65 protein-coding genes, 1 other RNA gene and 1 pseudogene (1 of these 67 only partly in view) are annotated in these 51,999 nt (G+C 66.1%); 53 read left to right on the top strand and 14 right to left on the bottom strand.

From position 1 onward, the window contains the following. The first annotated feature begins 303 nt into the window (after positions 1-303). Positions 304-657, top strand: a complete 354-nt coding sequence (locus tag ACIGKL_RS05220; protein WP_397485635.1) for a 5-carboxymethyl-2-hydroxymuconate Delta-isomerase — start codon at positions 304-306, stop codon at positions 655-657. On the opposite strand, the gene soxR is transcribed toward ACIGKL_RS05220, so the two are convergent. After that, positions 654-1,112 carry a redox-sensitive transcriptional activator SoxR gene (gene soxR / locus ACIGKL_RS05215; RefSeq protein ID WP_397485634.1) on the bottom strand — a complete coding sequence of 153 codons (459 nt, stop codon included), beginning with the start codon at positions 1,110-1,112 and terminating at the stop codon, positions 654-656. The genes ACIGKL_RS05220 and soxR overlap by 4 nt on opposite strands. A gap of 78 nt (positions 1,113-1,190) precedes the next feature. Here soxR and ACIGKL_RS05210 point away from each other — a divergent pair, with 78 nt between their 5' ends. Together ACIGKL_RS05210 and ACIGKL_RS05205 are read left to right on the top strand one after the other, a co-directional pair. Then, entirely contained in the window at positions 1,191-1,769 is a 579-nt protein-coding gene (locus ACIGKL_RS05210; protein WP_397485633.1) for an NADPH-dependent FMN reductase, read from the top strand. Between the two features lie 81 nt (positions 1,770-1,850). Next, a complete protein-coding gene (locus ACIGKL_RS05205) occupies positions 1,851-2,210 on the top strand; it encodes a glyoxalase superfamily protein (protein ID WP_397485632.1) in 360 nt (119 codons plus the stop codon). Positions 2,211-2,353: 143 nt separating this feature from the next. Here ACIGKL_RS05205 and gcvT read toward each other — a convergent pair whose 3' ends face one another. The 6 genes from gcvT to ACIGKL_RS05175 all read right to left on the bottom strand — a co-directional run bounded on the left by gcvT (position 2,354) and on the right by ACIGKL_RS05175 (position 11,583). Continuing rightward, positions 2,354-3,478, bottom strand: coding sequence for a glycine cleavage system aminomethyltransferase GcvT (gene gcvT / locus ACIGKL_RS05200; RefSeq protein ID WP_397485631.1), 1,125 nt, complete (start codon positions 3,476-3,478; stop codon positions 2,354-2,356). Positions 3,479-3,583: 105 nt separating this feature from the next. Next, the gene (locus ACIGKL_RS05195) at positions 3,584-4,960 is read right to left on the bottom strand and encodes an L-serine ammonia-lyase (RefSeq protein WP_397485630.1); all 1,377 of its coding nucleotides are present in this window, start codon (positions 4,958-4,960) and stop codon (positions 3,584-3,586) included. A 65-nt stretch (positions 4,961-5,025) separates the two neighbouring features. Then, the gene (gene glyA, locus ACIGKL_RS05190; RefSeq protein WP_397485629.1) at positions 5,026-6,279 is read right to left on the bottom strand and encodes a serine hydroxymethyltransferase; all 1,254 of its coding nucleotides are present in this window, start codon (positions 6,277-6,279) and stop codon (positions 5,026-5,028) included. 148 nt (positions 6,280-6,427) lie between these two features. Then, entirely contained in the window at positions 6,428-9,280 is a 2,853-nt protein-coding gene (gene gcvP, locus ACIGKL_RS05185; RefSeq protein ID WP_397485628.1) for an aminomethyl-transferring glycine dehydrogenase, read from the bottom strand. A gap of 9 nt (positions 9,281-9,289) precedes the next feature. Next, positions 9,290-9,673, bottom strand: coding sequence for a glycine cleavage system protein GcvH (gene gcvH / locus ACIGKL_RS05180; protein WP_397485627.1), 384 nt, complete (start codon positions 9,671-9,673; stop codon positions 9,290-9,292). A gap of 392 nt (positions 9,674-10,065) precedes the next feature. After that, entirely contained in the window at positions 10,066-11,583 is a 1,518-nt protein-coding gene (locus ACIGKL_RS05175) for a sigma-54-dependent transcriptional regulator (protein ID WP_397485626.1), read from the bottom strand. 74 nt (positions 11,584-11,657) lie between these two features. Between ACIGKL_RS05175 and ACIGKL_RS05170 the strand changes: the two genes are divergently transcribed. Next, a complete protein-coding gene (locus tag ACIGKL_RS05170; protein ID WP_397485625.1) occupies positions 11,658-11,858 on the top strand; it encodes a hypothetical protein in 201 nt (66 codons plus the stop codon). 39 nt (positions 11,859-11,897) lie between these two features. On the opposite strand, the gene ACIGKL_RS05165 is transcribed toward ACIGKL_RS05170, so the two are convergent. Continuing rightward, on the bottom strand, positions 11,898-12,596 hold the full coding sequence (locus ACIGKL_RS05165) for an endonuclease (RefSeq protein WP_397485624.1): 699 nt from the start codon (positions 12,594-12,596) through the stop codon (positions 11,898-11,900). Between the two features lie 135 nt (positions 12,597-12,731). Here ACIGKL_RS05165 and ACIGKL_RS05160 point away from each other — a divergent pair. The 9 genes and pseudogenes from ACIGKL_RS05160 to ACIGKL_RS05120 all read left to right on the top strand — a co-directional run bounded on the left by ACIGKL_RS05160 (position 12,732) and on the right by ACIGKL_RS05120 (position 20,740). Continuing rightward, positions 12,732-13,003, top strand: a pseudogene (locus tag ACIGKL_RS05160) (helix-turn-helix domain-containing protein). Positions 13,004-13,172: 169 nt separating this feature from the next. Continuing rightward, positions 13,173-14,063: a VOC family protein gene (locus tag ACIGKL_RS05155; protein WP_397485623.1), complete on the top strand. Its 891-nt coding sequence runs from the start codon at positions 13,173-13,175 to the stop codon at positions 14,061-14,063. Positions 14,064-14,073: 10 nt separating this feature from the next. Beyond that, on the top strand, positions 14,074-14,955 hold the full coding sequence (locus tag ACIGKL_RS05150) for a CoA transferase subunit A (RefSeq protein WP_397486252.1): 882 nt from the start codon (positions 14,074-14,076) through the stop codon (positions 14,953-14,955). A gap of 9 nt (positions 14,956-14,964) precedes the next feature. Next, a complete protein-coding gene (locus ACIGKL_RS05145; RefSeq protein ID WP_397485622.1) occupies positions 14,965-15,771 on the top strand; it encodes a CoA-transferase subunit beta in 807 nt (268 codons plus the stop codon). Then, positions 15,768-16,631, top strand: a complete 864-nt coding sequence (locus ACIGKL_RS05140) for an enoyl-CoA hydratase (RefSeq protein ID WP_397485621.1) — start codon at positions 15,768-15,770, stop codon at positions 16,629-16,631. Before ACIGKL_RS05145 ends, ACIGKL_RS05140 begins: the two co-directional genes overlap by 4 nt. Further along, positions 16,631-17,737, top strand: a complete 1,107-nt coding sequence (locus ACIGKL_RS05135) for an NAD(P)H-dependent flavin oxidoreductase (RefSeq protein ID WP_397485620.1) — start codon at positions 16,631-16,633, stop codon at positions 17,735-17,737. Before ACIGKL_RS05140 ends, ACIGKL_RS05135 begins: the two co-directional genes overlap by 1 nt. Next, positions 17,737-18,495: an enoyl-CoA hydratase family protein gene (locus ACIGKL_RS05130; protein ID WP_397485619.1), complete on the top strand. Its 759-nt coding sequence runs from the start codon at positions 17,737-17,739 to the stop codon at positions 18,493-18,495. The genes ACIGKL_RS05135 and ACIGKL_RS05130 overlap by 1 nt, the downstream gene beginning before the upstream one ends. 12 nt (positions 18,496-18,507) lie before the next feature. Continuing rightward, on the top strand, positions 18,508-19,674 hold the full coding sequence (locus tag ACIGKL_RS05125) for an acyl-CoA dehydrogenase (RefSeq protein ID WP_397485618.1): 1,167 nt from the start codon (positions 18,508-18,510) through the stop codon (positions 19,672-19,674). A gap of 10 nt (positions 19,675-19,684) precedes the next feature. Continuing rightward, a complete protein-coding gene (locus ACIGKL_RS05120; RefSeq protein WP_397485617.1) occupies positions 19,685-20,740 on the top strand; it encodes an acyl-CoA dehydrogenase family protein in 1,056 nt (351 codons plus the stop codon). Positions 20,741-21,046: 306 nt separating this feature from the next. On the opposite strand, the gene ACIGKL_RS05115 is transcribed toward ACIGKL_RS05120, so the two are convergent. Beyond that, positions 21,047-21,763: an XRE family transcriptional regulator gene (locus ACIGKL_RS05115; RefSeq protein ID WP_397485616.1), complete on the bottom strand. Its 717-nt coding sequence runs from the start codon at positions 21,761-21,763 to the stop codon at positions 21,047-21,049. 150 nt (positions 21,764-21,913) lie between these two features. On the opposite strand from ACIGKL_RS05115, the gene ACIGKL_RS05110 reads away from it, so the two are divergent. The 15 genes from ACIGKL_RS05110 (at position 21,914) to ACIGKL_RS05040 (ending at position 29,282) form a co-directional block, all read left to right on the top strand. Next, on the top strand, positions 21,914-22,252 hold the full coding sequence (locus tag ACIGKL_RS05110; RefSeq protein WP_397486251.1) for a transcriptional regulator: 339 nt from the start codon (positions 21,914-21,916) through the stop codon (positions 22,250-22,252). A gap of 2 nt (positions 22,253-22,254) precedes the next feature. Continuing rightward, positions 22,255-22,686, top strand: coding sequence for a hypothetical protein (locus ACIGKL_RS05105; protein ID WP_397486250.1), 432 nt, complete (start codon positions 22,255-22,257; stop codon positions 22,684-22,686). After that, on the top strand, positions 22,683-22,880 hold the full coding sequence (locus tag ACIGKL_RS05100; RefSeq protein WP_397485615.1) for a hypothetical protein: 198 nt from the start codon (positions 22,683-22,685) through the stop codon (positions 22,878-22,880). Before ACIGKL_RS05105 ends, ACIGKL_RS05100 begins: the two co-directional genes overlap by 4 nt. Next, positions 22,873-24,921: a DNA-binding protein gene (locus ACIGKL_RS05095; protein ID WP_397485614.1), complete on the top strand. Its 2,049-nt coding sequence runs from the start codon at positions 22,873-22,875 to the stop codon at positions 24,919-24,921. The genes ACIGKL_RS05100 and ACIGKL_RS05095 overlap by 8 nt, the downstream gene beginning before the upstream one ends. Positions 24,922-24,938: 17 nt before the next feature. Then, on the top strand, positions 24,939-25,661 hold the full coding sequence (locus ACIGKL_RS05090) for an AAA family ATPase (RefSeq protein ID WP_397485613.1): 723 nt from the start codon (positions 24,939-24,941) through the stop codon (positions 25,659-25,661). Next, complete coding sequence (locus tag ACIGKL_RS05085; protein ID WP_122107145.1) at positions 25,661-26,266, top strand: hypothetical protein; 606 nt, start codon at positions 25,661-25,663, stop codon at positions 26,264-26,266. The genes ACIGKL_RS05090 and ACIGKL_RS05085 overlap by 1 nt, the downstream gene beginning before the upstream one ends. Further along, complete coding sequence (locus ACIGKL_RS05080) at positions 26,263-26,649, top strand: hypothetical protein (RefSeq protein ID WP_397485612.1); 387 nt, start codon at positions 26,263-26,265, stop codon at positions 26,647-26,649. The genes ACIGKL_RS05085 and ACIGKL_RS05080 overlap by 4 nt, the downstream gene beginning before the upstream one ends. Continuing rightward, a complete protein-coding gene (locus ACIGKL_RS05075; protein ID WP_397485611.1) occupies positions 26,636-26,944 on the top strand; it encodes a hypothetical protein in 309 nt (102 codons plus the stop codon). The genes ACIGKL_RS05080 and ACIGKL_RS05075 overlap by 14 nt, the downstream gene beginning before the upstream one ends. A 10-nt stretch (positions 26,945-26,954) precedes the next feature. Further along, complete coding sequence (locus ACIGKL_RS05070) at positions 26,955-27,620, top strand: DUF3164 family protein (RefSeq protein WP_397485610.1); 666 nt, start codon at positions 26,955-26,957, stop codon at positions 27,618-27,620. A 1-nt stretch (position 27,621) separates the two neighbouring features. Next, positions 27,622-27,906: a hypothetical protein gene (locus ACIGKL_RS05065; RefSeq protein ID WP_397485609.1), complete on the top strand. Its 285-nt coding sequence runs from the start codon at positions 27,622-27,624 to the stop codon at positions 27,904-27,906. A 2-nt stretch (positions 27,907-27,908) separates the two neighbouring features. Continuing rightward, positions 27,909-28,103, top strand: coding sequence for a hypothetical protein (locus ACIGKL_RS05060; RefSeq protein ID WP_397485608.1), 195 nt, complete (start codon positions 27,909-27,911; stop codon positions 28,101-28,103). Further along, positions 28,102-28,174, top strand: an RNA gene (locus tag ACIGKL_RS05055) — hammerhead ribozyme type II. Before ACIGKL_RS05060 ends, ACIGKL_RS05055 begins: the two co-directional genes overlap by 2 nt. Beyond that, positions 28,175-28,459 (top strand): hypothetical protein, encoded by a 285-nt coding sequence (locus ACIGKL_RS05050; RefSeq protein WP_397485607.1) that lies wholly within the window; start codon positions 28,175-28,177, stop codon positions 28,457-28,459. Beyond that, positions 28,456-28,854, top strand: coding sequence for a gp16 family protein (locus ACIGKL_RS05045; protein WP_397485606.1), 399 nt, complete (start codon positions 28,456-28,458; stop codon positions 28,852-28,854). Before ACIGKL_RS05050 ends, ACIGKL_RS05045 begins: the two co-directional genes overlap by 4 nt. After that, positions 28,854-29,282, top strand: a complete 429-nt coding sequence (locus tag ACIGKL_RS05040; RefSeq protein WP_397485605.1) for a Mor transcription activator family protein — start codon at positions 28,854-28,856, stop codon at positions 29,280-29,282. Before ACIGKL_RS05045 ends, ACIGKL_RS05040 begins: the two co-directional genes overlap by 1 nt. On the opposite strand, the gene ACIGKL_RS05035 is transcribed toward ACIGKL_RS05040, so the two are convergent. Next, positions 29,275-30,285: a DUF2971 domain-containing protein gene (locus ACIGKL_RS05035; protein ID WP_397485604.1), complete on the bottom strand. Its 1,011-nt coding sequence runs from the start codon at positions 30,283-30,285 to the stop codon at positions 29,275-29,277. The two genes, ACIGKL_RS05040 and ACIGKL_RS05035, sit on opposite strands and share 8 nt — an antisense overlap. A gap of 131 nt (positions 30,286-30,416) precedes the next feature. On the opposite strand from ACIGKL_RS05035, the gene ACIGKL_RS05030 reads away from it, so the two are divergent. From ACIGKL_RS05030 to ACIGKL_RS05005, 6 genes are read left to right on the top strand one after another with little or no spacing between them, the layout of a single operon-like run. Continuing rightward, positions 30,417-30,752, top strand: coding sequence for a hypothetical protein (locus ACIGKL_RS05030; RefSeq protein ID WP_397485603.1), 336 nt, complete (start codon positions 30,417-30,419; stop codon positions 30,750-30,752). Then, entirely contained in the window at positions 30,749-31,207 is a 459-nt protein-coding gene (locus ACIGKL_RS05025) for a lysozyme (protein ID WP_397485602.1), read from the top strand. Before ACIGKL_RS05030 ends, ACIGKL_RS05025 begins: the two co-directional genes overlap by 4 nt. Beyond that, on the top strand, positions 31,204-31,839 hold the full coding sequence (locus tag ACIGKL_RS05020) for a DNA-packaging protein (protein ID WP_397485601.1): 636 nt from the start codon (positions 31,204-31,206) through the stop codon (positions 31,837-31,839). The genes ACIGKL_RS05025 and ACIGKL_RS05020 overlap by 4 nt, the downstream gene beginning before the upstream one ends. After that, on the top strand, positions 31,839-32,156 hold the full coding sequence (locus tag ACIGKL_RS05015; protein WP_397485600.1) for a hypothetical protein: 318 nt from the start codon (positions 31,839-31,841) through the stop codon (positions 32,154-32,156). The genes ACIGKL_RS05020 and ACIGKL_RS05015 overlap by 1 nt, the downstream gene beginning before the upstream one ends. After that, positions 32,149-32,451, top strand: a complete 303-nt coding sequence (locus ACIGKL_RS05010) for a hypothetical protein (protein ID WP_122107159.1) — start codon at positions 32,149-32,151, stop codon at positions 32,449-32,451. Before ACIGKL_RS05015 ends, ACIGKL_RS05010 begins: the two co-directional genes overlap by 8 nt. Positions 32,452-32,454: 3 nt before the next feature. Then, on the top strand, positions 32,455-32,967 hold the full coding sequence (locus ACIGKL_RS05005) for a DUF3486 family protein (protein ID WP_397485599.1): 513 nt from the start codon (positions 32,455-32,457) through the stop codon (positions 32,965-32,967). An 8-nt stretch (positions 32,968-32,975) separates the two neighbouring features. Here the strand turns inward: ACIGKL_RS05005 and ACIGKL_RS05000 are convergent, their stop codons facing one another. After that, positions 32,976-33,470, bottom strand: a complete 495-nt coding sequence (locus ACIGKL_RS05000) for a hypothetical protein (RefSeq protein WP_397485598.1) — start codon at positions 33,468-33,470, stop codon at positions 32,976-32,978. A gap of 125 nt (positions 33,471-33,595) precedes the next feature. Between ACIGKL_RS05000 and ACIGKL_RS04995 the strand changes: the two genes are divergently transcribed. Genes ACIGKL_RS04995 through ACIGKL_RS04985 form a run of 3 tightly spaced genes read left to right on the top strand, consistent with a single transcriptional unit; the run spans position 33,596 to position 37,460 of the window. Continuing rightward, the gene (locus ACIGKL_RS04995) at positions 33,596-35,101 is read left to right on the top strand and encodes a hypothetical protein (RefSeq protein ID WP_397485597.1); all 1,506 of its coding nucleotides are present in this window, start codon (positions 33,596-33,598) and stop codon (positions 35,099-35,101) included. Further along, entirely contained in the window at positions 35,101-36,672 is a 1,572-nt protein-coding gene (locus tag ACIGKL_RS04990; RefSeq protein ID WP_397485596.1) for a DUF935 domain-containing protein, read from the top strand. Before ACIGKL_RS04995 ends, ACIGKL_RS04990 begins: the two co-directional genes overlap by 1 nt. After that, on the top strand, positions 36,669-37,460 hold the full coding sequence (locus ACIGKL_RS04985; protein ID WP_397485595.1) for a phage minor head protein: 792 nt from the start codon (positions 36,669-36,671) through the stop codon (positions 37,458-37,460). The genes ACIGKL_RS04990 and ACIGKL_RS04985 overlap by 4 nt, the downstream gene beginning before the upstream one ends. 145 nt (positions 37,461-37,605) lie before the next feature. On the opposite strand, the gene ACIGKL_RS04980 is transcribed toward ACIGKL_RS04985, so the two are convergent. Together ACIGKL_RS04980 and ACIGKL_RS04975 are read right to left on the bottom strand one after the other, a co-directional pair. Then, positions 37,606-37,962: a hypothetical protein gene (locus ACIGKL_RS04980; RefSeq protein ID WP_397485594.1), complete on the bottom strand. Its 357-nt coding sequence runs from the start codon at positions 37,960-37,962 to the stop codon at positions 37,606-37,608. A gap of 25 nt (positions 37,963-37,987) precedes the next feature. Then, positions 37,988-39,673, bottom strand: a complete 1,686-nt coding sequence (locus tag ACIGKL_RS04975; RefSeq protein WP_397485593.1) for a DUF4041 domain-containing protein — start codon at positions 39,671-39,673, stop codon at positions 37,988-37,990. Between the two features lie 351 nt (positions 39,674-40,024). On the opposite strand from ACIGKL_RS04975, the gene ACIGKL_RS04970 reads away from it, so the two are divergent. Genes ACIGKL_RS04970 through ACIGKL_RS04915 form a run of 12 tightly spaced genes read left to right on the top strand, consistent with a single transcriptional unit; the run spans position 40,025 to position 46,459 of the window. Next, positions 40,025-40,261 carry a Com family DNA-binding transcriptional regulator gene (locus ACIGKL_RS04970; protein WP_397485592.1) on the top strand — a complete coding sequence of 79 codons (237 nt, stop codon included), beginning with the start codon at positions 40,025-40,027 and terminating at the stop codon, positions 40,259-40,261. Next, on the top strand, positions 40,203-40,964 hold the full coding sequence (locus tag ACIGKL_RS04965) for a hypothetical protein (RefSeq protein ID WP_397485591.1): 762 nt from the start codon (positions 40,203-40,205) through the stop codon (positions 40,962-40,964). Before ACIGKL_RS04970 ends, ACIGKL_RS04965 begins: the two co-directional genes overlap by 59 nt. A 14-nt stretch (positions 40,965-40,978) precedes the next feature. Then, positions 40,979-41,401 (top strand): DUF2513 domain-containing protein, encoded by a 423-nt coding sequence (locus tag ACIGKL_RS04960; protein ID WP_397485590.1) that lies wholly within the window; start codon positions 40,979-40,981, stop codon positions 41,399-41,401. Between the two features lie 54 nt (positions 41,402-41,455). Next, complete coding sequence (locus ACIGKL_RS04955) at positions 41,456-42,451, top strand: phage protease (RefSeq protein ID WP_397485589.1); 996 nt, start codon at positions 41,456-41,458, stop codon at positions 42,449-42,451. A gap of 1 nt (position 42,452) precedes the next feature. Continuing rightward, complete coding sequence (locus ACIGKL_RS04950) at positions 42,453-43,370, top strand: Mu-like prophage major head subunit gpT family protein (RefSeq protein WP_122107173.1); 918 nt, start codon at positions 42,453-42,455, stop codon at positions 43,368-43,370. A 12-nt stretch (positions 43,371-43,382) separates the two neighbouring features. Next, a complete protein-coding gene (locus tag ACIGKL_RS04945) occupies positions 43,383-43,802 on the top strand; it encodes an HI1506-related protein (protein ID WP_397485588.1) in 420 nt (139 codons plus the stop codon). 3 nt (positions 43,803-43,805) lie between these two features. Continuing rightward, positions 43,806-44,216 (top strand): gp436 family protein, encoded by a 411-nt coding sequence (locus tag ACIGKL_RS04940; protein ID WP_397485587.1) that lies wholly within the window; start codon positions 43,806-43,808, stop codon positions 44,214-44,216. Next, positions 44,213-44,656, top strand: coding sequence for a phage virion morphogenesis protein (locus ACIGKL_RS04935; protein WP_397485586.1), 444 nt, complete (start codon positions 44,213-44,215; stop codon positions 44,654-44,656). Before ACIGKL_RS04940 ends, ACIGKL_RS04935 begins: the two co-directional genes overlap by 4 nt. Next, positions 44,649-45,116, top strand: coding sequence for a hypothetical protein (locus ACIGKL_RS04930; RefSeq protein ID WP_397485585.1), 468 nt, complete (start codon positions 44,649-44,651; stop codon positions 45,114-45,116). Before ACIGKL_RS04935 ends, ACIGKL_RS04930 begins: the two co-directional genes overlap by 8 nt. Before the next feature lie 8 nt (positions 45,117-45,124). Continuing rightward, complete coding sequence (locus ACIGKL_RS04925; protein WP_397485584.1) at positions 45,125-45,319, top strand: hypothetical protein; 195 nt, start codon at positions 45,125-45,127, stop codon at positions 45,317-45,319. Between the two features lie 3 nt (positions 45,320-45,322). Next, positions 45,323-46,060 (top strand): hypothetical protein, encoded by a 738-nt coding sequence (locus ACIGKL_RS04920; RefSeq protein WP_397485583.1) that lies wholly within the window; start codon positions 45,323-45,325, stop codon positions 46,058-46,060. A gap of 51 nt (positions 46,061-46,111) precedes the next feature. After that, complete coding sequence (locus ACIGKL_RS04915; protein WP_122107180.1) at positions 46,112-46,459, top strand: phage tail assembly protein; 348 nt, start codon at positions 46,112-46,114, stop codon at positions 46,457-46,459. A gap of 69 nt (positions 46,460-46,528) precedes the next feature. On the opposite strand, the gene ACIGKL_RS04910 is transcribed toward ACIGKL_RS04915, so the two are convergent. Then, positions 46,529-46,684 carry a hypothetical protein gene (locus tag ACIGKL_RS04910; RefSeq protein ID WP_158603082.1) on the bottom strand — a complete coding sequence of 52 codons (156 nt, stop codon included), beginning with the start codon at positions 46,682-46,684 and terminating at the stop codon, positions 46,529-46,531. A gap of 173 nt (positions 46,685-46,857) precedes the next feature. Here ACIGKL_RS04910 and ACIGKL_RS04905 point away from each other — a divergent pair, with 173 nt between their 5' ends. The 4 genes in view from ACIGKL_RS04905 to ACIGKL_RS04890 are tightly spaced (at most 2 nt apart) and all read left to right on the top strand, a layout consistent with a single transcriptional unit that may run on beyond the window. Then, positions 46,858-50,157, top strand: coding sequence for a phage tail tape measure protein (locus tag ACIGKL_RS04905; protein ID WP_397485582.1), 3,300 nt, complete (start codon positions 46,858-46,860; stop codon positions 50,155-50,157). After that, positions 50,154-50,675 carry a hypothetical protein gene (locus tag ACIGKL_RS04900; protein ID WP_397485581.1) on the top strand — a complete coding sequence of 174 codons (522 nt, stop codon included), beginning with the start codon at positions 50,154-50,156 and terminating at the stop codon, positions 50,673-50,675. Before ACIGKL_RS04905 ends, ACIGKL_RS04900 begins: the two co-directional genes overlap by 4 nt. Then, positions 50,675-51,118 (top strand): hypothetical protein, encoded by a 444-nt coding sequence (locus ACIGKL_RS04895; RefSeq protein ID WP_397485580.1) that lies wholly within the window; start codon positions 50,675-50,677, stop codon positions 51,116-51,118. The genes ACIGKL_RS04900 and ACIGKL_RS04895 overlap by 1 nt, the downstream gene beginning before the upstream one ends. A gap of 2 nt (positions 51,119-51,120) precedes the next feature. After that, on the top strand, positions 51,121-51,999 hold the 5' portion of the coding sequence (locus ACIGKL_RS04890) for a hypothetical protein (protein ID WP_397485579.1). It continues 831 nt past the right edge of the window; only the first 879 of its 1,710 coding nucleotides appear in the window; its start codon is at positions 51,121-51,123; its stop codon lies beyond the right edge, outside the window.

The raw sequence follows: 51,999 nt of genomic DNA, 5'->3' as shown, positions 1-51,999 counted from the left end.
GGCGAGGCGTTGCTGCGCTGGGGAGAAGACGAGGGTGGTCATGGTCTGGCCCTGGTTCTTGTTGTTATTGGTGTTATACGTCGTCATACAACTTGGCGGATTATCGACAGCCTTTCCCGCGCTTGTCAACGCATGCCTAGACCAAAGTCGCAGGCGCTGCTCGTCTGAAGTTGCCGTTTTAGCTGGACTTATGGTGGGTAAGAGGCTCTGGGCTGGGCCTCTTGCCGTCGGCTGCTGGGCGGCTGGTATCCTTGGTGTTGTGTGATAACGTATGACAATTTCCAGTCATCGCCCGGAGACGCCATGCCCCATTGCCTGATCGAAGCCGCCCACGAGCTGAGTCGTCTGATCGAACCGCAGGAGCTGGTGCGCCTGGTGCACGACAGCGCCGCGGATAGCGGCCTGTTTCAGCCGGGCGAGGTCAAGGTGCGTCTGAGCCTGTACCAGCACCACTGCGTCGGCGGCGAGCCGGGCGACTTCGTCCATCTGATCTTCTATGTGCTGGCCGGCCGCAGCGACGAGGACAAGCGCGCCCTGTCGCGCCGCGTGGTGCGCGCACTGGTCGAACGGCTGCCGCAGGTGCCGGCGATTTCCCTGGATGTGCGCGATATTCGGCGGGAAAGCTTTAGCAACCGACGCAATTGCCTGGACGATTAGCCGGGTTCGAGCAGGCGCGGCCCTGCCCCCTGCTCGCCGAGCTGATCCTGGGGGTTGCGCAGCGGACAGTCCTGCATCGACAGGCAGCCGCAGCCGATGCAGCCGGTGAGCAGATCGCGCAAGCGGGCCAGTTGTTCGATGCGCGCATCCAGGTCGCGCTGCCACTGCGCGGACAGGCGTTGCCAGTCGGCCGCCGTGGGCGTGTGGTCGGCAGGCAGGCTGGCCAGCGCGGCGCCGATGTCGGCCAGGGGAATGCCCAGGCGCTGCGCCACCTTGATGATCGCCACCCGGCGCAGCACCTCGCGCGGGTAGCGGCGCTGGTTGCCGGCGTTGCGCTGGCTGTGGATCAGGCCCTTGGATTCATAGAAGTGCAGGGTGGAGATCGCCACCCCGCTGCGTTCGGCCACCTGGCCGACGCTCAGGGGCCGCTCGAGACACGGGTTGCAGGTCGACATGAAAATTCCCTCTTGACCTCAAGCTAAGTTGAGGTTTTACCCTCGGCCACCTCGACTGACAACCCCGAGGGCATTTCCATGCAGGACAGAGTTCGACTGGTACTGATCTACGGCAGTGTGCGCGAGGGTCGCTTCTGCGACCGCGTGGTGGCCTGGGCGTGCGAACAGATCGCCCAACGCAGCGAATTCGAGCTGAGCCTGGTCGACCCGGCCGCGATGTTCCGCCAGCCCGGCGAGGCGCCCGGGGCGGGCGAGGCGCGGCACCAGGCGTTGCAGCAGTTGCTGCGCGCCGATGCCTTCCTGATCGTCACCCCGGAGTACAACCATGGCTACCCGGCGGCGCTCAAGCAGTTCATCGACGAGGTGCCGGCCTCCTGGGAGGCGCGCCCGGTGGGCTTCGTCAGTTATGGCGGGGTGTCCGGCGGGCTGCGCGCGGTGGAGCAGCTGCGCCAGGTGCTGGTGGAAATGCACGGCATGACGGTACGCAGTTCGGTGAGTTTCGCCAATGCCTGGGAGCAGTTCGACGAGCGCGGCCGGTTGCGCGAACCGCGTCACGCCAACTCGGCCATGGCGCACCTGCTGGTGCAACTGAACTGGTGGGCGCAAACCCTGCGCGCTGGGCGCGAGCGGGTGGTTTATGAGCGGGTTCGGGGGTAGGGGCTCCTGCCAGGTATCGAGGCTTGCGGGCAGGCGGCGATTTGCTGAAGCTGTGCCGGTTGCCATTGACCGGAGAAGAACATGCAGCTGGCTGCCCCCATTCCCATTCTGCGCAGCTTCGACGAGTTGCGCGCACGGGCCTTCTATATCGATTACCTGGGTTTTGCCGAGGATTGGGCGCACCGCTTCGAACCGAAGCTGCCGTTGTACCTGCAGCTGTCGCGGGGCGCCTGCGTGCTGCACTTGTCCGAGCACCATGGCGACTGCTGCCCAGGCGCGGCGCTGCGTATCGCCTGCGACGATCTGGATGGGCTGCTGAACGAACTGCGCGGCAAGGACTACGACTTCGCCCGACCTGCCATCGTCGCGCAGCCCTGGGGACGCGATATGGCGCTGAGCGATCCGTTCGGCAATCGCCTGATCTTTACCGAGCCGAGCTGAGAACGCTGCGTAGGCGCCGGCTGGCCGGCGAGGCCTTTAACGGCAGCCGGTAGGGCGAGAACAATGGCACTAACGACGTAGCCCGGATGCAATCCGGGGCGGGGCGACAACGCCCCCGGATTGCATCCGGGCTACGAGAGCGCTTAACCGCGGTAGTAGCGCTGCGGCACGAAGGGGGTCTTGGCCACTTTCATCGCCACACGCTTGCCGCGTACGACGGCCCAGACTTCGCTGTCCACGGCGGCGTGGCTGGCCTTGAGGTAGCCCATGGCCACCGGCGCGCCGAGGGTCGGGCCGAAGCCGCCGCTGCACACCCGGCCGATCACGGCGCCCTCGGCGTCGACGATCTCGGCGCCTTCGCGTACCGGCACGCGCTCCTGCGGCAGCAGGCCGACGCGCTTTTCCGCCACGCCGTCGCGCTGCTGTTCGAAGATGCGCCCGGCGCCGGGGAAGTTGCCGGCGCGCAGGCCGTCGAGGCGACGTACCTTGGATATGGCCCGCAGCAGGCTGGCTTCGATCGGCGTGGTGGCGCTGCTCATGTCGTGGCCGTACAGGCACAGACCGGCTTCCAGGCGCAGCGAGTCGCGCGCGCCGAGGCCGATGGCCTCCACTTCCGCTTCCGCCAGCAGGCTGCGCGCCAGGGTTTCGGCCTGTTCCACCGGCACCGAGATCTCGAAGCCGTCTTCGCCGGTGTAGCCGCTGCGGCTGACGATGCACTCGCTGCCCAGCAGGCGCACGCGGGCGACCTGCATGAAGGTCATCTGGCTCACCTCGGGCGCCAGGCGGGCCAGCACGTCCACCGCTTTCGGCCCTTGCAGGGCGAGCAGGGCGCGCTCTTCGAACAGGCATTCGATCTGGCACTGCTCGCCGATCTGCTGCTCGAGGTGGGCCAGGTCCTGCTCCTTGCAGGCGGCGTTGACCACCAGGTACAGGGTGTCGTCGCCGAGGTTGGCGACCATCAGGTCGTCGAGGATGCCGCCGTGCTCGTCGGTGAACATGGCGTAGCGCTGCAGGCCCACCGGCAGGTCGATGATGTCCACCGGCACCAGGGATTCCAGGGCGCGCGCGGCGTGCTCGCCGCGCAGCAGGATCTGGCCCATGTGCGAGACGTCGAACAGGCCGGCGGCGTCGCGGCAGTGCAGGTGTTCCTTCATCACGCCCAGCGGGTACTGCACGGGCATCTCAAAGCCGGCGAACGGCACCATGCGCGCGCCGAGTTCCAGATGCAGGGCATGTAGCGGGGTTTTCGCGAGGGTCTCAGTGGTCATTTCGATTTCCTGTAGGGTGCGCCGCGCGCACCGGGTCGTGAGCAATGCGTGTGTCGGGTGGGGCATTGCTGCGCGCGGCCTAGGCGGCCCCGCACACCCGACGGATCAGCATTCGATGATATTGACGGCCAGGCCGCCGCGGGCGGTTTCCTTGTACTTGCTCTTCATGTCGGCGCCGGTCTGGCGCATGGTGCGGATCACCTTGTCCAGCGAGACGAAGTGCTGGCCGTCGCCGCGCAGGGCCATGCGTGCGGCGTTGATCGCCTTGACCGAGCCCATGGCGTTGCGCTCGATGCAGGGCACCTGGACCAGGCCGCCGATGGGGTCGCAGGTCAGCCCGAGGTTGTGCTCCATGCCGATCTCGGCGGCGTTCTCCACCTGGTTGACGCTGCCGCCGAGCACTTCGCACAGGGCGCCGGCGGCCATCGAGCAGGCCACGCCGACCTCGCCCTGGCAGCCGACTTCGGCGCCGGAAATCGAGGCGTTTTCCTTGTAGAGGATGCCGATGGCGGCGGCGGTGAGCAAAAAGCGCACCACGCCGTCCTCGTTGGCGCCGGGCACGAAGCGGGCGTAGTAGTGCAGCACCGCCGGCACTATGCCAGCCGCGCCGTTGGTGGGGGCGGTGACCACGCGGCCGCCGCTGGCGTTTTCCTCGTTCACCGCCAGGGCATAGAGGTTGACCCAGTCGAGCACGCTGAGGGTGTCGCGCAGGCAGGCTTCGGGGTGCTCGCTGAGCTGGCGGTGCAGCGCGGCGGCGCGACGCTTGACCTTGAGCCCGCCGGGCATGATGCCCTCGTTGCGACAGCCGGCGGTGACGCAGTCCTGCATCACCTGCCAGATATTCAGCAGGCCGGCGCGGGTCTCGGCCTCCGGACGCCAGGCCGCCTCGTTGGCCAGCATCAGCTGGCTGATCGACAGCTTGTGTTCGGCGCACAGCGCCAGCAGCTGCTTGCCGGTGGTAAAGGGATACTGCAGGGCGGTGCTGTCCTCGACTATGCGGTCGGCGCCGGCGGCCTGTTCGTCGACCACGAAGCCGCCGCCCACCGAGTAGTACTCGCGGGCGCGCAGCTGCAGGCCGGCGGCGTCGAAGGCGCGGAAGATCATGCCGTTGGGGTGGAAGTCCAGCGGCTTGCGGATCATCGCCAGGTGCTGCTTCTCGACGAAGGCGATGGTCTTTTCGCCGAGCAGGCGGATTTCTCCGGCGGCGCGGATGGCGGCCAGGCGCTCGGCGATGCGGCTGGTGTCGACGGTGTCGGGCTGCTCGCCCTCCAGGCCGAGCAGCACCGCCTTGTCGCTGCCGTGGCCCTTGCCGGTGGCGCCGAGCGAGCCGTACAGCTCGACCCTGACCGAGTCGGTGGCGGCCAGCAGGCCGTCGCGCTTGAGCCCCTCGACGAAGCGCGCGGCGGCGCGCATGGGGCCGACGGTATGCGAGCTGGAAGGCCCGATGCCTATCTTGAACAGGTCGAAAACGCTCAGTGACATGTCGTACTCCTGGCGGCGCCGGTTGGTCCCTCCCCGGAGAGAGGGGAGGGCCGGCGCCCGCCTTATCAGTCAGCGTAGACCGGGAAGGTGGCGCACAGGTCGGCGACCTGGCCGCGCACGCGCTCGAGCACGGCCGGATTTTCCAGGTCGTCGAGGATGTCGCAGATCCAGCCGGCCAGGGTGCGGCATTCGCCTTCCTTGAAGCCGCGAGTGGTCACCGCCGGGGTACCGATGCGGATGCCCGAGGTGACGAACGGCGACTGCGGGTCGTTCGGCACGGCGTTCTTGTTGACGGTGATGTGGGCATCGCCCAGCGCCGCGTCGGCCGCCTTGCCGGTCAGGCCCTGTTTGACCAGGCTGATCAGCATCAGGTGATTGTCGGTGCCGCCGGAGACCACGTCATAGCCGCGCTCGACGAACACTGCCGCCATGGCCCGGGCGTTGGCGATCACCTGCTGCTGGTAGGCCTTGAAGCCCGGCTCCAGTGCTTCCTTGAAGCACACCGCCTTGGCCGCGATGACATGCATCAGCGGGCCGCCCTGGGCGCCGGGGAACACGGCGGAGTTGAGCTTCTTCTCGATCTCTTCGTTGGCCTTGGCCAGGATTAGGCCGCCACGCGGGCCGCGCAGGGTCTTGTGCGTGGTGGTGGTGACCACATCGGCGAAGGGAACCGGGTTCGGGTACAGGCCGGCGGCCACCAGACCCGCCACGTGGGCCATATCGACGAACAGCAGCGCGCCGACTTTGTCGGCGATGGCGCGGAAGCGGGCGAAGTCCAGCACGCGCGAGTAGGCGGAGAAACCGGCGACGATCATCTTCGGCTTATGTTCGATGGCCAGGCGCTCGACCTCGGCGTAATCGATCAGGCCGTTCTCGTCGATGCCGTACTGCACGGCGTTGTACAGCTTGCCCGAAGACGACACCTTGGCGCCGTGGGTCAGGTGGCCGCCGTGGGCCAGGCTCATGCCGAGGATGGTATCGCCGGAGTTGAGCAGTGCGAGGTACACGGCGCTGTTGGCCGAGGAGCCGGAGTGTGGCTGGACGTTGGCGTAGTCGGCGCCGAACAGCTGTTTGGCGCGCTCGATGGCCAGTGCTTCGACCTTGTCCACATGCTCGCAACCACCGTAGTAGCGCTTGCCCGGATAGCCTTCGGCGTACTTGTTGGTCAGACCGCTGCCTTGCGCCTGCATCACGCGCTGGCTGCAGTAGTTCTCCGAGGCGATCAGCTCGATATGGTCTTCCTGGCGCTGCTGCTCGGCCTGGATCGCCGCGAGCAGGGCGTCGTCATAGCCCTGCAGTTGGTCGTGCTTGCTGAACATGGTGAGGCCCTCTTTATCGTTTTTCTCGGGATGCAGTCGGCCCGCCCCGGTGAGGGGAGCCGAAAGGAATCGGGGTGGATGTAGCCCGGATGCAATCCGGGGAAGCTGTTGAAAGCTCCCGGATTTCATCCGGGCTACGGCTTGGCGCTTACGCGTCCTGATACGCCTCGATGGACGGGCAGGCGCAGACCAGGTTGCGGTCGCCGTAGACGTTGTCCACGCGGCCAACCGGCGGCCAGTACTTGGCCTCGATCAGGCTCGCCACCGGGTACACGGCCTGCTCGCGGCTGTAGGCGTGGTGCCATTCGCCGACCAGTTCCAGGGCGGTGTGCGGGGCGTTCTTCAGCGGGTTGTCGTCCTTGTCCAGACGGCCCTGCTCGACCGCGCGGATTTCCTCGCGGATGGCGATCATGGCGTCGCAGAAGCGATCCAGCTCTTCCTTGGACTCACTCTCGGTCGGCTCGATCATCAGGGTGCCGGCTACCGGGAAGGACATGGTCGGGGCGTGGAAGCCGAAGTCGATCAGGCGCTTGGCCACGTCGTCGACGCTGATGCCGCTGCTGTCCTTGAGCGGACGGATGTCGAGGATGCACTCGTGCGCCACCAGGCCGCCTTCGCCGGAGTACAGCACCGGGTAGTGCTCTTCCAGGCGACGGGCGATGTAGTTGGCGTTGAGAATCGCCATCTGCGACGCGCGCTTGAGGCCCTCGCCGCCCATCATGCTGATGTACATCCAGGTGATCGGCAGGATGCTGGCGCTGCCGAACGGTGCGGCGCTCACTGCACCTTCCTTGCGTGCCATGTGGCCATGGCCCGGCAGGAACGGCGCCAGGTGCGACTTGACGCCAATCGGGCCGACGCCCGGGCCGCCGCCGCCGTGCGGGATGCAGAAGGTCTTGTGCAGGTTCAGGTGCGAGACGTCGCCGCCGAACTGGCCCGGCGCGCACAGACCGACCATGGCGTTCATGTTGGCGCCGTCGATGTACACCTGGCCGCCGTTGTCGTGGATGATCTGGCAGATCTCGCGGATGCCTTCCTCGAACACACCGTGGGTGGACGGGTAGGTGATCATGATCGCGGCCAGGCGATCCTTGTGCTCTTCGGCCTTGGCCTTCAGATCGGCGATGTCGACGTTGCCGCGTGCGTCACAGGCGGTGACCACCACGCGCATGCCGGCCATGGAGGCGGTCGCCGGGTTGGTGCCGTGGGCCGATTGCGGGATCAGGCAGATGTCGCGCTGATCGTCGCCACGGCTCAGGTGATAGGCGCGGATGGCCAGCAGGCCCGCGTACTCGCCCTGGGAGCCCGCGTTGGGCTGCAGCGACACGGCGTCGTAACCGGTGGCGGCGCAGAGCATGGCTTCCAGCTCAGTGGTCAGCTGGGTGTAACCGGCGGCCTGCTCGACTGGAGCGAAGGGGTGCAGGTTGCCGAATTCCGGCCAGGTCACCGGGATCATCTCGCTGGCGGCGTTGAGCTTCATGGTGCAGGAGCCCAGCGGGATCATGCTGCGATCCAGGGCCAGGTCCTTGTCGGCCAGCTTGCGCAGGTAGCGCATCAGCTCGGTTTCGCTGTGGTAGCGGTTGAACACTTCGTGCTGCAGGATCGCCGACTGGCGCAGCAGATTCTGCGGCAGGCGGCTGGCGACTTGCGCGGCCAGGTCGCTGACGGCAGGGGCGGCCTGATCGCCGGCGAACAGTGCCAGCAGCGCCTCGACGGCGGCCTGGTCGGTGGTTTCGTCCAGCGACAGACCCAGACGCTCGGCGTCGATCTCGCGCAGGTTGATGCCGGCGGCACGGGCCTTGGCATGCAGCTCGGCGGTCTTGGCGCCGGTCTTGATGCTCAGGGTGTCGAAGAAGTGCTGCTGTTCGACGCTGTGGCCCAGCTTGGTCAGGCCCAGGGCGAGGATGGCGGTGAAGCTGTGCACGCGCTGCGCGATCTCGGTCAGGCCTTTCGGGCCGTGGTACACGGCGTACATGCTGGCGATGTTGGCCAGCAGCACCTGCGCGGTGCAGATGTTGCTGGTGGCCTTCTCGCGGCGGATGTGCTGCTCGCGGGTCTGCATGGCCAGGCGCAGGGCCGGCTTGCCGAAGCGGTCCACCGACATGCCGACCAGGCGGCCCGGCATGTCGCGCTTGAACGCGTCGCGGGTGGCGAAGTAGGCCGCGTGCGGGCCACCGAAACCCAGCGGCACACCGAAGCGCTGGGCGCTGCCCAGGGCGACGTCGGCACCGAACTCGCCCGGCGGAGTGAGCAGGGTCAGGGCCAGCAGGTCGGCAGCGACGGCAACCAGGGCATTGGCGGCGTGGAGGCGCTCGACCAGGGCGCGGTAGTCGAAGATGTCACCGTTGCTCGCCGGGTACTGCAGCAGGGCGCCGAAGTAGGCGCTGGCGTCGGTGATGGCGGCTTCGTCGCCGACTTGGATATCGATGCCCAGCGGCTCGGCACGGGTGCGCAGCACGTCGAGGGTCTGCGGGTGGCAGTGCTGGGAAACGAAGAAGGTGTTGGCAGCCTTGTTCTTTGACAGTCGCTTGCAGAAGGTCATGGCTTCGGCGGCAGCGGTGGCTTCGTCGAGCAAGGATGCGTTGGCGATCTGCATGCCGGTGAGGTCGCTGATCAGGGTCTGGAAGTTCAGCAGCGCTTCCAGGCGGCCCTGGGAAATCTCCGGCTGGTACGGGGTGTAGGCGGTGTACCAGGCCGGGTTTTCCAGCAGGTTGCGCAGGATCGGGCTCGGCGTGTGCGTGCCGTAGTAACCCTGGCCGATATGGTTCTTGAACTGCAGGTTTTTGGCGGCGATGGCCTTGATCTTGGCCAGGGCGTCGGCTTCCGACAGGCCCGGCTGCTCGCCGAGGATGCTGGTGCCCTTGATGCTTTCGGGGATCACGGCATTGGTCAGCGCGTCCACCGAGTCATAGCCGAGCAGTTCGAGCATGGCGGCGGTGTCGGCATCGCGTGGGCCGATGTGGCGGGCGATGAATTCGTTCTGGGTATCGAGCTTGGTCATGGCGGTCACTCAGGCGTCGGCGTTGGCGTTCAACAGACGATCATAGCCGGCCTTGTCCAGCAGGTCGGCCAGCACGGCGTTGTCGGCCAGGCGCATACGGAAGAACCAGGCCTTGTCCAGCGGCGACTCGTTGACCAGTTCCGGGCTGCCTTCCAGCTCGGCGTTGATTTCGACGATCTCGCCGTCCAGCGGCATGGCGATGTTGCTGGCGGCCTTGACCGACTCCAGCACGGCCACTTCCTCGCCCTGGGCGTAGGCCTGGGTTTGCGGCAGTTGCACGTAGACCACGTCGCCGAGCGCGTCCTGGGCGTAATGGGTGATGCCGACGGTCACCAGGCCATCGTTGTCCAGACGCAGCCATTCGTGATCGGCGGTGAAACGCAACTCGCTCATGTCAACTCCTCAAGGGCAAGAGTGCCCGCTTCTAGGCGGCGGGCAATAAGGGCGCCCACGCTCAGCGGGCAGGATTGGGTAAACCCGTAGCAATGCCGGTGCCAATATAAAAATAGTCAATAAAAACAATAACTTAAATGTGTATCCGAGGGTTGTGTACAGTCCAGTGGAACGATATCGCTACGAATGCTTGCGTCGTTTTTGGCAAAGTCGAGGTCGCACCAGCAGGCATGGGGCTTTCGGCTGATTGTTGCGAAATCGTTACGCTGGATCGATTCGCTTACGATGTCGCTGAAAGCCGCGCCGTGCCTGGTTTGCACAGGGCCGTGAGACTGGCCGCGGATGTCGTTGTGCCGTATGCCCCGGCGATTGGTTGCTGGACGGTGGGGGCGCTAAGCCTTGCCGATCCCATACTTGCGCAGGCGTTTGGCGATGGCGGTGTGCGAGGTGCCCAGGCGCGTAGCCAGCTGGCGACTGGAGGGGTGGCTGGCGTAGAGCTTTTCCAGCAGCGCCTTCTCGTAATCGTCCATGGCCTGTTCCAGGCTGCCCACCTCGCCATTCAGGCGCGGCGCCACCTCGGTGCCGGCGATATCCAGATCGTCCATCTCCACCCAGTTGCTGTCGCAGATGGCGGCGGCGCGGAAGATCACGTTCTGCAGCTGGCGCACGTTGCCCGGCCAGCGTCCGGCCAGCAGCGCGGGGAAGGTGGCCGGCGCCAGGCGGCAGGGCAGGCGCTGGATCTGCGCGCAGGCCTGGGCCATGAAATGCTGGGCCAGCAGGAGGATGTCCTGGCCGCGTTCGCGCAGCGGCGGCACTTCCAGGTTGAGCACGTTGAGGCGGTAGAACAGGTCCTCACGGAAGCTGCCCTCGGCGACCATCCGCTCCAGGTCGCGGTGGGTGGCGCTGAGGATGCGCACGTCCACCTTCACCTCGCGGTCGCCGCCGACGCGGCGGAAGCTGCCGTCGCTCAAAAAGCGCAGCAGCTTGGCCTGCAGGTAGGGCGACATCTCGCCGATCTCGTCGAGAAATACCGTGCCCTGGTTGGCCAGCTCCAGCAGTCCCGGCTTGCCGCCGCGCTGGGCGCCGGTGAAAGCGCCGGGGGCGTAGCCGAACAGCTCGCTCTCGGCCAGGTTCTCCGGCAGCGCCGCGCAGTTCAGCGCCAGGAATGGCGCACTGCGCCGCGCGCTGACCGCGTGGCAGGCGCGCGCCACCAGCTCCTTGCCGGTGCCGGTCTCGCCCTGGATCAGCAGCGGCGCATCGAGCGAGGCCACGCGCAGGGCGCGCGCCTTCAGCGCACGGATCGGCGCCGACTCACCGAGCAGCGAGTCGAAACCCTCGGCATGGTCGTGATGCAGCGCGGCCAGGCGCTCGCCCATGCGGCTCGGCGCGTAGAGCGTGAGCAGGCCGCCGGTCAGGCGACCCTCCTCGGTGATCGGCTGGGCGTCGAGCAGCAGCGGCTGGCCGGCGAAATGCACCTCGCGCAGCGGCTGGTGAAACCCGGCGGCCAGCAGCGACTGCTGCAGCTCCTCGTCGGCGAACAGCGCGGCGATGCTCTGCCCGGCCGGGGCGCTGCCGCACAGCTCGACCAGCGCCGGGTTGGCCAGCAGCACGGTGGCGCGATCGTCCACCGCCAGCACCGGGTCGGGCATGGCGGCGAGCAGCGCATCGAGCTGCAGGCGGCGGCGCTGGCCGGGCAGGATGTCGACCACCTGCACGCTCTGCACGCCATGCACCTGCAACAGCGCGTCGCGCAGCTCGTCGAGCACCTCGGCGCTCAGCGTCGGTGCATCGATATAGACGTTTGGCGGTACCATCTCCACCGCGTCCAGGTTCAGATTGCGCCCGCCGAGCAGCGCCAGGACTTCCTGGGTGATGCCGACGCGGTCGATAAAGCTGACGTGGATGCGCATGGTCTAGGCCGAAGCGGGCGAACAGGCTGCGAATTATGCCCTGCGGCGGCGCATTACGGGAAAAGGGGAACGAAGTGACAGCGGAAAAACCGAGCCGCGCCGACTACCACCGCCAGCACCAGGCCCGCGCCGAAGCCGAGGCCCAGCGCCTGCTGGCACGCAAGGCCGAACTGCAAGGGCGCTGGCTGCCCTGGGTGACGCAGGAGCTGTACCGGCTCAGCCCGCCGCAGTTCGCCAATATGGTGCGCCGCGAGTTGCAGCGCCTGTCCAAGTAGGGTGCGCCGTGCGCACCGGCTCACACCGTGGGAGGGGCTTTAGCCGCGACCGCGGGCGCATCGGCTCATATCCACCTTACCCACATGCGGGTTGCCCCAGCCCATCACGCAGGCCACCTGCTGGTTGCGCTGCTGCTCCCAGGGTTTGACCGGGTAGGCCTTGTCCCAGGCCTGGTAGAGCTGGCGATCCTGCTTCGACAGACGCAGCTGGTAACGCTCGGCCATATAGAAATAGGTGCGCGCGATCATCCCGCGGATGGCCGGGCGCGGCATCACCTTGCGCGCCTTGAAATCCACCACCGTCTGGCACTGGCCGTACTGATGCGGCTGCTGCGGCAGCCAGGCGAAGCTGTAGTTGCTGCGGTCGCCGTTCACCTCGCCGATGCTCGGCACCAGGTTGTGCAGGTCGGCCTCGGCCTTGCGGAACTGCGCATCCTTGGCCGCGCAGTTCTTGCGCCCGCCTTTTTGCCAGCACTGGCGCTGATGGCCGATCACCCAGGCCGGGACTATATGCTCCCACTCGATACGCTGGGCGCGGCCCGCGTTCTTGCGCGGGTTGTAGCCGCAGGAACGCAAGTCGACCCGATTGCCGCTGTACTTGCAGCCGCAGTAGAACTCGGTGGACTGCTGTGCATACAGCGGCCAGGCCAGACGCTTGGCCTCGGCGAAGCTGGCGGGTGCGGCGTTGAGGGTGAAACTGGCGAGACAGCAGAGCAGGGGGATAAGGCATCGAATCATGGGGCGCCAGGGTAGCCGTCACCGCTGCCGGTGTGAAGAAAAAAGTCTCTGTTTTTCAAATGCTTAGATGATGGCATTGGGCCGTGTCAAAGCCGGGCAGTAGGCTGCTGGCAGACGGCGGTGGAGGTAATCGCCATGGGCAAATTCTTTGAAGACCTGCTGGAAAGCGTCCAGCAGATGGATGAAATCCACCGTGGCGAACCTCAGCCCTCGCGGGAGTTCACCGTCGATGCGCTGCAGGTGAAGAAATCCGCAAGGCCACCGGTCTGACCCAGGCCAAGTTCGCGGCCATGATCGATGTTCAGCTCGGCACGCTGCGCAACTGGGAACAGGGTCGGCGTGAACCTACCGGCCCGGCCAAGGCGCTGCTACGTGCGAAGCACGTCATCCAGGCGCTGTCCGCTTAGGCCTTGATCGGCATGGCTGGCAGGCGGGCTTTGTCCGGCAACCTATCCGGGTGGTTTTTCTCGCTAGTCCCAACGGACGATGTTGCCCCCCAGGCGAGCCGATTAAATCCCCTCCCATAGCCCGCTTCGGCAGTAACCGTGGCGGTGGCTGGACTATGAGGAGGCAAGCATGGATATCCGTGGCCTGGGGTACGTCACCGTACTCTCGAGCGACCTGGACCAGTGGCGGCGCTACGCCACCGACGTACTGGGCATGATGGTGGCCGAGCAGGGCGATGCCCTGCTGCTGAAGATGGACGAGCGGCCCTATCGCCTGCTGGTCGAGCGCGCCGAGCGCGACGGCTACGGCGCCTGCGGCTGGGAAGTGGCCGGCGAGGCCGCCTTCGAGCAGGCCATCGCCGAGCTGCAGCAGGCCGACGTGCAGGTGCGCCGTGCCAGTACCGCCGAGGCCGGCCAGCGCCAGGTGCAGGCGCTGGCCTGCTTCAGCGACCCGCATGGCAATCGCCACGAGCTGTTCTGGGGCCCGCGCATGGACTTCGCCCCCTTCGTCTCGCCGGCCGGTGTCAGCGGTTTCGTCACCGGCGAGCTGGGCATGGGCCACGCCGTGCTGCCGGCGCCGAACTTCGACAGCTGCCTGGCCTTCTACCGTGACGTGCTGGGCTTCGGCCTGTCCGACCTGATGAAGGTGCGCTTCACCCCCGATCCGGCCGAGCCGGAAAAACGCATCCACTTCCTCCACTGCGGCAACGCCCGCCATCACTCGCTGGCTTTGTTCGAGTGCCCGATTCCCTCCGGCTGCGTGCACCTGATGGTGGAAGTGCAGCAGCTCGACGACGTCGGCCGCGCGCTGGACCGCATGCACGCCCAGGGCGTCAAGCTGTCGGCCACCCTCGGTCGCCACGTCAACGACGAGATGACCAGCTTCTACATGCAGACCCCGGGCGGCTTCGAGCTGGAGTACGGCTGCGGCGGCAAGGTCATGGACTGGCAGCGCCACACCCCCTTCGAGAGCACCGTGGTCAGCCACTGGGGCCACGATTTCAGCGTCGGCCGGCAGTGAGGGCATGAGCATGGACAAACGCAAGACCGCGGCCGAGATCGTCGGCCAGCTGCGCGACGGCATGACCATCGGCATCGGCGGCTGGGGCCCGCGGCGCAAACCGATGGCGCTGATCCGCGAAATTCTCCGTTCCGACCTCAAGGACCTCACAGTGGTCGCCTACGGTGGCGCCGATGTCGGCATGCTGTGCGCCGCCGGCAAGGTCCGGAAGCTGGTGTTCGCCTTCGTCTCGCTGGACTTCATCCCGCTCGAACCCTATTTCCGCCAGGCCCGGCAGAACGGTGCGCTGGAGGTCATGGAGATCGACGAAGGCATGCTGCTGCTCGGCCTCAAGGCGGCGGCGATGAAGGTGCCCTTCATTCCCACCGCGGTGGGCCTGGGTACCGACGTGCTGACCCACAACCCCGAGATCAAGCTGGTCGCCTCGCCCTACGCCGACGACCGCGACTGGCTGGCGATGCCGGCGCTCAGGCTGGACGCCGCGCTGCTGCATGTCGACCGCGCCGATGTCCGGGGCGTATGCCAGATCGCCGGGCCCGATCACTACATGGACGACCTGTTCGCCCGCACCGCCGCGCAGACCTACGTCAGCTGCGACGAGCTGGTCGACAGCGCCTGGTTCCATACCCACCCCGAGGCCAGTCGGCAGGTGTTCTGGGAGCGCAACCTGACTAGTGCCGTGGTGCACCTGCCGGGCGGCGCCCATCCGTCGTCCTGCGCGCCGCTGTACGGCTTCGATGTGGCGCACTTCAAGGCCTACAGCGCCTCGGCCAGCCAGGTCGACGGCTGGCAGCAGTATCGCGAGCGCTATATCGACTGCGGCGAAGCCGAGTACCTGACCCGGGTCGGCGGCCTGGACGCGATTCGCCAACTTCCGCTGCCGGTGTTCTGAGGAGTCCACATGACCGCCACTTCCTACAGCCTGGCCGAGCTGCTGATCTGCGCCGCTTCCGAGGCCTGGCGCGACGACGGCGAGGTGCTCGCCACCGGCATCGGCGTGATCCCGCGCCTGGCCGCCTCGCTGAGCATGCTGAGCAGCAACCCGGCACTGCTGATGACCGACTCCGAGGCCTTCATGGTCGGCGAGCCGGTGCCGCTCGGCGCACGCAACGGTTACCAGCCGAAACTCGACAGCTGGATGGGTTTCTCGCGCATCTTCGACAACGTCTGGGGCGGCAAGCGCCACGCGCTGGTGGGCCCGACCCAGATCGACCGCTTCGGCCAGGCCAACATTTCCTGCGTCGGCGGCGAGTACCGCAAGCCCAAGGTGCAGATGCTCGGCGTGCGCGGCTTTCCCGGCAACTCGATCAGCCACGCCAACTCCTTCTTCGTGCCCAGCCACAACCGCCGGGTGTTCGTCGAGGGCGAGGTCGACATGGTCGCCTCGGTCGGCTACAACCCGGCACGCCTGGCGCGCGGCTGGCGCCTGGACGACATCGATATCCGCCTGATCGTCAGCGACCTCTGCGTGCTCGACTTCCAGGGCCCGCAGCATCAGGCTCGCCTGCGCTCGCTGCACCCGGGGGTGAGCCTGGCCGAGGTACTCGACAACACCGGCTTCCCGCTGCATGTGCCGGCCGAAGTGCCGGTCACCGCCGCGCCGAGCGTCGAGCAGCTGATGCTGATCCAGCAGCTCGACCCGCACAACCTGCGCGCCGCCCAGCTCAAGGACAACCCGCCCGGCGTGCGCCAGGAGGCCCGCCCATGAGCCAGGCCGAAGCCCTCGACGAGGTGGTGCTGTACGAGGTCCGGGACGGCATCGCCCTGGTGACCATGCACCGCCCCGAGTACCACAACGCGCAGAACTCGAAGATGACCTATGCGCTGGACGCCGCCTTCCGCCGTGCGGTGGATGACGATACGGTCAAGGTCATCGTCCTGCGCGGCGCCGGCAAGCACTTCTCCGCCGGCCATGACATCGGCACCCCGGGTCGCGACGTCGAGCAGAGCTTCGAGCGCAAGCACCTGTGGTACGACCATGTGAACAAGCCCGGCGGCGAGTTCCTCTATGCCCGTGAGCAGGAGGTCTACCTCGGCATGTGCCGGCGCTGGCGCGACATCCCCAAGCCGACCATCGCCATGGTCCAGGGCGCCTGCATCGCCGGCGGCCTGATGCTGGCCTGGGTCTGCGACCTGATCGTCGCCAGCGAGGACGCCTACTTCCGCGACCCGGTGGTGCGCATGGGCATCCCCGGGGTCGAGTACTTCGCCCATGTGCACGAACTCAATCCGCGCATCGCCAAGGAATTCCTCTTCCTCGGCGAAGCCATGCCGGCCGAGCGTGCCCGGCAGATGGGCATGGTCAACAAGGTGGTGCCGCGCGACGTGCTGGAGGACGTGACCCTGGACCTGGCCCGGCGCATCGCGCAGATGCCGCGCCTGGGCCTGGCGCTGGCCAAGCAGGCGGTGAACAACGCCGAGGACCTGATGGGCAAGCGCGCCACCATGGACATGGTGTTCGGCCTGCACCACTTCGCCCACGCGCACAACGAACTGGTCAGCGGCGACCGCCTGGGCGGCTACGACGCCAAGGCCATGGCCGCCTCGCAGCGCAAGGGAGAGAGTTGATGAGCGGCTGCCTGGATACCCGCCTGACGGCGCTGCTCGGCTGCCGCTATCCCATCGTGCAGACCGCCATGGGCTGGGTCGCCGACGCGAAACTGGTGGCCGCCACCGGCAATGCCGGCGGCTTCGGCTTCCTCGCCGGGGCGACCATCGAGCCGCACCTGATGGAGGCGGCGATCCTCGAAACCCGGCGCCTGACCGACGCGCCGTTCGGCGTCAACTTCCACATGTACCAGGCCAACGCCGGCGAGATCGTCGAGCTGGTGCTCAAGCACCGGGTGCGCGCGGTCAGCTACAGCCGTTCGCCGGGCAAGGCCATGGTCGCCCGCCTGAAGGATGCCGGGGTGGTCTGCATGCCCACGGTCGGCGCCCTCAAGCACGCGGTCAAGGCCGTGGAGATGGGCGCCGACGTGGTCACCGTGCAGGGCGGCGAGGGCGGTGGGCACACCGGTTCGGTGCCGACCGCGATCCTCCTCGGCCAGGTGGTCGAGGCGGTGGACGTGCCGGTGGTCGCCGCCGGCGGCTTCAAGGACGGTCGCGGCCTGGTCGCCGCCCTGGCCCTGGGCGCGTCGGGCATCGCCATGGGCACGCGTTTTCTGATGAGCGCCGACAGCCCGGTGCCGAGCGCCACCCTGCAGCGCTACCTGCAGGTCCGCGACCCGGCGGCGGTGATCGTCAGTCGCGCCATCGACGGCATGCCGCAACGCATGATCCGCAACGAACTGCTCGACCGCCTGGAACGCTCCGGCGGCCTGGCGCGCCTGCTGCTGGCGCTGCGCTGCGCCCTGGCCTATCGCCGCCACAGCGGCGCCAGCCTCGGTCAGCTGCTGGGCAGCGCCCTGAAGATGCGCGGCGGCGATGGCCTGACGTCGGCGCAGACGCTGATGGCGGCCAACGCGCCCATGGTGATCCAGAAGGCCATGGTCGACGGCCTGCCCGCCGAGGGCGTGCTGCCGGCCGGGCAGATCGCCGCCAGCATCGATGCGCTGCCGGGCTGCGCCGAACTGATCGAATCCATAGTCACCCAGGCCGAACGCTGCCTGGCCGAGCTCGGCCAGCGCGCGGCGGCCAGCGCACAACGACCCGCCGCGGTCATGGGGGAACACTGATGAGCCAGCCATTTCACACCCACCTGCAGGACGGCATCGCCGAGCTGGTGTTCGACCATCCGCCGGTCAACGCCTTCGACAGCCACGGCTGGGCCGCCATCGCCGCCGAGCTGGAGCGCCTCGGCGCCGATGCCGCGGTGCGCGTCATCGTCGTGCGCGCCGAGGGTCGCGGCTTCTGCGCCGGCGTCGACATCAAGGAACTGGCCAACCACCCCGAGCGCATCGTCGCGGTGAACAAGGGCAACTACGACAGCTTCAAGGCGGTACACCGCAATCCCAAGCCGGTGATCCTCGCCGTGCACGGCTTCGTCCTCGGCGGCGGCATCGGCCTCAGCGGCGCCGCCGACATCCTGGTGGCCAGCGACTGCGCGCGCTTCGGCGTGCCCGAGGTGGACCGCGGCGCCATGGGCGGCGGCGCCCACCTGCAGCGCCTGTTTCCGGTGCAGAAGGTGCGCCACATGTACTTCACCGGCGAGATGATCGATGCCGCCGAGGCCTATCGCCTGGGGGCCATCGAACGCGTGGTGGCGCGCGCCGGACTGCGCGACGCGGCCCTGCAGATCGCCCGCAAGATCGCCGCCAAGAGCCCGGCCATGATTGGCCTGGCCAAGGAGGCGCTGACCGGCATCGAGGACGGCAACCTCGAAGACAAATACCGCTGGGAGCAGGGCTTCACCCTGGAAGCCTACCGCGTGGCGGACTCCCAGGAAGCGCGCGATGCCTTCGTCGAGAAGCGCTCGGCGCAGTTCAGCGGTTGAATGGAGGCGCCCATGGACCTGACCTATACCCCCGCCCAGCAAGCCCTGCGCGCCGAGGCGCGCGCCTGGCTTGAGGCCAATGTGCCGGCCACGCCACTGGCCTCCTTCGACACCGCCGAGGGCTTCGCCCAGCACCGCGCCTGGGAGGCCAAGCTCAACGAGGGTCGCTGGGGCATGGTGACCTGGCCGACCGCGCTGGGCGGGCGCGGTTGCGACCTGATCGAGTGGCTGATCTTCGAGGAGGAGTACTACCGTGCTGGCGCGCCGCTGCGGGTCAACCAGAACGGCATCTTCCTGCTCGGCCCGACCCTGATGGAGTACGGCAGCGACGAGCAGAAGGCGCGCTTCCTGCCGAAGATGGCCACCGGCGAGGAGATCTGGGCCCAGGGCTGGTCGGAGCCGGGTGCCGGTTCCGATCTCGCGGCGATCCGCGCCAAGGCCACTCACGACGGCGACCACTACGTGCTCAATGGCCAGAAGACCTGGTCGACCCGCGCGGTCTGGGCCGACTGGGCCTTCTGCATCTTCCGCACCGACCCCAACTCCAGCCGCCACCATGGCCTGACCTTCATCCTGGTACCGCTGAACAGCCCGGGCATCACCGTGCGGCCGATCCCGCAGCTCGACGGCCTGCCGGGTTTCGCCGAGATCTTCTTCGACGACGTGCGCGTGCCGGTGGCCAACGCCCTCGGTGGCGAGGGCATGGGCTGGCACGTGGCGATGTCCACCGCCGGCTTCGAGCGCGGCCTGCTGCTGCGTTCGCCGGCGCGTTTCCAGGAAACCGCGCGGCGCCTGGTCGAGCTGTACCAGGCCAATCGCGCCGAGGCCGATCGCGATCCCTGTGTCGGTGACGCGGTGATGCGCGCCTGGCTGGACGCCGAGGCCTACACCCAGGTGACCTACCAGACCGCCTCGCGCCTGGCGCGTGGCGAGAAGATCGGCCCGGAGTCGTCGACCAACAAGATCTTCTGGTCCGAGCTGGACCAGCGCATGCACGCCACCGCGCTGTCGATCCTCGGTGCGCGCGCCGAGCTGCAGCCGCATGCGCCGCATGCCGGTGAAGTAGGGCGCTGGCTGGATGGTTTCCTGTTCGCCCAGGCCGGGCCGATCTACGCCGGTACCAACGAGATCCAACGCAACATCATCGCCGAACGCATGCTCGGCATGCCGCGCGCCTGAGGAGCCGACCATGAATTTCAGCTTTAGCGAAGACCAGCTGCAGTTTCAGGCCAGCGTGCGCAACTACTTCACCAACGAGGTGACCCCCGAGCGCATCCGCGAGTTGTGGCAGCGCGACAGCGGACGTTGCGACCAGCTCTGGGGCGAGCTGGTCGAACTTGGCCTGCCGGCCTTCTGCGTGCCGGAAGCGCAGGGCGGCATGGGCCTGAGTCCTCTGGATTTCGTGCTGATCGCCCAGGAAGCCGGCTACGCCGGCCTGCCCGAACCGCTGGTGGATACCGCGCTGGTCGGCGTGCCGCTGCTGGCCGCGCTGGACGCTGCCCACACCGAGCGGCGCGACGGCTGGCTGGCGCGGGTCGCCGCCGGCGAGGCGCGCCTGGCGGTGGGCGAACCCGGCGCGGCGCTGGTGGCCGACGCCCACGTTGCCGACCTGTTGCTGTTGGCCCATGACGATGAGGTGTATGCCGTGCCGCGTGCTGACGTGCAGCTGGTGCGCAACGAGTCGGTCGATCCCAGTCGCCAGCTGTTCCACGTCGACTGGACGCCCAGCGCGCAGACACGCGTGGCCAGCGGTGAGCAGGGCCGCGCGCTGTGGGCCGCGGCCCGCGATCGCGCCGCCCTCGGCAGCGCCGCGCAGCTGCTCGGCCTGGCCAAGCGCATGGTCGACCTGGCGGTGGACTACAGCTTCGAGCGCAAGCAGTTCGGCAAACCGGTCGGCTCGTTCCAGGCGGTCAAGCACCTGATGGCCAACGTCGCGGTACAGATCGAGTTCGCCAAGGGCCCGCTGTACCACGCCGCCTACGCCGTCGCTGAGGGCCAGGCACTGGCCGGGGTGCGCGTGTCCCACGCCAAGCTGGCGTGCGCCGAGGCGGCGCTGCTGGCGGCGAAGAACGCCATCCAGGCACACGGCGCCATGGGTTACACCTGGGAAGTCGATCTGCACCTGTTCATGAAGCGCGCCTGGGCGCTGGACAAGGTTTGGGGCGATGCAGCCGCGCACAAGGCGCGCATCCGCGCGGCGCTGTTCGGCGGGGCCATCCAGCCGGGGGCCGGCCATACCTTCTGATTTCTCCCTCTTCCCAACCCTCTCCCGCAAGCGGGAGAGGGGGCAGGCCGTGCATGAGTCGAGTACGCCGGCATTGCTTGTCTCCCCTTTCCCGTTCACGGGAGAGGGGCAGTGTGAGGGGGTGAGATGTTTGGCACAGGGTCGGAGGATGGCGGAAGAAGCCGGAACAAACCGGAAAGCCCCGGATGGTGCGGGGCTCGGCGAGCTGGGCAGTGCCAAAGGGGCGCGAGGCGGGGAGCGCCCCAGAGTTAGGTGGGCTAGCCTGATTTTGCGGGAGGTTTGGCACCGCGCCGAAGCGCGGCAGGGTTAAACCATCCAGCCGCCAGCCCACACCACACGGCCGATTATCTGCAACTCGGCCAGGCGCTCCTTGGGCACCGTCATCGGCTGGTAATCCTTGTTGTGGCTGATGATCAGCACCGAGCCATCGAACTGCCGCTGCAGTCGCTTGGCATACAGGTGGTCATCCAGCAACACCACATAGACACCCTCACCCTCAAGCGTGTTGCGGCTCTGGTCGATCATGACCGTGTCGCCATCATCCAGCAGACCGAGCATCGAGTCGCCATCCACACGAAGGCACGCCAGATCGGCCGGACTTAGGCCCTTCTTGCGCAAGCTGTAGCGGGTAAAGGACAGCTCTACCAGAACACGCGAGCGCTCATTCCAGGCGCCACTACCGGCGCTACAGCGGGCGTCATAGAGAGGAACGAAAGCATAGGCGTCGTCCTGCTCGCCTACCGGCCCCGCTGGCTCCCCCTTCTTGCCCAGTAGCAGCCAGTCAAGGCTCTCATTGCCGGCCTGTGCCAGGGCAACCGCAACGGCAATGCTGGGGGCGTTAGCACCTTTGATGTACTTGTACAGCTGCGTTTCGTGAATGCCTGACAGGTTAGCTAGTTCGCGCTTGCCTCCAACGCGAGCAGCCAGCTCCTCGATTCGCGTTCCGATTGACTCAGGGCTAAAAGGAACAGCCGACCCATTTGGTTCCGATTGTTCCGATTTCACGTAACCGCCTGATTTCATTGGATTTATCTTTCTCACTATACGCGATTAGCTAAAAGTTCATTCGGAACTAGCTTTTTCGCTTGATATGACAAAGCTGGTTAGCTATGTTTATCCGCAACAGGCTGTTAGACGGCCTAAAAAAACCACCCGCCAAGATGGTTGTTGCTGATGAACATTGCAGAGATGCCACACGACCCAGCCCAGCGCTGGGAGTGGATCAAATACCAACTGCGTATCCACGGCTGCTCGCCCGCTGAGCTGGCTCGCCAGCTCGCCGTTACCGACCGGGCAGTGCGTGCGGTGAAGCACGCGCCATACCCGCGCATCGAGCGCGCCATCGCTGAACAACTGGACGTACAGCCGATTGAACTCTGGCCAGAGCGCTGGAACCTGGACGGCACCCCGCGCCGCCAGCGGCCTAACCGGGCCGAAACCTTTCCGCGCAGCACCGCCAAGAATAGCCGTTACGTTCCTGTTTCGCACCGTAAAACGGGCACGGAGGCATGAACATGCGCCACGGAAAAGATGACCGCACCCTAGACATCTTCGATGTTCCCCAGCCGAAGCTGGCAGTGCCTGGCGAGGGCAACTACGCCGCCGAGGTCAGCCTCATGGTTGGCCAACTTCTCAAGGGCCAGGATCGCCATCAGGTCGCCGCGCATATGTCGCGCCTGTCGGGCGATGACGTGAGCAAGTTCATGCTCGACGCCTGGGCCAGTCCGGCCCGCCAGGATCACAACCTGCCTTTCTACCGCGCCGTGCTCCTGGAGCAGGCCTGCGACTGCCATCTGCTGACCGACTGGCAGGTTGCCCAACGTGGTGGCCGGGTCGCCTATGGCCGCGAGGCACTGGATGCCGAGCTGGGCCGTCTGGAGCGCGAGGCCGCAGAAGCCACCCGCAAGGCACGCGAGCTGAAAAAGCTCCTGGGAGACCGGACATGACCAGCATCCCGCAAAACCTCCTGGACGATCTGCGCCTGGCTACCGAGTTCTATGACTGCGTCGTTATAGAAAGCAAAGCCGGCCATGACTGCGTCAGCACCGGCGCTTGGCGCGATGCCGAGGAATGGCTACGCAGTGCCGCGCTCAACCTCGGCACCCACCTGGCCCGCAAAGGTGAGGTGTCCAATGCGTAAGTGGTTCACCGCCGCCGAACTGGCCGGCCTTGCCGGAATGCCCGGCACCGAACGCGGCGTGCGCAAGGTCGCCGACCGCGAAGGCTGGGAAGGCCAGCGCCGCCTTGGCTCCAAGGCCATCGAGTACAGCTTCGCCGTCCTGCCGCCCGAGACCCAGGCCGCCCTGCTGGCCCGCCTGGTCAACCAAGCCGAGCCGCAGCCCGAGCCTGCCGCCGAACCGGAAACGGCAAAGCGTGACGCGCTTTCGGCGTCACGCTTTAGCGAATCACAGCGCTCGGTGATGCAGGCGCGCCTGGCCTTCGTGCGCGAAATCGAGCGCATGAGCGCCGCCGTCACCCAGCAGCGCGCCATCATGACCCTGGTCGGTCTGGCCCGTGACAACCAGCTCAGCCCCTACCTGGCCGACCGCGTGGTGCGCGCTAACGACCGCAAGACGGCCGACCGCAGTTTGTCCGAGCGCACGCTCAAGCGATGGCTTGCCGACTACCGCCGCGAAGGCGAAGCCGGCCTGGCGCCAGTGCGCCCCCCCGCCGACATGGGCGTGCCGGCCTGGGCGCCTGACTTCTTGCGCCACTACCAGCGCCCGACCAAGCCCAGCGCGGAAGCGGCCTATGCCGAATACGCCGCGAAATGCACGGGCGACCGTCCCAGCATTCACCAGGTGCGCCGTTTCCTGAACAAGCTCAGCCCCGAGGCCCGCGAGCGTGGCCGCCGCAGCCCGCAAGAGCTGAAAGCCCTACAGCCGTTCAAGCGCCGCGACACCCGCAACATCATGCCCGGCGACGTCTACACGGCCGACGGCCACAAGTTCGACGCCGAGGTACTGAACCCGCGCACCGGCAAGCCGTACCGCCCGGAAACCACCACCGTGCTGGACGTAGGCACCCGCCGCGCGCTGGGCTACTCCATCGGCGAAGCCGAGTCGACCGTGGGCGTGCTCGATGCCCTGCGCGACGCGGTAAAGCGTGGCGGCATGTTCGCCGTGTTCTACGTCGACAACGGCTCTGGCTTCGCTAACGACACCGTGCGCGAAGTGGTCGACCGCCTCGGCGGCACCATGACCCACGCGCTGCCCTACAACAGCCAGGCACGTGGTCTGATCGAGCGCGCCCACCAGTCCATTTGGGTGACCGCCGCCAAGAAGCTGCCGAGCTACATCGGCGCCGCCATGGACAAGCACGCGGGCACCGCTGTGCATCGGATCAGCCGCAAGCAGCTGCGCGAGACCGGCAGCACCCCGCTGATTCCGACCTTCGCCGAGTTCATTGCCGGCGTCGAGTACGAGCTGGAGGCCTACAACAACCGGCCGCACCGGGGCCTGGCGAAAGTCCGCGACCCGCAGACCGGCGCCCTGCGCCACATGAGCCCCAACGAAGCCTGGCAAGCCGCCCTCGACAGCGGCTGGGAACCAATGCTGGCGCCGGCCGAGCTGGTCGAAGACCTGATGCGCCCGCAGGTGATCCGCCCGACCCGTCGCGGCGAAATCGCCTGGGCCGGCCAGCGTTACTTCCTCAATAGCCTGCGCGACTTCCATGGCGAGGAAGTGCGGGTGGCCTACGACGTACGCGACGCCTCCCGTGTGTGGGTTCGCACCCTGAAGGGCCACCTGCTGGGCGAGGCACTGCTCGACGGCAACGCCAGCGACTACATGCCGCGCAGCATGATCGAGCAAGCCCAGGAGCGCCGCGAGCTGGGCCAGATGAAGCGCGCCATCGACAAGCTGGAAACCACCACGGGCAAGCGCGTCGAGCTGCTAGCCCCGACCAGCGCGCCGAGCGCCAACCTGGAGCCGGCGCAACTGGCCAGCGCGCAGCAGTACGCCGCCCTGGCTCTGGACGCCCAGGCGGCCGCCTTCACCGTGCCGGGTGACCCGATGGCCCGCTACGACCTGTGGCAGCAACTCAACGCCCGCCACTTGGCCGGCGAAACCCTCACCGATGACGAAGCCCGCTGGCATGAGCGCTACCCGGCCCACCCGGACTTCGCCTCGATTCAGCGCATGTATGACCAATTCGCGGAGCCTGCAACGGCCCGCGCTTGACCAGGGGAGTAACACCTATGAGCGTTTCCAAGATCGTCCCGTTGACCAATGTCGGCCTGCTGGCCAGCGCCATTGACCGCGCCCTGCAGCGCCCCCAGGGCCTGCCTGGACTGGTGGTCATGTACGGGCCTAGCGGCTTCGGCAAGTCCGTGGCTGCCGCCTGTGCCGCCAATCAACACCGCGCCTACTACGTGGAATGCCGGGATAGCTGGACTAAGAAGGCATTCCTGCTCGCCATCCTGCGCGAGATGGCGATCACCCCCGCCCGCACCCTCAGCGAGATGGTTGACCAGATCGCCGAGCAGCTCAGCCTGAGCGGCCGACCGCTGATCGTCGATGACGTGCAATACCTGCTCGAGAAGGCAGCGGCCAACGTCCTGACCGACCTCTACAACGCCAGCCAAGGCACCATCATATTGATCGGCGAGGAAGGCGTGGCCACCAGCCTGGTCAAGCTGGAGCGTCTGCACAACCGCGTGCTGGAGTGGGTGCCCGCCCAGTCGGCCAACCTGGCGGACGTCAAGCGCCTGGCCGCCGCCAGCTACCCGAACCTGCGCCTGGCCGATGACCTGCTGCAAGACCTGAACAGCGCCGTTAAAGGCTGCCTGCGCCGGGTGGCGGTCAACCTGCACCGGGTGAACAGTGAAGCCACCGCGTCCGGCCTGGAGGCAGTCGACCTGCCCACCTGGGGCAAACGTGGTTGGTTCACGGGCGCCGCTCCTGCGCGGAGGGTTGCTTGATGGCGACCGGGCGTAAGCAGATTCACCTGGAAATGCGCGGCGGCAAAAGCAACCGGCAGCGGGTGTGGGAAGCCATCCGCTCAGCAGCTGAAAGCTTCACCAGCTACAAGGTGTCGCGGCAGGCAAAGGTCGACCAAGCCACCGTCCGCACCTACCTGCATGGGCTGATAAAAGGCGGCTATGTAACGGTGCTCAGTGGCGGCCGTTTTGAGGAGCAGACCTTCGCCCTGGCCAATGACGTCGGCGCCGAGGCGCCCGCCGTGACCCGCGACGGCCAGCCAAGCAAGGCCGGTGCAGGCACCGAGGCCATGTGGCGCACGCTGCGCATCCTGGGCGAGCTGGACGCCGAGGAACTGGCGAAGCAGGCCTCGATTGCAGCCCCCACCACCCGAACCACAGCGCAGCGCTATCTCCAGTGGCTGGTACATGCCGGTTACGTCCAGATCGTGAGCAAGGGCGCACCGGGCAAGCCCGCCCGCTATCGACTCATACCCCAGCGCTACAGCGGCCCGCGCCCGCCGATGATTCAGCGGGTCGGCCAGGTGTTCGACCCGAACCTGGGCAAAGTCGTTTACCGCCAGCCGGAGCCGGAGGTTGAGGAATGAACCAGGCCACCCGAGTAGACCTGTCCGCCTGGGGTGAACAGCCGCCGCTATTCGTGACCCTGCTGGCCCGCGAAGTCGAGCAGAGCAACCGCACCAAAGCGGCCGACCGCATCGGCATGAGCCGCACCGCCGTCACCCTGCTGCTGCAGAACCGCTACCCGTCGCCCAGCACTGACCGCGTAGAGCGCCGCGTGATGGACACCCTCGGCCGCATTGACTGCGTGGCCCTGGGGGAAGTGATCACCACTGAGCAGTGCCAAACACACCGCGAAAAACCGGCCCCAACCCACAACCCACACGCGATGCAGCACTGGCGCGCCTGCCAGCACTGCCCGCAGAACCCTCGCTGTGCAGCAAAGGAGCAACGTCATGGCCACCACTGAGCCGCGCCCGATGAAAGTCCTGACCCCTGCGCTGGCAACCAGCCTGCGCGACTTCAACGCGGCCGCCCGCCACTTGCAGGCCAAGGGCGTGCGGTTGCTACAGATCGCGCCGACCGAGAACCGCCTGGTGATCAGCCCGGAAGACGGCGAGCGCCTGCAACGCGAGCGCTTGACCGAGGGCTACCAGCGCCACGCCTCGGCGGGCAGCGACCGCATCACCGTGCTGTTTGAGGGCGTAACCCTCGAATGGCGCAAGACCATCAGCTACCGCGACTTTCAAAAGACCATCCACTGAGGAACCGCACATGACCGCACAACAGACCATCCCGGCCGGCTACCAGAAGGACGCCCAGGGGCGCCTGATCCCCGAGAGCATGATCAAGCCCATTGACCAGGAACGCGACCGCTTGGTACGCCACCTGGTCGACCGCGCCAGCGAACTCAACAGCCAGTTGGCTGACTACAAGGCCGCCGCCTTTGGCGACGTGCGCGCCTTTATCGAAATGAGCTTTGAGGAATACGGCGCCAAGTTCGGCGGCAAGAAGGGCAACGTCACCCTGCTTAGCTTCGACGGGCGTTACAAGCTGCAGATTGCCGTGCAGGACTCGATCAGCTTCGACGAGCGCCTGCAGGCCGCCCGCGCCCTGATCGACGAATGCCTGGCCGAGTGGACGGAGGGCGCCCGGCCGGAAGTCGTCACCCTGGTCAATGACGCCTTCCGCACCGACACCAAGGGCGAAATCCGCACCGCCCGCGTGCTGGCCCTGCGCCGCCTGGAAATCGCCGACACGCGCTGGCAGCGCGCGATGAAAGCCATTGGCGAAGCCTGCCAGGTGACCAGCTCCAAGGAATACCTGCGTATCTACGAGCGCATTGGCGACAGCGAGCTGTACCGCCCGATCAGTCTCGACATTGCCGCGATTGCTCTGCCGGCCGAGCCGACCCAGCAACCGGCGCCGGGGGTGCATTGATATGAGCAAGGTCTACGCAACCTGCACCATCAGCGGCCTGATCCGCCTCACCGAACAGGCGCCCGACGAGGGCCAGCTCGCCCTGGCCGTGGGCGAGCTGGAGGTGGTGCGCCGGGTGATCCGCGAAACCGCAGAACCGACCCCGGCGCCTCGCGGCAGCATCGCCAGCCGAGTGCCAGGCGTGGTCGACGGCGCCGAAGACCGCGCCAACCTCGGCGCCATCGCCCGCTATATCCAGCTGCTGGGCGAGCGCGACGTGCCGGGCTTTCGAGCACTGGGGGTTTAAGCATGAGCAACAAGGTGACCTTCACCCTGGAAGAGCAAGGCGGCGAAGTGTGTTTGACGCTAGACCTGCGCGAATCCACCCGCAACACCAGGGCCGGCCGTCTCGCCAACGACCTGTACAGCGTGGCGATGCAGCAGGTTTTGCTCGACCGTGTGCCGGCCTGCTACCGGCACCCAGCCTCCAACACCCTCCATTGAGCGAAACCGCCCCGGCCTGGCCGGGGATGGTCTGCCGGGCGTGGTGGCCCGGTACTGATGAGCAACCACAGATGAGCAAGAAGAAACCGAGAACAGACGCAGTGCGTAAGCAGGACACCGCCCGCCAGCAGGCCAAGCGCGACCGGGATGCCCAGCACCTGGAGCGTGTCGGCGCCGAGACGATGAAGTTGACCACCTACCGGGGCACCCGCGCCGACCTGGCGCTGATGCAGGCGGTGGGCGGCTACGAGGAACCGGCCGAGGTCATCACTCTGGCCGTGCGTTACCTGGCTGGCTTGGCGCGCCGTGACCCGGCCGCCTTCCTTGAAGCCATGAACCCGAGGAACCCGGCATGAGCACAGGCAAGACGAAAATCCAGATCGCCCGCCGCCAGCTCGGCCTGGACGATGACACCTATCGCGCCATCCTCAAGCGCACGGCCGGAGTCGAGTCCTCGAAAGACCTGACACCGCGCCAGGTTGGCCGCGTCCTGGTCGAGCTGGAGCGCCTGGGTTTCAAGCCAAAGGCGTCCACCGGCCGCGCCAAGCCGAAGCCGGCCGCCGAGCGGGCGAAGCTGGTCGGCAAGATCGAAGCGCAATTGGCCGAAGCCGGTCGCCCGTGGGAATACGCCGACAGCCTGGCCAAGCGCATGTATCAGGTCGAGCGCCTAGAGTGGTGCGATAGCAAGCAACTGGGCGGCATCATCACCGCGCTAGCCAAGGATGCTGAGCGCCACGGGAGGGCTTTGTAATGCAGCTGGAACAGGTGCAAGCGCTGCTGCCGCAGCAAATCCACGAGATTGCCCAGGTTATCGGCCTACCCGGCGCCCTGCGCTTGGTACAGGAGCTGGGGGGCACTACCTGGGAGTTTGCCAAGGGGGCCAACCGTAATGGCAGCATTCGCGTAGCAGCGTTGGCGGAAATTCTCGGAGAGGAAGCGGCGTCCCTTCTGACCCAACACTTGGGGGGAGAGAAAATCTATATCCCCAGGTGCGCCGCAGCACTTCGCCAACAGCGCGACCTAGAGATACATCGGCAGTTTGAGCAGGCTGTACGCGAAGGGGTGACGGCTAACACCGTGGTCGCAGAGCTGGCCAGGGCCTATACCCTTAGTGACCGGCGTGTATGGCGGATTCTCAAGGCACTACCTACCAACCCCACACCAGACCTATTTAGTTAGCCGGGGCCTTGGCCAAGCAAAATCGCCGATCAAAGTAGCGTTTGTGATAAACCACCCGCCCGCTTCTCAGCTTGAACTGCGACCAGAGAAACATTAACCGCTGGTTAGCTGGTGAAACGCCAGCACCAGCAAAGCCATCCATGTTCGGGCGCAAAGCCGTCGCGTTGCACTCATTAAGCAAGTGCTCGTAGTGCTCACCCATAAACGCCTTCAGTGAGCCATCCGGGTCAAGGTCTTTCAGTGGGTCAAAGTGCCCACTGCCTACCCGCTCACATTCAGCCAACGGCGCAGCAGGTTGCAACGTCTCGAAGTGCAGCTCAAAACCTCGAATCTCTCCCTGCATCACCTCGACCGGACGGTTCTTCAATACCTCACAGACCAGCGTCGCATGATCGGGCTTTACACGAGGCCCTAGGTAGACACGGGTCAGTGCGTCATCTAGGTAGTGTTTCTTCCCAGATGCCCCGGTCACATAGCGCCATTCTTTTTCATGCTTCCACTCGATACGCTTACGATTCAGTCTCTTCAAAAGCTCACCCTTAACATGCGGGTCTTCAGGGACTCGAAGCACACTTTCAATGGTTAAGGGAGGTAGAGCCTCACGCTTATAGACGACTTTGGACAAATGCTCATTCTGAAAGTCACCAACAGCCAGCCTCTCTGAATCAAACTCTAGGCACATACCTTCAAAGCCGCTTGCGTAGTAGGCCCACATCGGCAGGTAATTATGCGTACTGGAAAACGATACAAGACCAAACTGCTGGATCAAGAGCCGAATGCCGTCGTAATAGTCCTCAGTTTTTAAACCTAAAGGCTTTACTACTTCATCGAAAATATGGTCACTGTCGCCCCCCATCGGCATGAATGCCTCCATGGGATCGTTCATTTGCTCGAATAAAGGGGCATACAGATAACTGTCTCGCAGAGCACTCAGCTCCCGCTCCAGCAGATTGTCGCGGTCGCTAAGTGGTCGGTAACGATAGAGTCGGTTCGGTGTCTTCATTGAGCAGGCAACCGGCAACGGAGAGAGCGTATTAAAGGTTAAATCGCTATGCCTTGACCATCCGGGTGGCAGCCGCAGCAACTGAACCCCATCCCCTGTCCCCATCCGCTCCTGCCGCCGACCATGGCGGCATGAACGCTCTAGACCCCAGCACCCTTACCAGCCCCCGCGCCTACGCCGCCGCCGTACTGGCCGAGGCGTCGCTTGATCGCCGCCAGTGGCTGATGGAGCGCTGCCCGGTCGAGTGGCGCGCCCAGGTAGAGGAACACGTCAAGAGCGCCTTTCCGAAAGTCGCCGCCTACCGCCGCCACAAGGCCGGCCGGGAAGAACAGGCGCGCGAGAAGCCACCGGCCGCACAACGCCGCGATGCCACTCCCAAACCACGCCACGTAACCCGCTCGGCTCCCGAGGTCGGTAATGCGGCTATCGCCAAACTGCGCGACGCCATCGGCAAGGGGGCTGCATGAGCTTGCGCAATCGCATCCTGGGCGGCGCCTTGGCCATCGCGCTGCCGTTGGTGGGCTACTACGAAGGCCGCAGCCTGGTCGCCTACCTCGACCCGGTAGGCATTCCGACCATCTGCGACGGCATTACTCAGGACGTGCAGCTAGGCCAGACCAAGACCGACGCCGAGTGCGATGCCCTGTTGGCCGCCGAGCTGGGGCAGGCAATTAGCACCGTTGACCGCCTGGCTAAACAGCCTCAACCCGACACCCGCCGCGCCGCGTTGGGTTCGTTCGTCTACAACGTCGGCGCCGGAGCTTTCGAGCGCTCGACGCTGCTGCGCAAGCTCAACGGTGGCGACGTGGCCGGTGCCTGCGCCGAGCTGAGCCGCTGGGTGTATGCGAAGGGACGCCAACTCGCCGGCCTGGTCAAGCGTCGTGCCGCCGAGCGGGAATTGTGCGAGGTGGGCCTGCAATGAAGTGGCTTAGCTTCCTGCGCCCCCTGCTACCTGTAGCCCTCCTGGTGGGCGCACTGGCGGCCATTTACCTGCTGATAGATCAGCTGGAACAGGCGGCCTATCAGGCCGGCCACAGCGCGGCAAAGGCAGCGGGCGACCTTGCCTTGGCCGAGCTTAGGAGCGAGTACCAGGAACAGGAACTGGCCCGCGCCATCACCGCCGAGGCGAGTGCCAAAGCCGCCGCAAAACGCCTGCAGGACGAACAGGCCCGCAACGACAAGCTGGCCGCCGACCTGGCCGAGCAGCAACGCCAACACCGCAAAACCACCGACCGCCTCACAGGGGAGATAGCCCGTGTCAACGACCTCTATCGGGAGGCGCTCGACGCGCCGCCTAAGCCTCTGCCTGCTTGCGTGTTCACTGCTGGCTGGGTGCGCGTTTATGACGAAGCAACCGGCGCCCGAACCGCAGTGCCCGCCGCCGCAGATTCCGGCCGAGCTGCTGCGCAAGCCGAAGCCGGCCGAGCCGCTGAGCAACTCGATTCAGGCCTCAGCCAGAGTGCTGTCCTGGCCCACCACGTCCGCTATGCCGAGCAGTGCCGCAGCACAGCGGCGCAGCTGGATGCTCTGATCGACGCCGTAGGAGGCCACTGATGCAAATGGACTTTACCGAGGCCGTGGGCTGGGCCATCTCGCTGCTGGGCATCTTCACCACCCTGGTGTTCGGCCTGGTCAAGCTGCTGCTGGGCCAGCTGGAGAAACGCCTAGGTGAGCGTTTCGCCTCCCAGGACAAGGAGATCGCCAAGCTGGCCGAGCTGGAGCGGGACTTCCTGCGCTTCCAGGCCGAGCTGCCCCTGCAGTACGTCCACCGCAGCGACTACGTGCGCAACCAAACCGTTATCGAAGCCAAGCTGGACGGGCTGCGGGACAAGCTAGAAGTCGTCCAGATGAAAGGAGCCAAACATGATTGATGCCGCCAAGATTCGCCGCGAGTCGATGCGCTGGTACATCCTGCTCACCCTCAACAACGCGCGCCCGGTCGACCCGCACGAAACGCTGGTGGTGTCGACTATCCAGGCCATCTACACCGACGCCAGCCAGCACGAGGTGCGCCGCGAGCTGGACTACCTGGCCGACCGCAGCCTGGTGACGCTGGACAAGCGCCCGGACGGTGTATGGGTGTGCGGCCTGACCCACTACGGCGTCGATATCGCCGAGTACACCATCCCCTGCAATCCGGGCATCGCTCGCCCGGTACGGGGCTAAGCCATGCCGCCGCGTAGCAAGGTCGGCCAGCTGCCGCCCGAGGTAAAGGCCTGGCTGGATCAGGCATTGGTCGAGAACAACTTCTCCGGCTATGAGCTGCTGTCGGCCGAGTTGACCGAGCGCGGATACAGCATCGGCAAGTCAGCGCTGCACGCCTACGGCCAGGACTTCGAGGGGCGTCTATCCGCGCTCAAGATGGCCAGCGAGCAGGCCAAGGCCGTGGTGGCGGCCGCGCCGGACGAGGAAGGCGCGGTAAACGAGGCGCTCATGCGCCTGGTGCAGGAGCACCTGTTCAAGCTGCTGCTGGCCGAAGACGGCAAGTTCGACCTACCCAAGGTAGCCAAGGCCGTGGCCGAGCTGGGTCGGGCCTCGGTCGTGCAGAAGAAGTGGCAGAGCGAGGTGCGCGCCAAGGCCGAGGCCGCCGCCGCCCAGGTCGAGAAGATCGCAAAGAAAGGCGGCCTTAATGCCGAGACCGTGGACGCGATCCGGCGCGAGATACTGGGGGTGGCGGCATGAGAGTGCGGCTAATAGTCCGCGATCCTTCTGGAAACCGTCCGGATCCTTGGTCTTGGCTTCCTGGGCTCGTAATCAATGACCTGCTTGCATTCCGGGCAACCAAGAGTAGCGTGATAGCTGCCTTTGCTTTGATGCATGGTCGAGCGAATACCACGCTCAAAGCATTTGCTGCACAAGAAGTGTTCAGGCTGATCGTTCTGCAGCTCAGGCTTCAGCCTGTAGCAAAAAGCGCCCGTCTCAAACTGATGGAGCTCGTACCGGCCATCCAGATCGGCCTGCTTTTGCAACTGTGCGTTCTGTTGCTCCAACTTGCTGATCTTGTCGACAAGCTGCATCTGTTCCATCTGAGCGGTCATCAACTGCTGTTGCAGGTCCATCAGGTTCTGGGTCAGATCAAACACACGGCTTCGGATCATCTCCCCATCACGCAGAGTCATCAGGCTCTGGCTAATGTCTTTGGCCGCATTCGCACTGGCGACGGCACCTGCAAACCACTCGAACATAAACGCGCTCCCTTGCAAGGTATTTGGCACCGCGAGCGTAGCACTGTTGGGGCGGCCGTATGACACCGGCCCCGAGCAAGCTAAGCCCCCTGCACCAGGCCCTTTCAGGCGGCCAGGCGCCGGGCGTGCCCGTCGTACTGCTGCCCTACCAGCAACGCTGGGTCGGCCTGCGCGCGCCGCTCAAGGTGGGCGAGAAAAGCCGCCGTATCGGCCTGACTTGGGCCGAGGCCTCGGACAACGTGCTGGTCGCCGCCAGCGCCACCGTGGCCGGGGGCATGAACGTCTATTACCTGGGCTACAACCAGGACATGACCGTCGAATACATCCAGGCCTGCGCCATGTGGGCGCGGGCGTTCAACTATGCGGCGGGCGAGATCGAGGAAGGCATCTGGCACGACCAGGACGTCGACAAGCACATCAAGACCTACACCATCACTTTCCCCTCGGGCTATCGCATCGTTGCCCTGACCAGCCGGCCGTCCAACCTGCGCGGCCGCCAGGGCGTGGTGGTGATCGACGAGGCCGCGTTCCACTCCGACCTGGCCGAGCTGCTCAAGGCGGCCCTGGCGCTACTGATCTGGGGCGGCGAGGTGCATGTGATCAGCACCCACAACGGCACCGACAACCCGTTCAATGAGCTGATCGAGGAAATACGGGCCGGCAAGCGTAAGGGCGAGCTTTTCCGTTGCACCTTCAAGGAAGCCGTGGCCGATGGGCTGTACCGGCGCGTTTGCCTGCGCAAGGGCATCGCCTGGGACGAAGCCGAGGAACTGGAGTGGGTGCAGGACGTATACGACTACTACAGCGACGCCGCCGAGGAAGAGCTGGACTGCGTGCCCAGCCAAGGCGGCGGCACCTACCTCAGCCTGGCGCTGCTGGAGCAACGCAGCCGGGCCGGCGTGCCAGTGCTGCGCCTGGCCTACCCGGTGGGCTACGAGGTCATCGCCGAGCCGCTGCGCCTGGCCGACAGCCTGGGCTGGTGCGAGCGCGAGCTGGCGCCGCTTTTGGCACAACTGCCGCCCGGCGCCTGGAGCTTCTACGGCATGGACTTCGCCCGTAGCGGCGACCTGTCGGTAATCGTACCGCTGCTGCAGGAACAGGACAGCCGCAAGCGGCCGCCCTTCCTGGTCGAGCTGCGCAACGTGCCCTTCAAGCAGCAGGAACAGATCCTGTTCTACATCGTCGACCGCCTGCCCAATTTCATGGCCGGCGCCAACGATGCGCGCGGCAACGGCCAGGCGCTAGCCGAGGCGGCGGCGGTGAAGTACGGCCACAACCGGATAAGCCAGGTGATGCTCACCGAGGGCTGGTATCGGGACAACATGCCCGGTTTCAAGGCTGACCTCGAGGACGGCACCCTCTACGACCTGCCGGCCGACCGCGACGTGATCGCCGACCTGCGCGCCTTCCGCATGGTCAAGGGCGTGGCCCGCATTCCCGAGACCCGCACCAGCGAGAAAGGCGGCGCCAAGCGCCACGGCGATGCCGGCATTGCCGCCGTCCTGGCCCGCTTCGCCAGCCGCATGGAAATAGAGCAGTACGGCTATGAAGCCGTGCGGCCGAGCAACAACGATTCTTTCGATGACGACGACACGTTCCGCAACGGGCGCGACGTGGGAGGTGTGTGGTAATGGCTGAATCCGTGATCGTTGACGCCCAGGGCCGGCCGATCCACAAGGCGGAATTGCTCCAGGAGCTGGTGCAGGCCAGCACCACGGGCGTGTACCAGGCGTGGACGGCCGAGTCCGTCTCGGCGTCTCTCGACCCCGCGCGCCTGCGCTCGATCCTGCAGGCGGCGGCAACTGGCGACCATTACTCGTACCTGACCCTGGCCGAGGAAATGGAGGAGAAAGACCCGCACTATGCCGCCGTGCTGGGCACGCGCAAGCGGGCCGTCTCCGGGCTGCCCGTCACCGTAGAGGCTGCCAGCGAGGACGAGCGCGACGAGCAACTGGCTGACGCCGTGCGCGAGCTGGTCGAGGCGCCCGAGTTCAGCGACATGCTCGACGACCTGCTGGACGCCATCGGCAAGGGCTACTCGGTAGCAGAGCCCATCTGGCAATTAGTTGGTGGCCAGCTCTGGCCGACCCGCTATGAGCACCGCGACCCGCGCTGGTTCCAGTTCGACAAGGTGACCGGCCAGCGCCTGCAGTTGCGTAACGAGGGCGGCGACGGGCTGGAGATTCCGGCCGGCAAGCTGATCGTCCACAAGCCGCGCTTGAAGTCGGGCCTGCCGATCCGTGGGGGCGTGGCGCGCCTGGTGGCCGTGTCGTTCATGTGTAAGGCGTTCAGCCTCAAGGACTGGATGCGCTACGCCGAACTGTTCGGCATGCCGCTGCGTATTGGCCGCTATGGCCCCGGCGCGAAGCCGGACGACATTGCCGTGCTGCGCCGCGCCGTGGCGCAGCTGGCCGCCGATGCCGCCGCCGTGATGCCGGACGGGATGAAGATCGAGTTTCAGGAGATCGCCAACGCCGCAGGCGGCGCCGAGCTGTTCGAGCGCCTGGCCGAGTGGCTGGACAAGCAGATCAGCAAGGGCGTGCTCGGCCAGACCATGACCACCGACGACGGGTCGAGCCAGAGCCAGGCCAACGTGCATAACGAAGTGCGCCTGGACATTCTGCGCGCCGACGCCAAGCAACTGGCTGCGACGCTGAACCGCGACCTGGTGCGCACCTTTATCGACCTGAACTACGGCCCGCAGGAGAATTACCCGCGCATCGTCCTGCAGGTGACCGAGCCCGAGGACTTGAAGGCCCTGGCCGATGCCCTGGGGCCGTTCATCGACCGAGGCCTGCCGGTGGAGGCCTCGGCCATCCTGGACAAGTTCGGCCTGTCCGCCCCCGACGCTGGCGCCATAGTGCTGCGCCCGCAAGGTGGCATGCAGCCATTGCCAGCCCTGAATCACCAGCAAGCGGCGTGCGCCTGCCCGGCCTGCGGCGAACGCAAGGCGCTCAACGCCGAACAACGCCGCGACGCCCTGGACGAACTGACAGCCGACGAGCTGGCCGACTGGGTGCCGGTGATGAAACCCGTACTCGATCCCGTGCAGCAGCTGGCACAGAAGGCTGAGACATTCGACGAGTTCAAGGCCGGCTTGGCCGGCCTGCTTGAGCAGATGGACGACAGCGCGCTGATCGAGCGCCTGGCCCTGGCCGCGTTCAAGGCCCGCGCCCTGGGCGACGTGAGCGACCAGCTATGAGCGGCCCGACCCGCGAACCGTTTCCCGTACCGGTGCCAAAGGAGGCGCTCGACTACTTGCGCGCCAAAGGCTACCGGGTCGGCTTCGATCACCGCGACGTGTGGCAGGAAGAACACGCCACGTCCTGGACGGTGGCCAAGGCCATGCGCCTGGACATCCTGGAGGCGATCCGCGCGGCCGTGGACGAGGCCATCGCGGGCGGCCAGGCCTTCGCCGCGTTCAAGCGCGAGCTGCAGCCGCTGCTGGAAAAGCTGGGCTGGTGGGGCCGTGGCGAACTGCTCGACCCACTGACCGGCGAGACGCGCGAGGTACAGCTGGGCAGCCCGCGCCGCCTGCGCACCATCTATGACGTGAATCTGCGCCAGGCCCATGCGGCCGGCCAGTGGCAGCGCATCGAGCGCACCAGGACGACACACCCTTACTTGCTCTACCAACTCGGTCCGAGCCGCGAGCACCGGCCGGAACACGTGGGCTGGGCCGGCATCCTGCTGCCTGCGGACGACCCGTGGTGGCAGACGCACTTCCCGCCGAATGGCTGGGGCTGCAGATGCTGGGTGCGCCAGGTCAGCCGCCGCGAGGCCGAGCGCCTGCTGGCCACGGGCAAGTACATCAGCATGGCGCCCGACCTGGGCCAGCGCGAGTACGCCAACCAGCGCACCGGCCAGGTCGTTAGCGTACCGGTCGGTATCGAACCGGGCTGGGCCTACAACCCCGGCCAGGTGTCGAGGCTGGCCAAGGCGCAGCAACTGCTGGACGAGAAAGAAGCTGCTGCGCAGGCCGAAACTTGAGCCGGCCAAAACGGCCCGCTACGCAAGGAATAGCGTGCGTGGCTACCACGGCTAGGGGAGAGGATCGAAAACAGTTTCTAACGCAGGTCTAACGCGCCCTGAGCGGGGGTATAAGCAGGGGGCGGCGCTGACAATCGGTTCAGGGCTAATGCCACCCCTCACGCTTGCCGCCGCACATCTTGCAAACACTGTAAGCGCCGTAGCGCCCGTCTTTGTGGGACATGACCCCACCGCAGCGATCACAACCACCTTGCAGGTCGCCGCATTCCCAGCGGTGGAGCTGCCAGCAATTCCAGGCTAGCCAGAGCGCCGCGGCAATCGTCAAGCCAGCACTTGCCGGGAACAGCAACCGCACCACGCTGGCAAAAACAGCAGAGGCAATATCAGTCGCCGGGGCTTTACTTGAAAAAAACGCCATCCCTACCAGGCCTAAAATCATCAAAAATGCCGGCAGCCCAAATAGCCGGATATAACGCTCAATAGCCGTGATATTGATGTTCATTGCCATCCTCCGTTAACCACAAAAATCAGCTGGCCGCCTCAACTTCCTCTTCCTCAAGAGCGGTCTCAACCTCCAACTGATGCCGTGTCCATTCGCGCTCGACTTCCGGGTTCTCCAGAATCTGCTGCTCAATACGCAGACTCTCCCGATATTCGTGAGCCTTGGCGGTCATCGTCCAATGTGTCTCGACCCCCAACGCCTCCAGTTCCTGGCGAATATCCTCTAGCCCCAAGCGGAAGAACTCTTTGCGCGGGTTAACCTTGTTCACCTGCTGCCGCAGGAAGTGCCGATGCAGGCTTTTTTCAAGCCCCGGCGCATCGTCGCTAAAGATCATGGCATGCACGTCGAACTCAAACGGCACGCTGGCATCCCCTAGTTCGCGAATACGATCCTGCGGTTCCAGGCGGCGCGTCATGCCAATCTTGAACACTTCCTCGCCAAACGATCCGATATTGGAAATCACATAGACATGCCCAGAGCGTGTTTGCTGTGCCATGGACAATGCCCGCTGGTTCTTTTCTTCGGCCTCGCGCAACTTTGTCTCAAGCTCCATTAGCTTGGCCTCAAACTCAGCACGCTGCGCCTCATTGGCGGCATCCACCTGCTTCTGCACCTTCTCCATCGCTTTACGCAGCGCGTCTTCTTCCTTGGCCGCATCCTTGATGGCGCGCTCGTATTCGCGGCGGGCCTTCTCCTCTTCCCGGATTTGTTCACGTAACCGGCGCTGCTCTTCCTTCTCCTCGTCTTTCAAGGCTTTGGCGGTTACCGCCCACTTCAGTTCTTCGAGGCGCACAGCCAGATAGCTGTCAGTGATCCGCGCACTGCGGAAGGCCGCACCGTTATGGTTAACCAGCGAGAAGGCATCGCGGATTTCCTGCTCCAGCTTGCCGTGGTTATCGCTCTTGCTGCGCGAAAGAATGGAGTCGACCTTGCCATTGAAAGCATCGACAACGAAGCGAATGGCCGTTTCCTTGCGGTTCGCCTCCACATAGTCACAAGTCGCTGCCAGCCCGTTCTTGACCATCATGCGGCTAGTGTCACGGGCGTCTTTGAGCTTCTGCCCGGCCTCGGTAAAACTGAACTCGTCGGCCAGGTCATCGAGCAGGTTGTAGGTGGGCACAATGTAAGCATCGCCATAGCCTTCGATGATGTTTTTCATCGCCTGAGCGGTATTGGCGAACTCTTTGGCACGGTTCATCGCCGCGTAGGCATCGCCGGCAATTTCCTCAGCTCGCAGATGGGCAGTAGTGATAATCCTCTCTGCCTCTTGTCCAGCAACCTCGATCCGGCGTTCTGCCTGTTCAAGCGCGTCCCTGGACTTCAGGTTCGCTTGTTCAGCCGTACTCTTGGCCGCCTTCTCAGCTTCCTGGCGCAAATTGCGGGCATCCAGCGTGGCCTGCTCCAGCAAGCGCTGCGCGTCGGCCATGATGGCCTTAGCCGCTGTTTCCACATCCTCGATATGTGTGTATTTGCTGAGTGCCTCGACCCGCTGCAGTAGGCCGTCGCGCTGTTCGGTCAGTAGGGAAATTTCCAGCTGCAGCAGCTTGATCTGCGCGGTTTGCTGAGCGATTAGCTGTTCCTGCTCATGGATTCGCAAATCCCTCAAGGCCAGCTCGCCGGTATGGACTTTACGAACGGCCCGCGATGCCTGAAAGAGCTTCACACACAGCAGCACGGCAACGATAAGTGCAATAGATAGGAGCCATTCCATATGCTTTCTTCCTTGGGCAAAGCAGCGTGTGTGGGCACCTGCGGGACAGGCGCATGAGCGTGCCTATGAGCCGAGCGCCGGGCACACCCTCCGGATAATGGCCAAATGCTGCCAGCAGCTCAATAGCCTGGAACTAACGCCACTGACACCCGTCGACTAACTAGGCTTCGCGCAGCACGCCATCCTGCATATGGAATCATCATAAAAAGGGCCGACCGGCCGTAGTGTTCCAGCACCCCGACCGGCCGCCAAACCCGCAGAGCAAGCCTGCAAGCCCAGCAAAGGCCCCCACTTCGTCGACGAAGCGCGGGCACCTTAACAGCTGGCTATTTATACAGTAAAGGCTTGCCCATGCATCTCCAGCAATACACCGAAATCCGCTGCGGCGGCTGTAGCCGGCTCCTGGCCAAAGCCGCCAGTTTCACCCAGTTGCAGATCAAGTGCCCGCGTTGCCGGGCGATGAACCAGATAGCCACGAGCTACCCGAATCCAGAGCGCCAGGGAGCGCCTCGATCCGTTGAGGTAGCTCATGGCAAAGAAAGCCCACCACCCCGCAGCACCGGGACTGTTCACCCCACCTACCACTGACCAGGTGGGATACCTGCACGGGAGCGAAGCCCTGGCCGGCTTCGGCTCCCGCAGTTTCTACGTGGCGCAGCTTCCACGCGCCGAAGCCAATCGCATGATCATCGCCAACCACTACTCCGGGCGCATCGTGAACAACAGCTATATCCACCTGGGTGTCTGGATCGGCGGAGTGCTGCGCGGTGCACTGCAGTTCGGTTATGCCCTGAATCCGGTGGCCGGTGCGCAGAAGTTCGTGGCCGGCACCCAGGTCGACCAGTACCTGGAGCTTAACCGCATGTGGCTGGACGACGTGGCACCGCGCAACAGCGAGAGTCGCGCCCTGTCGTATGCCTTCAAGTTCATCAAGCGGGCCTGCCCGCGCGTGGCCTGGGTGCAGAGCTTCGCGGACGAACGCTGCGGCGGCTGGGGTGTGGTGTACCAGGCGGCGAACTTCCTTTACTTGGGCCACCACCGCACCAGCTTCTATGAGCTGGATGGGCAGGCCTACCACCCCATGCTGCTGACTGCTCACAAGAAGGCCAGCAAGCGCGGGGAGTTCCTGCGTGCCAACAAGCACCGGGCGATCAAGCGGAGCCTTTTACAGTTTCGCTATATCTACCTGATCAAGCCGAGCTGGCGGGCCAGGTTCAAGAAGGCGCCGCTGCCATTTCCGAAGCCTGGCCAACATCTACCGGATCGGCGCAAACTCAGGGGTCGAATGTAAGCAATGGGGCCATTATGCGTAGAGACTGGGAGTTGGTTAGGAGCATTCTGTTTGGGGTCGAGGAACTGGATGTTGTTTCTTCGGCATACCATCCAGAGAATCTACCTGGTGGGCTTCAACGCGGGACCTCCGAAGGTGATAAAGCGCGCTTCTTCAAGCACTACGAGCATGTTGCTCTGCTCGTTGAAGCGGGGTTGGTCGAAGGGGTAGACGGTGGGCGATATCCACTAAGCAACCATGCCGGACATGAGTTTCGGGTCATCCGCCCGACCAGGTTGACCTGGCGGGGACATGAGTTCTTGGACGCTATCCGGAATGAGCAAGTCTGGAACCAGATTCAGGCGAAGGCTGTCGACAAGGGCGGTGCCTTATCGTTTGAAGTCATCAAGGAGCTGGCGGTTGGCCTTATCAAGGGTGCCATCAACATAGGCACCTAGTTACTGAACCCCATCCCCTAATCCCTCCCCCCTCATGCCGCCGACCATGGCGGCATGAACACTCAAACCGCCGCACTCAATCGCACCACTTCCACAGCCCTCTGTTTCGAGCTGAGCGCCGACGTGCCCGAATGGGTCGAGGTGCTGCCGCCCGGCCCGACCGTGACCGGCCGCGATGGCCGCACCTGGACGTATGACCCGGCCCAGGTGCTGGCCGCCACCAAGGCTCACGCTGCTGGCGCTGACCTGCCGTTCGACTACCTGCACGCCACCGAACTGAAAGCCCCGCAAGGCGACGACGCCCCGGCGTCCGGCTGGGCGCGCGAGTACCGCCTCAACGAACGCGGCGCCATCGAGGCCCGCGTGGAGTGGACGGCCAAGGCCCGCAACGCCATCGCCGAGCGCGAATACCGCTACCTGTCGCCGGTGTTCATCTACGACGACGCCGGTCGCATCCACCGCTTTAGCAGCTTCGGCCTGACCAACAAGCCCAACCTGCTGATCAAGGCGCTCAACGCCGAACAACCCACCACGGAGAACCACCCGATGCTCGCAGCAGCCATCCGGGCAGCCCTCGGCTTGTCCGAAACCGCGACGGAAGACGACGCCGTCGCCGCCATCAAGGCGCTGAAGGAGGCCAAGGAAACGGCCCTCAACAGCGAAAAAGCCCCGTCGCTGGAGAAGTACGTGCCGCGCGGCGACTACAACGCCCTGGAGCAACGCGCCGCCAATGCCGAGCAGAAGCTGGCCGACCGCGACAAGGCCGATATGGACAAGGCCATCAACGCCGAGATCGAGGCGGCCCTCAAGGCCGGGAAGATCACCCCGGCGACCAAGGGCTACCACCTGGCGGCCTGCCAGGAGAGCGGCGGCCTGGAGCGCTTCCGCGAGTTCGTCAAGGCGGCACCCTCGGTGACGGCCACGGTCGTGCCCGAAGGCAAGGTGGACGAGCAGAACAAAACCGCGCTCAACGCCGAGCAGCAGCAGGCCGCGCGGATGTTCGGTATGAGCGACGACCAATACCTCAAACACATCAGCGAGGCTAAATAACATGGCAGTGTCCATTACCCCCGCGTTGCTGGCCGCGCTGTTCGCCGGCTATCGCGCCGAGTACCAGAAGGCCCTGGCGGCCGCCCAGCAAACCACCCAGTGGGCCAAGGTGGCCACCCTAGTGCCCAGCTCCACCAGCGAGAACATTTACCCCTGGCTGGGCCAGTTCCCGACCCTGCGCGAGTGGATCGGCGCGCGCGTGCTCAAGGACATGGCCGCGCACGGCTACGCCATCAAAAACCGCAAGTTCGAGGGCACCGTCACCATCGAGCGCGACAAGGTCGAGGACGACCTGGCCGGCGTGTTCATGCCGATGTTCACCGAGATGGGCCGCGCCGCCGCGTACCACCCCGAGTCGCTGGTGTTTGAGCTGCTCAAGGCAGGCTTTACCACCGCCTGCTATGACGGCCAGAACTTCTTCGACGACGAGCACCCGGTTTACGCGAACGCCGATGGCACTGGCGCCGTGACCTCGGTCAGCAACATGGACGTGCCGGCCGTAGACCCCGGCCCGGCCTGGTTCCTGCTGGACACCACCCGTGCGATCAAGCCGCTGATCTTCCAGGAGCGCACCAAGCCGGAGATCACCAGCAAGACCGATCCGAACAACAGCGACCATGTGTTCACCCATGACGAGTACGTGCATGGCGTGCGCTACCGCTGCAATGCCGGCTTTGGCTTCTGGCAGATGGCCTACGCCTCTCAGCAGCCGCTGACTGGCGAGCACTACGGCAACGCCCGTGCGGCCATGCAGGGCTTCGTCGCCGACGGCGGCCGGCCAATGAAGATCAAGCCGACGCTCCTGGTAGTGCCGCCGCAACTGGAAGCGCAGGCCCGCAAGCTCCTGGTCAAGGACGAGAACGGTGGCAACGAATGGGCCGGCACGGCCGAGCTGTTCGTATGCGACGAGCTGGTTTAAGGGGGCGCCGCCATGATCGTTCGTATCAAGTCCAAGCGGGACGGCTACCGGCGCTGTGGCATCAGCCACCCCCGGCTTGCCACCGACCACCCGGCCGAGCGCTTTACCGACGGCATGCTGGAGAAGCTGCAGGCCGACCCGGTGCTCACCGTCGAGCTGATCGATGGCGAGCTGCCTGGCCCGGCCCCCGAGAGCAGTGGCCAAGGTGGCGACTCTGAGTCTGGTGACACCGGCAGCAATGCCGGCCAGGCCGGTGCCAAACCAGCCCTGGCCAAGCCGAAGGTGGACAAGGCCAGTGCCAAACCCGCTGCGAAAAAAGCGGCCAAGCCTGCGGCTAAACCTGCAGCCCCGGCCGCGCCTGCTGACACGTCTGGCGCTCAGGATGAGCAGACCGGCGAGCAAGGGGCCGAGCAGCAGGGCGGCGAGGCATAAGCCATGGCCTACGCAACCCTTGAAGCGCTGATCGAGCAGTACGGCCTGGACGCCGTGCTGCTGGTCGCCGACCGCGACCAGGACGGCGACATTGACGCCGACGTGGTGGAGAAGGCCCTGGCCGATGCCACGGCCGAAATCGACACCTACGTCGGCGCCAAGCACCGCCTGCCGCTACCGGCCGTGCCGCCTGTGCTGGAGCGCCTGTGCTGCGACGTTGCCCTCTACCGCATGTCGTCCGATGGCGGCGTGCTGACCGAGGAAAAGCGCAAGCGTTACGAGGACGCCGTTTCGCTGCTGATCCGCATTGCGGGCGGCAGCGTGTCCCTCGGCATGCCGACCCCGCCCGAGCAGGAAACCAGCGGCGAGGCCTGGTTTGAAAGCCAGCCCAAGCGCTTTGGTGACCTGCTGTGAGCGGCGCCGGTATTCGTGCCGACCTGTTCGCCGACCCGCGCCTGGCTGGACGCCTGGAGCGGTTGGCCCAGCTCGACACCGAGCCGCTGCTGGATGCCATCGGCGCCGAGGTCGAGAGCCAGACGCGGCGCCGGATCGCCGTCGACAAGGCCAGCCCGGCCGGGGTTCCCTGGCCGGAGTGGTCGGCCGACTACGCCACCACCCGGCACAGCGGGCAAAGCCTGCTGCAGGGCGTGGGCCACCTGCTGGACAGCATCACCCACCAGGTTGACGGCAACAGCGTGTTGATCGGCAGCCCGCTGGTCTACGCCGCCACCCACCAGTTCGGCGACGACGAGCGCGGCATCGAGCAGCGCCAGTTCCTCGGCCTGGAGGGCGACGACCTGGACGACGTGGTGGGGCTGGTAGAGGACTACCTGGAGCAAATGACCAATGACTGAGTACACCGCCGACCAGGTGCTGCAAGGCATCCAGGAATGGGCCGAGCAGCTCTACCAGGCCGCTAGCCCGAAAGTGGAGGTAGCCCTGCACGGCGGCCGGTTCACCCCGGCCGACCTCAAGCGCTATGCCACGGCCGGCCGCGCCTGCCGCATTGCCCTGGAGGGTGTGCGCTTTGAGGTGACGGGCCGAGGCGAGCTGATCGCCACTGGCCAAGCCGTGGTGGTGCTGCTGGCCGGCGACAACGGCAGGAAAGACACCCGCGCCCTCAACGTGCTGCAGGTGGCCAGCGTGCTGCAGGCCGCGTTGCCGGCCAGCCGCTGCGGCCTAGAACTGCAGGACAGCATCAACGCCAAGGACGTGCGCAGCGCCAACCTGTACAGCGCCGCGCTGGATACCGCAGGCACGGCCGGCTGGGTGATTACCTGGCCGGTGAAGTTTCACCACCCACGAGTCCGCTAGGAGGACACATGAGCAAGACCGCCGCGCCCGCCGATGCGGGCACCAAACCGGCCACCAAGGTGCAGGTGAAGATCACCCGCAAGGAAGGCCACCGCCATGCCGGCGACCTGCACGCCAAGGACGCAGTTATCAGCGTCTCCGAGCGTGACGCCGCAATCATCGTCGACCGCCTCAAGGTCGGCGAACGTGTGAAGGGGGAATAACCCATGGCAGCACCCAAGGTATTCAAGGGCGTCGGCATCGTGCATGCCCAGCGCCTCAGTGTTCCCGACGCGCCCATGCGCGACCTCGGCGACGTCGAGCAGCTCAAGATCGCCCACCGCAATAACCAGCTGGTATGGAAGCAGCACCGCAAGCCGGGCGGCGGCAACCTGGCCACCCTGGACACCCCGGACGGCGTGAGCCTCGACGTACAGATGCAGGAATGGACGGACGAAAACATGGCCATGACCCTGCAGGGCAAGGTCGTGGAGCTGCCGGCCGAGACCGTGAGCGCCGAGGCCATCGTGCTGCAGCCCGGCTCGCTGTGCGTGACCCAGTACCCCGGCCCGACCAGCATCGTGCTGACCAAGACCAGCGACAGCAGCGACATTCCGCTGTCGGCGGTGACCGTCTCGCCGGCCGGTGTGCGCGTGCCGGAAGACAGCACGGAGATCACCGCGCCGACCCCGGCGACCATCGCCTACGTCAGCACCGCCGCCAAACGCATCGAGCCGCTGGTGGAGGCCGGTGAGGAATACCGCCTGGTGCTCGACGGCCTCAACGAAGCCGAGAGCAACCGCCCCTGCATCGTCGAGTTCTACCGCTGGAAGGCGCCGCCCGCCGAGGAACTGGCGCTGATCGATGCGGAGAACCCCGGCAAGTTGCTCTCCAAGGGCGAGGTGCTGGCCAACCCGGACGTGCCGGCCGGCGAGTCGCCGTTCTACCGCATCACCTTGCTGTAACCACCCACAACCACGCCGGGCCGCAATGGCCCGGCCTTGGAGTCCGCACGCATGAGCATGACCCTGACCAAGACCATCAACCTGCCCGGCCTGGCGGTGACCGTCCGCGAGCTGACCGTGGGCGAGATTCGCGCCTGGATGAAGCGCATAGCCGAAGGCGGCCACGACCCCGTCGACGACACCCTGCTGCAGGAAATCAGCCTGGCCGACCTGTGCAGCATGACCGACCTGGAACCCGAGCAGGCCGAAGGCCTGACGCCTAGCCAGTTGCGCCGGGTGTTCGAGGGCTGCCGGGAGGTGAACCCGGATTTTTTCGGCCTGCGGGATCGGATCGAAAGCGCCGGGCGCCAGATCCTCGCAAGGCTCTCGGAAGGCTCGAGCGAAACGCCAGCGCCCTGACCCGGCACGGGCATGCCCAGGTATGGACATACCCCTGGGGCACGTTCCTGGCGGCGTTGGAGGAAGCGACTAGCGCGGCCGAGGCGGCGCGAAAAGGGCGCTGAGAAACAGCGCCCCGAGGCAGATGGCCAGGGCGGCCAGCACGGTGAGCGCCAGGGCCGAGGCGGTGAAACGCGGGAACAGGGCCAGGCAGAGCAGCAGGCCGAACAGCGGGAGAGCCTTCACGGGGCTAGCGCTTAGGCGGGCGCGGGAGGAACAGGCTGGCGACATACGCAGGGCCTGAGACCAACAGCATAACGAGCGCGACTAAGAAACCGGCACCGACGAGCCACCAGGCCAGTTTGGGCATTACCAGAGCCACAACGATCAGGGCGAGTAATACAAGGTGAGCAAGTTTCATGACTGATGTCCGTCTCTCAGTATCCGTCGATGCCGACCAAGGCCGGCGCAACATGCAGGCATTCCAGGCCGGCTATAAGGCCCTGGTTGAGCAGTTGCGCCAGCCGCTGGGGCAGCTCGGCGCGTTCCGCGACCTGCAGGCAAGCCTAGTCCAGAACGAAGCCCAGCTCAATGCGACCCGCGAGCGGGTGCGGGAACTGCGCGACGAACTGATTCGCGCCGAGAAGCCGACCCGCGACCAGCAGCAGGCCTACCGCGCGGCTACGGCCGAGGCGCGCAGCCTGGAGCAGGCCATCGCCGGCCAGAAGGGCCAGCTGGCCCAACTGTCTGCCGCGCTGAAAAGCGCAGGCGTCGATACCAACCAACTGAGCAACGAACAGAAGCGCTTGGCGGCGGATATGGCACAGGCCAGCCGCGCGGCAGACCAGCAGGCGCGGATAGCCGGCGCCCGTGACGCCTTGGGCGTGCGCCCGCACCGGGAGATTCGCGGTGAGATCGTCCAGCTGCAGCGCCAGTACCAGATGCTGGCCCGCACCGGGCAACTGACCAGCGCCGAGCTAGCGCAGGCCAAGGTGCGCCTGCGCGAGCGCGTGGCCGAGCTGGAGCAAGGCACCAACGGCTGGGCACAAAGTCTCGGCCAGGTGCGCCTGCAGGTAGGCGCGGCGGCAGCCGGCATGGGGGCCATGGTCTACGCGGGCGCCAACCTGTTGAGCTTCTACGCCCAGTTCGCCCAGCGCATGGGCGAGGTGAACAGCATCACCGACCTGAGCCAGGCCGAGTTCCAGGCACTAAGCACAGACGTGCGCCAGCTCAGCCAGGCCATGGGCAAAGAGGCGGCGCAGTCGGCGGCGGCGCTGTACGACATTCTTTCCTCGGGCGTCAGCCCGGACAACAGCATCCAGACCCTGGAGCTGGCCACCCGCGCGGCCGTGGCCGGTGTGACCGATACCGCCACTGCCGTGCGCGGCGGCCTGGCCGTGGTCAACGCCTACGGCGAAGGCATCGACAACCTCGGCCTGCGCTACGACCAGTTGTTCCTGGCTGTGCGCGACGGCGTGACCACCTTCCCCGAGCTGGCCAACTACATCGGCGACACCCTACCCACCGCCAAGGCGGCCGGCGTCGAGTTCGCCGAGGTGGCTGCGGCCATTGCCCTGATGACCAAGGCTGGTATCCGCACGCCGCAGGCCACCACCGCGATCAAGGGCGCGATCAACGCCTTGGTCGCGCCGGGCAATGCCGCGAAAGGCGCCATGGAAGAACTGGGCATCGAATGGCGGGGCCTGACCGCCACCCTGGAGGATATCGCCGGCCGTAACCTGGGCCTGGCCGCCCTGAGCGAAATTCTGCCAGACGTGGAAGCGCGCACCGCGGTGCTGGCCCTGACGCAGAACATGGCCGGTCTCAAGGCCGAGGTCGAGGCCATGGGCAACGCCAGCGGCGCGCTCGATGCCGCCTACGCCAAGATGGCCAACACCCCGCAGGCCGAGCTGGATAAGTTCAATGCCACTTGGGGGGAACTGAAACTGCAGCTGGGCGAGGCAGCTACGGCTTTTCTGCCGTTGATCGAGCTAGGGCGTGACGCAATTACGACCTTTAACGCGCTACCCGAGCCGGTGCGAAATTTAGCGGCTGTCCTACTTGCGGGCGCGGCAGCTACGGTTGCCGTGAGGGCTGCGGTACTGGCGGTGCGCAATCCCTTCGGCCTGTTCCTGGCCCACATGAGTTCCACCCCCGCAGCGGCTGCAGGTGCCGCCTCGGGCATGAGCACCGTAGGCACAGCGGCCAGCTCGCTGATTCCCCAGCTGCGCACCCTGGCCGACGTGGCCAAACTGGCCAAGGGCGGCTTGGCCCTGGGCGTGGTCGCCTGGACGGGCGCCAACCTGGCCGAGCTGTACGAGTCGATCCAGGCCATCCGCGACCTGGAGAAAAGCCAGGCCGACTACCAGGCCAGCCTGCAGGCGACCATCAACAAGACGGCCGAGTATGCCGGTGCGGCGATCCTGCCCGCCGAGACCCTGGCCCGCATGACCGAGGAAGAACGCCGCACCTACGCCGAGCGCCTGCGCCTGGCCGAGGAACACTACCGCGCCCAGGGCGAGCTACTCAGCCGCCAGGACACCAGCAACGAAATCAACCAGGACGCCCTGGCCAGCCAGCGCCGTGCCAGCGAGTTCCGCAAGGCGCTGACCGCGATGAAGGGCGAGCAGGCCGAGCGCGAGGCCGCCGAACGCCGCCATGGCGAGACCATGGCCAAGATCAAGGCCGACAACCTCAAGCGCATCCAGGACGCCCTGGGCAAGGAAATCCAGGCCTATGACGCCGCCAATAAGCAGCTGGAGGCCGCGAACAAGAAAGCCCAGGACGCGATGAAGGCCCGCGCCGACCTGGCTAAAGAGTTCGATCAGCTGGTCAAGGACATGCGCGCCCCGGCCGACGAAGGCCCGGCGACGTTCGGCGACGTGACCGCGCTCAAGGCCGGCGCCCGTGAATCGCTGCAGCGCGGCGACTCGGCCGAGGCGATCCGCCAGGCCCGCGAGGCGGGCGAGGTGCTGCGCGAGCTGAAAGAGAGCGGCGCGAACACCTACGGCTTTGTCGGCCTTGCGGCGGAGTTGGCACAACTGGCCGACGAGGCCGCGCGCCTCGACGAGCTGCAGGCCGACGTCGAGCGCATCGACGCCCAGGCGCGCGTGGACGAAATCAAGCAAGGCATGGACGACCTGCTGGCCCAGGCCGAGGCCTTTAAGCGCATCGACATTGAGTTCAACGGCTTTGAGCAGTCTGCGGCCGCGCTGGAGCAGCAAGCCAAGGAGCTGGCCGAGCGCCTCAAGCAGTACATGGTGATCCCGGTCAACTACATCGGCGCCGGTGCGGACGCCGCCCAGGCGGCCACGGCGGCAAACGAGAACGCGGGCAACCTGATCAACGGCCAGCCGCTCAAGCGCGCTGGCGGCGGTTGGATCGAAGGCCCCGGCAGCCCGACCAGCGACAGCGTGCTGGTGGCCGGCTCGCGCGGTGAGTTCATGCTCAAGGCCTGGGCCGCCCAGCGCCTGGGCGCCGCCAACCTGGCCTACATGAACAGCACCGGCCAGTTGCCGCAGCGTGAACCGCTGATGCCGGACTTCCCCGACTTCCCGCAGAGCCTCGACCGCATGGGTGAGCGCCAGCCGCTCAACCTGGCCATGCCCTGGGGCGGCAGTTACGCCCTGGAGGGCGCGCCGGCCGAGGTCAAGCGCTTCCAGGATGATCTGGAGCGCGCGCGGTTGATGCACGGCACGGTGGGAGGGCGCCGGCCATGACCGAGCACATCGTCCCGCTGGTACTGGGCGGCATCGAGATACTGCCGCACTCCGGGCCGATCCGGCAGCGCTACGAATCCTTTGGCGGCAGCCGCGAGCTGCGCATGGCCAGCGGCCGAGGCGTCAAGCAAACCCACTGGCGCAAGACGGCGACCTCGATCAGCGCCACCGGCCACCTCGACCCGGCCCTGGAGTCGCTCGACTACAGCCGCCCGCTGGAGCTGCTGTGCGTAGCCCCCAAGTGGGTGGGCGGTACGGGGCTGGTGTACGAGCTGCCGTCCGCACAGCACCGCCGCCCGGACGAGCAGCCCTGGGCCCTCGCCGCTGTCGGTGGCGGCTGGGTCGATACCAGCCTGGTGCTCGATGGCGACGTGGCTACCGTGGCACCGATCCCCGGCGCCCGTGCCTATCGGGTCGGCTGGTTGCCCCGGCTGATGGTGCTCACCGATGGGCCGGTTACCGAAACAGACGACAGCCGCGAGCTGATCGATTGGTCTATGGACGCGCGGGAGGCGTGATGCAGCGTTTTATCAACCACTGGCAAACCGCGCTGAGCGCAACCCTGGCGCCTGGTGCTGGGCAGATGACGGTGCCTGTCGCAGCGGCCGGCCTGCTGAGCTTTGCAGCCGGCGCCTGGTACAAGGCGACGCTGACCAATGCGGCCCGCAGCGCCTGGGAAATCGTCACGGTGACGGCGCAGGCGGCTGGCGTGCTGACCATCGACCGCGCCCAGGAAGGGACGACCGCCGCCGAGTGGCCGGCCGGTAGCGCGGTATTCATCGAGCTGACCGCAGGCGCCTTGCACGACCTGGCCAGCCAGATCGCGGCGCTGACGGCCAGGGTCGAGGCCTTGGAGCAAGGCGGCGGCACCGATCCCGAGCCGGGGCCGGACGGTGCGTTGACTGACGCGGCCGGCAACCAGCTGGTCGATCAGGCCGGCAATGCGCTGGTGGGGGGCTAAGCATGCTCGGCCTCGGCGCCCTCAACACCGCCCCGGTCAATACCTTGCCGGCATTGGTCGGCCAGGCGGTGACCGTGCCCGACAGCCAGGTCTGGCGCCTGCGCGTGCAGATCGGCGGCGAGGACGTGTCTGCCAGGCTGACCGGCGTGGCGAGTATCGAATTTGAAGAATCGGGCAGCCGGCTTTGCACGCTGCGCCTGTTGCCCGAGCCGGGCGTATTCGAGCCGGACGCCTTCACCGGGCAGCAGGTGACCTTCTACCACCAACGCCTTGAGGGTGACTTGGTCGCCGCGCAGGCGCTGTGGTTTACCGGCGAGGCGATGCAACCGAGCCTCGACATTTCCAGCCAGGTGCTCACCGTGACCGCCACTTGCCAGCGCCAGCGGCGCCTGGCTGCCATGACTCCGGAGCAGATCGCCGCCCTTGTGCCAGGCGACTATGCCGTGGGCGTGTTCGGCGAAATCGACGACCCCGAACGCTACGCCGCCGACCTGCTCAGCACCCGCGCACTGTCGCTCGATTGTGGCGCCGACGGCCAGTTCCGGCTGACGGCCTGGGAGGCCGCCCCGGTCGCACACTACAGCTTCACCGCCGACGAGATCATCGACGGTTCGCTGCAGCTCAAGCTGGCCACTGCCGATCAGTTGCTCAACCGCGTGGAGCTGACTGTCGAGTACCGCTACCAGCGCCTGCGCCACCGTGAGTACACCTTCGCCTGGGAGCACCCGGCCGGGTCGTTCTGCGTCTGGCTGGGCGACGACACCGAGCTGCCGACCCTGAGCATGCTGACCGGGGCGCTCGATCAAGCGAACTGGACGACGCTGGGCCTTACCTATGAGGCGCTGCCGCCCTCGATGCCCAACCCATGCGGCAACGGCGGC

Origin of the sequence: Pseudomonas sp. NPDC077186, assembly GCF_044543505.1 — a bacterium.
GTDB lineage: Bacteria > Pseudomonadota > Gammaproteobacteria > Pseudomonadales > Pseudomonadaceae > Aquipseudomonas.
This window is presented reverse-complemented; position numbering and strand designations above follow the sequence as displayed.

Coding starts and splice junctions, on each gene's coding strand:
- gcvH (WP_397485627.1), bottom strand. CDS start 9,673: ATGAGCGAGTTGCGTTTCACCGCCGATCACGAATGGCTGCGTCTGGAC.
- ACIGKL_RS04990 (WP_397485596.1), top strand. CDS start 35,101: ATGGCTGAATCCGTGATCGTTGACGCCCAGGGCCGGCCGATCCACAAG.
- ACIGKL_RS04960 (WP_397485590.1), top strand. CDS start 40,979: ATGCGTAGAGACTGGGAGTTGGTTAGGAGCATTCTGTTTGGGGTCGAG.
- ACIGKL_RS05005 (WP_397485599.1), top strand. CDS start 32,455: ATGCCGCCGCGTAGCAAGGTCGGCCAGCTGCCGCCCGAGGTAAAGGCC.
- ACIGKL_RS05115 (WP_397485616.1), bottom strand. CDS start 21,763: ATGAAATCAGGCGGTTACGTGAAATCGGAACAATCGGAACCAAATGGG.
- ACIGKL_RS04975 (WP_397485593.1), bottom strand. CDS start 39,673: ATGGAATGGCTCCTATCTATTGCACTTATCGTTGCCGTGCTGCTGTGT.
- ACIGKL_RS05105 (WP_397486250.1), top strand. CDS start 22,255: ATGCGCCACGGAAAAGATGACCGCACCCTAGACATCTTCGATGTTCCC.
- ACIGKL_RS04985 (WP_397485595.1), top strand. CDS start 36,669: ATGAGCGGCCCGACCCGCGAACCGTTTCCCGTACCGGTGCCAAAGGAG.
- ACIGKL_RS05035 (WP_397485604.1), bottom strand. CDS start 30,285: ATGAAGACACCGAACCGACTCTATCGTTACCGACCACTTAGCGACCGC.
- ACIGKL_RS05025 (WP_397485602.1), top strand. CDS start 30,749: ATGAGCTTGCGCAATCGCATCCTGGGCGGCGCCTTGGCCATCGCGCTG.
- ACIGKL_RS05135 (WP_397485620.1), top strand. CDS start 16,631: ATGAGCGGCTGCCTGGATACCCGCCTGACGGCGCTGCTCGGCTGCCGC.
- ACIGKL_RS05140 (WP_397485621.1), top strand. CDS start 15,768: ATGAGCCAGGCCGAAGCCCTCGACGAGGTGGTGCTGTACGAGGTCCGG.
- ACIGKL_RS05100 (WP_397485615.1), top strand. CDS start 22,683: ATGACCAGCATCCCGCAAAACCTCCTGGACGATCTGCGCCTGGCTACC.
- ACIGKL_RS04915 (WP_122107180.1), top strand. CDS start 46,112: ATGAGCATGACCCTGACCAAGACCATCAACCTGCCCGGCCTGGCGGTG.
- ACIGKL_RS05155 (WP_397485623.1), top strand. CDS start 13,173: ATGGATATCCGTGGCCTGGGGTACGTCACCGTACTCTCGAGCGACCTG.
- ACIGKL_RS05030 (WP_397485603.1), top strand. CDS start 30,417: ATGAACGCTCTAGACCCCAGCACCCTTACCAGCCCCCGCGCCTACGCC.
- ACIGKL_RS05110 (WP_397486251.1), top strand. CDS start 21,914: ATGAACATTGCAGAGATGCCACACGACCCAGCCCAGCGCTGGGAGTGG.
- glyA (WP_397485629.1), bottom strand. CDS start 6,279: ATGTTCAGCAAGCACGACCAACTGCAGGGCTATGACGACGCCCTGCTC.
- ACIGKL_RS05090 (WP_397485613.1), top strand. CDS start 24,939: ATGAGCGTTTCCAAGATCGTCCCGTTGACCAATGTCGGCCTGCTGGCC.
- ACIGKL_RS05000 (WP_397485598.1), bottom strand. CDS start 33,470: ATGTTCGAGTGGTTTGCAGGTGCCGTCGCCAGTGCGAATGCGGCCAAA.
- ACIGKL_RS05220 (WP_397485635.1), top strand. CDS start 304: ATGCCCCATTGCCTGATCGAAGCCGCCCACGAGCTGAGTCGTCTGATC.
- ACIGKL_RS05205 (WP_397485632.1), top strand. CDS start 1,851: ATGCAGCTGGCTGCCCCCATTCCCATTCTGCGCAGCTTCGACGAGTTG.
- ACIGKL_RS05050 (WP_397485607.1), top strand. CDS start 28,175: ATGAGCAAGAAGAAACCGAGAACAGACGCAGTGCGTAAGCAGGACACC.
- ACIGKL_RS05165 (WP_397485624.1), bottom strand. CDS start 12,596: ATGATTCGATGCCTTATCCCCCTGCTCTGCTGTCTCGCCAGTTTCACC.
- ACIGKL_RS05070 (WP_397485610.1), top strand. CDS start 26,955: ATGACCGCACAACAGACCATCCCGGCCGGCTACCAGAAGGACGCCCAG.
- ACIGKL_RS04930 (WP_397485585.1), top strand. CDS start 44,649: ATGACTGAGTACACCGCCGACCAGGTGCTGCAAGGCATCCAGGAATGG.
- gcvT (WP_397485631.1), bottom strand. CDS start 3,478: ATGACCACTGAGACCCTCGCGAAAACCCCGCTACATGCCCTGCATCTG.
- ACIGKL_RS05020 (WP_397485601.1), top strand. CDS start 31,204: ATGAAGTGGCTTAGCTTCCTGCGCCCCCTGCTACCTGTAGCCCTCCTG.
- ACIGKL_RS05095 (WP_397485614.1), top strand. CDS start 22,873: ATGCGTAAGTGGTTCACCGCCGCCGAACTGGCCGGCCTTGCCGGAATG.
- ACIGKL_RS05060 (WP_397485608.1), top strand. CDS start 27,909: ATGAGCAACAAGGTGACCTTCACCCTGGAAGAGCAAGGCGGCGAAGTG.
- ACIGKL_RS05195 (WP_397485630.1), bottom strand. CDS start 4,960: ATGTCACTGAGCGTTTTCGACCTGTTCAAGATAGGCATCGGGCCTTCC.
- ACIGKL_RS04920 (WP_397485583.1), top strand. CDS start 45,323: ATGGCAGCACCCAAGGTATTCAAGGGCGTCGGCATCGTGCATGCCCAG.
- ACIGKL_RS04895 (WP_397485580.1), top strand. CDS start 50,675: ATGCAGCGTTTTATCAACCACTGGCAAACCGCGCTGAGCGCAACCCTG.
- ACIGKL_RS05210 (WP_397485633.1), top strand. CDS start 1,191: ATGCAGGACAGAGTTCGACTGGTACTGATCTACGGCAGTGTGCGCGAG.
- ACIGKL_RS05145 (WP_397485622.1), top strand. CDS start 14,965: ATGACCGCCACTTCCTACAGCCTGGCCGAGCTGCTGATCTGCGCCGCT.
- ACIGKL_RS05040 (WP_397485605.1), top strand. CDS start 28,854: ATGCAGCTGGAACAGGTGCAAGCGCTGCTGCCGCAGCAAATCCACGAG.
- ACIGKL_RS05130 (WP_397485619.1), top strand. CDS start 17,737: ATGAGCCAGCCATTTCACACCCACCTGCAGGACGGCATCGCCGAGCTG.
- ACIGKL_RS04900 (WP_397485581.1), top strand. CDS start 50,154: ATGACCGAGCACATCGTCCCGCTGGTACTGGGCGGCATCGAGATACTG.
- ACIGKL_RS05045 (WP_397485606.1), top strand. CDS start 28,456: ATGAGCACAGGCAAGACGAAAATCCAGATCGCCCGCCGCCAGCTCGGC.
- ACIGKL_RS05125 (WP_397485618.1), top strand. CDS start 18,508: ATGGACCTGACCTATACCCCCGCCCAGCAAGCCCTGCGCGCCGAGGCG.
- ACIGKL_RS04945 (WP_397485588.1), top strand. CDS start 43,383: ATGATCGTTCGTATCAAGTCCAAGCGGGACGGCTACCGGCGCTGTGGC.
- ACIGKL_RS04980 (WP_397485594.1), bottom strand. CDS start 37,962: ATGAACATCAATATCACGGCTATTGAGCGTTATATCCGGCTATTTGGG.
- ACIGKL_RS04970 (WP_397485592.1), top strand. CDS start 40,025: ATGCATCTCCAGCAATACACCGAAATCCGCTGCGGCGGCTGTAGCCGG.
- ACIGKL_RS04965 (WP_397485591.1), top strand. CDS start 40,203: ATGGCAAAGAAAGCCCACCACCCCGCAGCACCGGGACTGTTCACCCCA.
- ACIGKL_RS05075 (WP_397485611.1), top strand. CDS start 26,636: ATGGCCACCACTGAGCCGCGCCCGATGAAAGTCCTGACCCCTGCGCTG.
- ACIGKL_RS05120 (WP_397485617.1), top strand. CDS start 19,685: ATGAATTTCAGCTTTAGCGAAGACCAGCTGCAGTTTCAGGCCAGCGTG.
- ACIGKL_RS04905 (WP_397485582.1), top strand. CDS start 46,858: ATGACTGATGTCCGTCTCTCAGTATCCGTCGATGCCGACCAAGGCCGG.
- ACIGKL_RS04940 (WP_397485587.1), top strand. CDS start 43,806: ATGGCCTACGCAACCCTTGAAGCGCTGATCGAGCAGTACGGCCTGGAC.
- ACIGKL_RS04925 (WP_397485584.1), top strand. CDS start 45,125: ATGAGCAAGACCGCCGCGCCCGCCGATGCGGGCACCAAACCGGCCACC.
- ACIGKL_RS05010 (WP_122107159.1), top strand. CDS start 32,149: ATGATTGATGCCGCCAAGATTCGCCGCGAGTCGATGCGCTGGTACATC.
- ACIGKL_RS05175 (WP_397485626.1), bottom strand. CDS start 11,583: ATGCGCATCCACGTCAGCTTTATCGACCGCGTCGGCATCACCCAGGAA.
- ACIGKL_RS05015 (WP_397485600.1), top strand. CDS start 31,839: ATGCAAATGGACTTTACCGAGGCCGTGGGCTGGGCCATCTCGCTGCTG.
- ACIGKL_RS04950 (WP_122107173.1), top strand. CDS start 42,453: ATGGCAGTGTCCATTACCCCCGCGTTGCTGGCCGCGCTGTTCGCCGGC.
- ACIGKL_RS05150 (WP_397486252.1), top strand. CDS start 14,074: ATGGACAAACGCAAGACCGCGGCCGAGATCGTCGGCCAGCTGCGCGAC.
- ACIGKL_RS04955 (WP_397485589.1), top strand. CDS start 41,456: ATGAACACTCAAACCGCCGCACTCAATCGCACCACTTCCACAGCCCTC.
- ACIGKL_RS05080 (WP_397485612.1), top strand. CDS start 26,263: ATGAACCAGGCCACCCGAGTAGACCTGTCCGCCTGGGGTGAACAGCCG.
- soxR (WP_397485634.1), bottom strand. CDS start 1,112: ATGTCGACCTGCAACCCGTGTCTCGAGCGGCCCCTGAGCGTCGGCCAG.
- ACIGKL_RS05065 (WP_397485609.1), top strand. CDS start 27,622: ATGAGCAAGGTCTACGCAACCTGCACCATCAGCGGCCTGATCCGCCTC.
- ACIGKL_RS05085 (WP_122107145.1), top strand. CDS start 25,661: ATGGCGACCGGGCGTAAGCAGATTCACCTGGAAATGCGCGGCGGCAAA.
- gcvP (WP_397485628.1), bottom strand. CDS start 9,280: ATGACCAAGCTCGATACCCAGAACGAATTCATCGCCCGCCACATCGGC.